Annotated in this window: 50 protein-coding genes and 2 pseudogenes (1 of these 52 only partly in view); 19 read left to right on the forward strand and 33 right to left on the reverse strand. The window is 70.1% G+C overall.

The window, feature by feature from the left end; all coding sequences use genetic code 11:
- Positions 1–103 precede the first annotated feature (103 nt).
- The 7 genes from ACWGJM_RS35675 to ACWGJM_RS35705 form a co-directional block, all read right to left on the reverse strand.
- Positions 104–3709 (reverse strand): DUF4082 domain-containing protein, encoded by a 3606-nt coding sequence (locus tag ACWGJM_RS35675; protein ID WP_453415912.1) that lies wholly within the window; start codon positions 3707–3709, stop codon positions 104–106.
- Positions 3710–3783: 74 nt separating this feature from the next.
- Entirely contained in the window at positions 3784–4902 is a 1119-nt protein-coding gene (locus ACWGJM_RS35680) for a DegT/DnrJ/EryC1/StrS family aminotransferase (protein WP_453415913.1), read from the reverse strand.
- Positions 4899–5606: an acetyltransferase gene (locus tag ACWGJM_RS35685; RefSeq protein WP_453415914.1), complete on the reverse strand. Its 708-nt coding sequence runs from the start codon at positions 5604–5606 to the stop codon at positions 4899–4901. The genes ACWGJM_RS35680 and ACWGJM_RS35685 overlap by 4 nt, the downstream gene beginning before the upstream one ends.
- Positions 5603–6742 (reverse strand): DegT/DnrJ/EryC1/StrS family aminotransferase, encoded by a 1140-nt coding sequence (locus ACWGJM_RS35690; protein ID WP_453415915.1) that lies wholly within the window; start codon positions 6740–6742, stop codon positions 5603–5605. The genes ACWGJM_RS35685 and ACWGJM_RS35690 overlap by 4 nt, the downstream gene beginning before the upstream one ends.
- A complete protein-coding gene (locus ACWGJM_RS35695) occupies positions 6739–7719 on the reverse strand; it encodes an SDR family NAD(P)-dependent oxidoreductase (protein WP_453415916.1) in 981 nt (326 codons plus the stop codon). Before ACWGJM_RS35695 ends, ACWGJM_RS35690 begins: the two co-directional genes overlap by 4 nt.
- A gap of 24 nt (positions 7720–7743) precedes the next feature.
- Positions 7744–8793, reverse strand: coding sequence for a Gfo/Idh/MocA family protein (locus tag ACWGJM_RS35700; RefSeq protein WP_453415917.1), 1050 nt, complete (start codon positions 8791–8793; stop codon positions 7744–7746).
- Positions 8794–8816: 23 nt separating this feature from the next.
- Positions 8817–10256, reverse strand: a complete 1440-nt coding sequence (locus tag ACWGJM_RS35705; RefSeq protein WP_453415918.1) for a sugar transferase — start codon at positions 10254–10256, stop codon at positions 8817–8819.
- 289 nt (positions 10257–10545) lie between these two features.
- Here ACWGJM_RS35705 and ACWGJM_RS35710 point away from each other — a divergent pair, with 289 nt between their 5' ends.
- The 4 genes from ACWGJM_RS35710 to ACWGJM_RS35725 all read left to right on the forward strand — a co-directional run bounded on the left by ACWGJM_RS35710 (position 10546) and on the right by ACWGJM_RS35725 (position 15253).
- Positions 10546–11406 (forward strand): glycosyltransferase, encoded by an 861-nt coding sequence (locus ACWGJM_RS35710; RefSeq protein WP_453415919.1) that lies wholly within the window; start codon positions 10546–10548, stop codon positions 11404–11406.
- Positions 11407–11431: 25 nt separating this feature from the next.
- Positions 11432–12712 (forward strand): MFS transporter, encoded by a 1281-nt coding sequence (locus ACWGJM_RS35715; protein WP_453415920.1) that lies wholly within the window; start codon positions 11432–11434, stop codon positions 12710–12712.
- A 29-nt stretch (positions 12713–12741) separates the two neighbouring features.
- Entirely contained in the window at positions 12742–13770 is a 1029-nt protein-coding gene (locus ACWGJM_RS35720) for a TolB-like translocation protein (protein WP_453415921.1), read from the forward strand.
- A gap of 496 nt (positions 13771–14266) precedes the next feature.
- Positions 14267–15253 carry a L,D-transpeptidase gene (locus ACWGJM_RS35725; protein ID WP_453415922.1) on the forward strand — a complete coding sequence of 329 codons (987 nt, stop codon included), beginning with the start codon at positions 14267–14269 and terminating at the stop codon, positions 15251–15253.
- Here ACWGJM_RS35725 and ACWGJM_RS35730 read toward each other — a convergent pair.
- Together ACWGJM_RS35730 and ACWGJM_RS35735 are read right to left on the reverse strand one after the other, a co-directional pair.
- A pseudogene (locus tag ACWGJM_RS35730) lies at positions 15175–15533 on the reverse strand (hypothetical protein); the annotation flags it as partial. The gene ACWGJM_RS35725 and the pseudogene ACWGJM_RS35730 overlap by 79 nt on opposite strands.
- Before the next feature lie 359 nt (positions 15534–15892).
- The gene (locus ACWGJM_RS35735; protein ID WP_453415923.1) at positions 15893–16825 is read right to left on the reverse strand and encodes an EamA family transporter; all 933 of its coding nucleotides are present in this window, start codon (positions 16823–16825) and stop codon (positions 15893–15895) included.
- A gap of 31 nt (positions 16826–16856) precedes the next feature.
- Between ACWGJM_RS35735 and ACWGJM_RS35740 the strand changes: the two genes are divergently transcribed.
- Positions 16857–17390 carry a MarR family winged helix-turn-helix transcriptional regulator gene (locus tag ACWGJM_RS35740; RefSeq protein ID WP_453415924.1) on the forward strand — a complete coding sequence of 178 codons (534 nt, stop codon included), beginning with the start codon at positions 16857–16859 and terminating at the stop codon, positions 17388–17390.
- A 229-nt stretch (positions 17391–17619) separates the two neighbouring features.
- Complete coding sequence (locus ACWGJM_RS35745; protein WP_453415925.1) at positions 17620–18855, forward strand: GNAT family N-acetyltransferase; 1236 nt, start codon at positions 17620–17622, stop codon at positions 18853–18855.
- A 172-nt stretch (positions 18856–19027) separates the two neighbouring features.
- Here the strand turns inward: ACWGJM_RS35745 and ACWGJM_RS35750 are convergent, their stop codons facing one another.
- Positions 19028–20008, reverse strand: a complete 981-nt coding sequence (locus ACWGJM_RS35750; RefSeq protein WP_453415926.1) for a threonine ammonia-lyase — start codon at positions 20006–20008, stop codon at positions 19028–19030.
- Positions 20009–20065: 57 nt separating this feature from the next.
- On the opposite strand from ACWGJM_RS35750, the gene ACWGJM_RS35755 reads away from it, so the two are divergent.
- The gene (locus ACWGJM_RS35755) at positions 20066–20596 is read left to right on the forward strand and encodes an HAD family hydrolase (RefSeq protein ID WP_453415927.1); all 531 of its coding nucleotides are present in this window, start codon (positions 20066–20068) and stop codon (positions 20594–20596) included.
- 238 nt (positions 20597–20834) lie between these two features.
- Here the strand turns inward: ACWGJM_RS35755 and ACWGJM_RS35760 are convergent, their stop codons facing one another.
- The 3 genes from ACWGJM_RS35760 to ACWGJM_RS35770 all read right to left on the reverse strand — a co-directional run bounded on the left by ACWGJM_RS35760 (position 20835) and on the right by ACWGJM_RS35770 (position 23952).
- Positions 20835–22493: a carboxylesterase/lipase family protein gene (locus ACWGJM_RS35760; protein ID WP_453415928.1), complete on the reverse strand. Its 1659-nt coding sequence runs from the start codon at positions 22491–22493 to the stop codon at positions 20835–20837.
- A 44-nt stretch (positions 22494–22537) separates the two neighbouring features.
- Positions 22538–23179 (reverse strand): GOLPH3/VPS74 family protein, encoded by a 642-nt coding sequence (locus ACWGJM_RS35765; RefSeq protein WP_453415992.1) that lies wholly within the window; start codon positions 23177–23179, stop codon positions 22538–22540.
- A 110-nt stretch (positions 23180–23289) separates the two neighbouring features.
- Entirely contained in the window at positions 23290–23952 is a 663-nt protein-coding gene (locus ACWGJM_RS35770) for a response regulator (protein WP_453415929.1), read from the reverse strand.
- A gap of 259 nt (positions 23953–24211) precedes the next feature.
- Here ACWGJM_RS35770 and ACWGJM_RS35775 point away from each other — a divergent pair, with 259 nt between their 5' ends.
- Entirely contained in the window at positions 24212–25135 is a 924-nt protein-coding gene (locus tag ACWGJM_RS35775; RefSeq protein WP_453415930.1) for an LLM class F420-dependent oxidoreductase, read from the forward strand.
- A 725-nt stretch (positions 25136–25860) separates the two neighbouring features.
- Here the strand turns inward: ACWGJM_RS35775 and ACWGJM_RS35780 are convergent.
- Positions 25861–26598: an SDR family oxidoreductase gene (locus tag ACWGJM_RS35780; protein WP_453415931.1), complete on the reverse strand. Its 738-nt coding sequence runs from the start codon at positions 26596–26598 to the stop codon at positions 25861–25863.
- A 214-nt stretch (positions 26599–26812) separates the two neighbouring features.
- Here ACWGJM_RS35780 and ACWGJM_RS35785 point away from each other — a divergent pair, with 214 nt between their 5' ends.
- The gene (locus tag ACWGJM_RS35785) at positions 26813–27655 is read left to right on the forward strand and encodes a helix-turn-helix transcriptional regulator (protein ID WP_453415993.1); all 843 of its coding nucleotides are present in this window, start codon (positions 26813–26815) and stop codon (positions 27653–27655) included.
- Positions 27656–27708: 53 nt separating this feature from the next.
- Here ACWGJM_RS35785 and ACWGJM_RS35790 read toward each other — a convergent pair whose 3' ends face one another.
- The 4 genes from ACWGJM_RS35790 to ACWGJM_RS35805 all read right to left on the reverse strand — a co-directional run bounded on the left by ACWGJM_RS35790 (position 27709) and on the right by ACWGJM_RS35805 (position 32197).
- Positions 27709–28923 (reverse strand): alpha/beta hydrolase family protein, encoded by a 1215-nt coding sequence (locus tag ACWGJM_RS35790; RefSeq protein ID WP_453415932.1) that lies wholly within the window; start codon positions 28921–28923, stop codon positions 27709–27711.
- A 458-nt stretch (positions 28924–29381) separates the two neighbouring features.
- The gene (locus ACWGJM_RS35795) at positions 29382–30299 is read right to left on the reverse strand and encodes an NADP-dependent oxidoreductase (RefSeq protein ID WP_453415933.1); all 918 of its coding nucleotides are present in this window, start codon (positions 30297–30299) and stop codon (positions 29382–29384) included.
- A 282-nt stretch (positions 30300–30581) separates the two neighbouring features.
- The gene (locus ACWGJM_RS35800; protein ID WP_453415934.1) at positions 30582–31109 is read right to left on the reverse strand and encodes a DinB family protein; all 528 of its coding nucleotides are present in this window, start codon (positions 31107–31109) and stop codon (positions 30582–30584) included.
- 213 nt (positions 31110–31322) lie between these two features.
- Positions 31323–32197 (reverse strand): IS5 family transposase gene (locus ACWGJM_RS35805; RefSeq protein ID WP_453415935.1). Its coding sequence is split into 2 segments (ribosomal slippage): positions 31323–31805 and positions 31808–32197, totalling 873 coding nucleotides; the frame shifts between segments, so codons are not numbered across the junction.
- Between the two features lie 10 nt (positions 32198–32207).
- On the opposite strand from ACWGJM_RS35805, the gene ACWGJM_RS35810 reads away from it, so the two are divergent.
- Positions 32208–32363 (forward strand): hypothetical protein, encoded by a 156-nt coding sequence (locus tag ACWGJM_RS35810; protein WP_453415936.1) that lies wholly within the window; start codon positions 32208–32210, stop codon positions 32361–32363.
- Between the two features lie 435 nt (positions 32364–32798).
- The gene (gene rox, locus ACWGJM_RS35815; protein WP_453415937.1) at positions 32799–34343 is read left to right on the forward strand and encodes a rifampin monooxygenase; all 1545 of its coding nucleotides are present in this window, start codon (positions 32799–32801) and stop codon (positions 34341–34343) included.
- Positions 34344–34561: 218 nt separating this feature from the next.
- Here the strand turns inward: rox and ACWGJM_RS35820 are convergent, their stop codons facing one another.
- Positions 34562–35506 (reverse strand): LysR family transcriptional regulator, encoded by a 945-nt coding sequence (locus ACWGJM_RS35820; protein ID WP_453415938.1) that lies wholly within the window; start codon positions 35504–35506, stop codon positions 34562–34564.
- Positions 35507–35664: 158 nt separating this feature from the next.
- On the opposite strand from ACWGJM_RS35820, the gene ACWGJM_RS35825 reads away from it, so the two are divergent.
- Together ACWGJM_RS35825 and ACWGJM_RS35830 are read left to right on the forward strand one after the other, a co-directional pair.
- The gene (locus tag ACWGJM_RS35825; RefSeq protein ID WP_453415939.1) at positions 35665–36408 is read left to right on the forward strand and encodes an SDR family oxidoreductase; all 744 of its coding nucleotides are present in this window, start codon (positions 35665–35667) and stop codon (positions 36406–36408) included.
- 253 nt (positions 36409–36661) lie between these two features.
- A pseudogene (locus ACWGJM_RS35830) lies at positions 36662–37199 on the forward strand (transposase family protein); the annotation flags it as partial.
- Positions 37200–37338: 139 nt separating this feature from the next.
- Here the strand turns inward: ACWGJM_RS35830 and ACWGJM_RS35835 are convergent.
- Positions 37339–38091 carry a TioE family transcriptional regulator gene (locus tag ACWGJM_RS35835; protein WP_453415940.1) on the reverse strand — a complete coding sequence of 251 codons (753 nt, stop codon included), beginning with the start codon at positions 38089–38091 and terminating at the stop codon, positions 37339–37341.
- 58 nt (positions 38092–38149) lie between these two features.
- On the opposite strand from ACWGJM_RS35835, the gene ACWGJM_RS35840 reads away from it, so the two are divergent.
- Together ACWGJM_RS35840 and ACWGJM_RS35845 are read left to right on the forward strand one after the other, a co-directional pair.
- Positions 38150–39364 carry an erythromycin esterase family protein gene (locus tag ACWGJM_RS35840; RefSeq protein ID WP_453415941.1) on the forward strand — a complete coding sequence of 405 codons (1215 nt, stop codon included), beginning with the start codon at positions 38150–38152 and terminating at the stop codon, positions 39362–39364.
- Between the two features lie 78 nt (positions 39365–39442).
- Positions 39443–39877, forward strand: a complete 435-nt coding sequence (locus ACWGJM_RS35845; RefSeq protein ID WP_453415942.1) for an ASCH domain-containing protein — start codon at positions 39443–39445, stop codon at positions 39875–39877.
- A gap of 57 nt (positions 39878–39934) precedes the next feature.
- Here ACWGJM_RS35845 and ACWGJM_RS35850 read toward each other — a convergent pair whose 3' ends face one another.
- The 3 genes from ACWGJM_RS35850 to ACWGJM_RS35860 all read right to left on the reverse strand — a co-directional run bounded on the left by ACWGJM_RS35850 (position 39935) and on the right by ACWGJM_RS35860 (position 42343).
- A complete protein-coding gene (locus ACWGJM_RS35850; protein WP_453415943.1) occupies positions 39935–40252 on the reverse strand; it encodes a hypothetical protein in 318 nt (105 codons plus the stop codon).
- A 325-nt stretch (positions 40253–40577) separates the two neighbouring features.
- Entirely contained in the window at positions 40578–41339 is a 762-nt protein-coding gene (locus ACWGJM_RS35855; protein WP_453415944.1) for an SDR family NAD(P)-dependent oxidoreductase, read from the reverse strand.
- The gene (locus ACWGJM_RS35860; protein ID WP_453415945.1) at positions 41336–42343 is read right to left on the reverse strand and encodes an NADP-dependent oxidoreductase; all 1008 of its coding nucleotides are present in this window, start codon (positions 42341–42343) and stop codon (positions 41336–41338) included. Before ACWGJM_RS35860 ends, ACWGJM_RS35855 begins: the two co-directional genes overlap by 4 nt.
- A 224-nt stretch (positions 42344–42567) precedes the next feature.
- On the opposite strand from ACWGJM_RS35860, the gene ACWGJM_RS35865 reads away from it, so the two are divergent.
- The 3 genes from ACWGJM_RS35865 (at position 42568) to ACWGJM_RS35875 (ending at position 45358) form a co-directional block, all read left to right on the forward strand.
- Entirely contained in the window at positions 42568–43041 is a 474-nt protein-coding gene (locus ACWGJM_RS35865) for a DUF485 domain-containing protein (RefSeq protein ID WP_453415946.1), read from the forward strand.
- The gene (locus ACWGJM_RS35870; protein ID WP_453415947.1) at positions 43038–44654 is read left to right on the forward strand and encodes a sodium/solute symporter; all 1617 of its coding nucleotides are present in this window, start codon (positions 43038–43040) and stop codon (positions 44652–44654) included. The genes ACWGJM_RS35865 and ACWGJM_RS35870 overlap by 4 nt, the downstream gene beginning before the upstream one ends.
- A 131-nt stretch (positions 44655–44785) precedes the next feature.
- Positions 44786–45358 (forward strand): MarR family winged helix-turn-helix transcriptional regulator, encoded by a 573-nt coding sequence (locus tag ACWGJM_RS35875; RefSeq protein WP_453415948.1) that lies wholly within the window; start codon positions 44786–44788, stop codon positions 45356–45358.
- Here ACWGJM_RS35875 and ACWGJM_RS35880 read toward each other — a convergent pair whose 3' ends face one another.
- The 10 genes from ACWGJM_RS35880 to ACWGJM_RS35925 form a co-directional block, all read right to left on the reverse strand.
- The gene (locus ACWGJM_RS35880; RefSeq protein ID WP_453415949.1) at positions 45359–46054 is read right to left on the reverse strand and encodes a gamma-glutamyl-gamma-aminobutyrate hydrolase family protein; all 696 of its coding nucleotides are present in this window, start codon (positions 46052–46054) and stop codon (positions 45359–45361) included. It abuts the gene before it with no gap.
- Positions 46051–47541, reverse strand: coding sequence for an aldehyde dehydrogenase (locus tag ACWGJM_RS35885; RefSeq protein WP_453415950.1), 1491 nt, complete (start codon positions 47539–47541; stop codon positions 46051–46053). Before ACWGJM_RS35885 ends, ACWGJM_RS35880 begins: the two co-directional genes overlap by 4 nt.
- Before the next feature lie 61 nt (positions 47542–47602).
- A complete protein-coding gene (locus tag ACWGJM_RS35890) occupies positions 47603–49048 on the reverse strand; it encodes an APC family permease (protein WP_453415951.1) in 1446 nt (481 codons plus the stop codon).
- Between the two features lie 188 nt (positions 49049–49236).
- Positions 49237–49863: a TetR/AcrR family transcriptional regulator gene (locus tag ACWGJM_RS35895; RefSeq protein ID WP_453415952.1), complete on the reverse strand. Its 627-nt coding sequence runs from the start codon at positions 49861–49863 to the stop codon at positions 49237–49239.
- 43 nt (positions 49864–49906) lie between these two features.
- Entirely contained in the window at positions 49907–50752 is an 846-nt protein-coding gene (locus ACWGJM_RS35900) for a fumarylacetoacetate hydrolase family protein (RefSeq protein ID WP_453415953.1), read from the reverse strand.
- 11 nt (positions 50753–50763) lie between these two features.
- On the reverse strand, positions 50764–51702 hold the full coding sequence (locus tag ACWGJM_RS35905; RefSeq protein ID WP_453415954.1) for a 3,4-dihydroxyphenylacetate 2,3-dioxygenase: 939 nt from the start codon (positions 51700–51702) through the stop codon (positions 50764–50766).
- Positions 51695–53155, reverse strand: a complete 1461-nt coding sequence (locus ACWGJM_RS35910; protein WP_453415955.1) for an aldehyde dehydrogenase — start codon at positions 53153–53155, stop codon at positions 51695–51697. Before ACWGJM_RS35910 ends, ACWGJM_RS35905 begins: the two co-directional genes overlap by 8 nt.
- A gap of 123 nt (positions 53156–53278) precedes the next feature.
- A complete protein-coding gene (locus ACWGJM_RS35915; RefSeq protein ID WP_453415956.1) occupies positions 53279–54091 on the reverse strand; it encodes an acetoacetate decarboxylase family protein in 813 nt (270 codons plus the stop codon).
- 10 nt (positions 54092–54101) lie between these two features.
- A complete protein-coding gene (locus ACWGJM_RS35920) occupies positions 54102–55310 on the reverse strand; it encodes an NAD(P)/FAD-dependent oxidoreductase (RefSeq protein ID WP_453415957.1) in 1209 nt (402 codons plus the stop codon).
- A gap of 3 nt (positions 55311–55313) precedes the next feature.
- Positions 55314–55502 carry a ferredoxin gene (locus ACWGJM_RS35925; protein ID WP_453415958.1) on the reverse strand — a complete coding sequence of 63 codons (189 nt, stop codon included), beginning with the start codon at positions 55500–55502 and terminating at the stop codon, positions 55314–55316.
- Between the two features lie 386 nt (positions 55503–55888).
- Between ACWGJM_RS35925 and ACWGJM_RS35930 the strand changes: the two genes are divergently transcribed.
- Positions 55889–56712, forward strand: partial view of a glutamine synthetase family protein gene (locus ACWGJM_RS35930; protein ID WP_453415994.1) — the 5' portion only. It continues 490 nt past the right edge of the window; 824 of the gene's 1314 nt are visible here — the first part of the coding sequence; it begins with the start codon at positions 55889–55891; its stop codon lies beyond the right edge, outside the window.

The following is a 56712-nucleotide window of genomic DNA, read 5'->3' on the forward strand; positions in this document are numbered from 1 at the left end:
TGATCCGCCGTCCACCGAGATGTACAGCCGCCCTCTCGTCGGCTGCGTAGATGTGTTTAAGAGACATGGTCAGTTCTGTTCTTCTTGCCAGATCTGTTTCTTGTCAGTTCTTTTTCTTCTTGAAGACGGTCTTGCTGGTCAGCGTCCAACTGTGGGATTTCACTGTGTGACGGTGCTTGTCCTTGGCCGTGACCGTGATCTTGAAGCGGGTGCCGTCGGGCAACGGGGCGGACAGATGGACGGTCGCCCTGTGGGTCGCTCGGTTGTAGGAGACGACGGCTGTGACGTGGAGCTTCCTGGCGGCGGCCGCGTTGCGGCCCGGCAGGATGGTCACGGTCGCCTTCACGGACGACACCGCCGCCTTGGCCGGCACGGCCAGCACGAGGGCGCTCGCCTGGTCGGCGGTGTGCGCCACCGAGGACGCGGTCACCTCTGAGGCGGTTTCCGACGCCAGGGACCCGCTGGGGTTGTCGGCGGTGAAGACGGGGCCGACCCAGTAGTCCGCGGACCCGTAGGAACTGCTGGGGAAGGCCGAGTCGCTGCCGTACTTGTACAGACCGTTGTGGTGCGTGGTGGTGTCGGCCGTGGCCGTCAGCGGGTAGGACTTGTGGGCCGCCGCGAAGTAGCCCCCGTCCACCGCGTAGTTGCCGTTCGGCGCGTGGTAGGAGACGACGTACGGGGTGTCGGCGGTGATCGCCACCGGAGTGGCGAAGGTCAGCGTCTGCCAGCCGGAGGCCGTCTCGCCCGTGAAGGTACCGCCGGCGAGCAGCGTGCCGCCGTCGGTCCACAGGCTGCCGGTGTGGGTGCCCGTGTTTCCGGTGCCCTTGTAGAAGGTGACGCCCGTGACCCAGCCCGATGCCGAGGACGTGAACCGGGTGCCCAACTCGACCGAGTTGGGGTCGGCGGTCATGTCGGTGTTCGCCGGCACGGCGGAGGAACTCCACAGCGTGCAGGGGCAGGTGACTGCCGGCGGGGTGGAACTGGTGGTGAACGTCCAGGTCACCGGGTCCGCCATGGCGTTGCCCCATACGTCGGAGGCCTGGACGGACGCGGTGTAGGTGGTGTGCAGCTCCAGCTCCGTCGACGGCGTGAAGGTCGCCTTGTTCGACGCGGGGAAGGTGACGGCCCCCGGCACGGTGTTGCCGTCCGGGTCCTTCACGGTGAACGTCACGCTGTCGGTGTCGGCGGCCGAGCTGAGGGTGGCCGACACCGGTGCCGTGATCGAGGTGTCGGTCGCCCCGGACGTCGGGGAGGTCGAGCTGACGGTGGGCGGGGTCGTGCTGGCCGTCGAGGTGTCCAGCACCACGTCGACCCAGTAGTTGCTGCCCGAGGACTGCGAGGACGGGAAGGAGCTGGTCGAGCCGTAGTGGTAGACGCCGTTGCCGCCGTCGGTACCGGTCTTCAGTGCCGTCAGCGGGGCCAGGCCGGCATCGCTGTCGGCGAGGTCGGCGTCGTAGGAGTATCCGCCGTTGGGGGCGAAGTACGAGGCGACGTAAGTGGTGTTGGCCTTGACGGTCACGGGCGCGGCGAAGTTCAGCTGCTGCCAGCCGGAGGCCGTCTCGCCGGTGAAGGTGCCGGTGGCCAGGCGGGTACCGGAGGCGGTCCACAGGCTGCCGATGTGGGTTCCGGTGTTGACGGGCGACTTGTAGAACCGCACGCCGGTGACCGAACCAGCCACGGTGGTACGGAACTTGACGCCGAGCTCCACCGAGCCGCCGTCGCCGGCGTTGACGGTGCCGGGCACGGCCGAGGCCGGCCAGATGGTGCACGGGCAGGCCTGGGGGCCGACGGTCAGCGGCACGGTGGTGACGGCGCTGATGTTGACGCTGTCGTCGACCGCGCGGACCTTGATGGACGTGGCGCCCGGGTTCGTGGGCGTCCAGGTGTAGCTCCAGGACGAAAGACCCTTGGCTGCCTTCCAGGTGGATCCGCCGTCGGTGGACACCTCCACGCGGGCCACCACTCCCCCACCGTCGGTGGCGGAGCCGGTGACGGTGACCGGCTTCAGCGCCGGGACGGTGGCCCCGGAGGCCGGGCTGGTCACGGTGACCGTCGGGCCGGTGGTGTCGGTGGAGGCGGTGGCGGCGACGAGGTTGCTCTGCCGGGACTTCGGCTGGACCCCCATGTCGGCCAGGATGTTCACCGTCGCCTGCTGCATACGGGAGTCCTCGGTGACCACCGTGTCATCGGGATTGTAGGTGGGCACGTTGGTCAGGCCCCACGACCACTGCACGGTCCCGGTCCCGAACACCAGGGCCCCGGAGTCCTGGTCACGGAACTCCACGAGATTGTGCGTCGCCGTGCCGTTGCCGTACAGGTTGCCCCAGTCCAGCCGGTACGTGCCGTCGGTGATGTCCACCGTCGTGGACGACACGTCGATCTCCCCGGCGGGTCTGGTGCTGTTGTCGAGGTCGCTGTCCCACTCGTAACCGAGCGTGCCGGTCGGGAAGGTCGCGGTCTGAGCGGCGGTGAGGCTCGCGATGGAGGTGTTGCGCCAGATCCGGTTCTTGCCGTACGAGCCGGGCACGGTGATCGCGTCGTTGCGATAGCCGTTCGCCTGGAACATGGAGCCGGTGAGGATGTTCGGCGGCCGGTAGGTCTGGCCGTAGTTGGTGCTGGCCGGATCCATCCAGGTGCCGGTCCAGGTGCCGCTGGGGTCGGCGATGCCGTTGTTCAACGCCATCTTGGTCATCTTGTAGCAGGCCAGGGTGCGGTCGGCCGTGTTCGTGCCGTCGATGCTGGGGGCGAGCCGCGTCTTCCAGAAGACCTCGTTGCCGCTGAAGAAGCCCTCCCGCACGCCGGCCTTCCGCGCCGCCAGGACGTTGGAGTACTGGCTCTGCGTCCAGTACTCGTCATGGCCGGACGACATGTACATCTTGTGCTTCTTCAGCAGGGTCGAGCCGTTGGTCGACGACACGTCCACGCCGGACAGATAGCTGACGTCGTAGCCGTTGCGCTCCAGCCAGGACAGCATCATGAACTCGGAGCCGTAGATGCCGTTGTCGCCGCCGATGTCCAGCGGCCGGTTGTAGCTGACCTCGTAGGCGCGGCCGTCCGGCGCGGGCCCGGTGCCGCCGTACAGGTCCTGGCCACCGTAGTCGTTGTACGCCTGCCAGGTCTGGTCGCTGGTCTGTACGACGATGTCGGAGGTGCTGGAGTCGTTGCGGACGACGAACGGGTACGGCATCAGGCCGTCGCCGTCGGTCTGCGTGAGGTTCGCGATGTACAGGCCGGACACGGCGTCGCTGGGCACCGTCCAGGTCGCGGTCACCGGCCAGTTGCCACAGTCGACCAGGCCGGCGCCGCTCTTGGTGGCGCAACTTGCGGGCTTGGAGGAGTAGTTGGCTGGATACGTCACGGCCGCCTGGGCCGCGGTCGACATCTGGCGCGCGCCGTCGCCGCCGTACCAGCCCAGACGGTAGACCTGGATGTTGTACGGGGTCTTCGACTGGACCTTGAACTGGACGGTGTCCCCGGCTTGGACGCTCTCCTTGGTGGTGAAGCCCTGGATGTCGCCGTAGGCGTTGGACGAGAACCAGTCGGACTTGGGGCTGCCCGACTTGGAGTTCTCGCACACGATGGGGTTGGAGCCCGACCCGCACGGATCGGACGCCGCCTGGGCGGACCCGGCCAGCGGGAGCACCGCCAATATCAATGCCGCTACGACGGCGAGGCGCCCGCCCCGGATCCGTCTGCTCCAGTTTTGCATGTGTACCTCTCAGCGGTGCTGTGCAGGGCCGCCCTGTGGGAGTCGGAGGTGGAGCGTGAAGCTCTGGGGACCGGTCAGCTGCCGAGCGCGTCGGCGAACGCGTCCACGACGCGGTGCTGCTGGTCAGGGGTGATCTGCGGGTACAGCGGCAGCGACAGGATCCGGTCCGCCGCCTTCTCGGCGTTCGGGAAGTCACCCCGGGCGTACCCGAGATGGCGGTACGCCGGTGTGAGGTGGACCGGGGCGGGATAGTGCACTCCGGCGCCGATGCCCTCGGCGTTGAGCTTGCCGACGATGCCGTCCCGGTCGGCGCCGACGACCTGGACGACGTACAGGTGGCGGACGTGGACGTTGCCGGGGGCGGTGGCCGGGAGGACGACGCGGCCGGCGGCCGCCAGGTCGGCGAGCAGGGCGTCGTAGCGGGCCGCGGCCGCCCGCCGGGCCACGTTGCCGTCCGCCAGCCGCGCCAGCTTCGCCCGCAGGACAACGGCCTGGAGGCCGTCCAGGCGGCTGTTGAAACCGGGCACGTCGTGGCGGTACTTGGCGACTCCGCCGTGGTTGGCGATCGCGCGCACCCGGCCGGCGAGCTCCTCGTCGTCGGTGAGCACCGCTCCCGCGTCGCCGTAGGCGCCCAGGTTCTTGCCCGGGTAGAAGCTGGTGGCCGCGATGCCGTCGCTGCCCGGGGTGCGGCCGTCGCGGGTCGCGCCCTGGCACTGGGCGGCGTCCTCGACGACCCGTACTCCTGCGGGCAGTTGGCCGGTCAGCGCCGTCACCTCCGCCATCTGCCCGTAGAGATGGACCGGTACGACCGCGCGGGTGGCGGGGCCGACCGCGTCCAGTGCGGCCTGGGGGTCGAGCAGGTAGCTGCCGGGCAGGCAGTCCGCGAGGACCGGGCGCGCCCCGATCCTGGCCACCGCGCCGGCTGTGGCGATGAAGGTGTTGGCGGGCACCACGACCTCGTCGCCGGGGCCGACCCCGCTCACACGCAGGGCCAGTTCGACGGCGTCGGTGCCGTTGGCGACGCCCACGCAGTGCGCGACGCCGCCGAAGTCCGCGTACTCGCGCTCGAACCGGCGCACCTCCTCGCCGCCGACGAACGCGGTGTCGGCCAGGACCCTTTCGAATCCGGCTCGCACCTCGTCGGCGACCTCCCCGTGGGCCGCCTTGAGGTCCACAAGTTGAATCTGGTTCATGTCAGCGGTCCCCCCACTGTGCGCGTCACGAGTCCTGTTCGCGAAGCGAGTTCGTCGAGCGCGGGCGCGTCCGCCGCGCGCAGCCGTCGGGCCGGGCTCCCCACCCAGACCTCGCCCGGCGGCACGTCGCCGAGCACGGCGCTCCCCATCCCGACCAGCGACCAGGCGCCGACCGTCGTGCCCTCCCTGACCAGGGCCCCGGAGCCCACATAGGCGCCCTGTTCCAGTCGCGCGCCCCCGCCCAGGCGGACCCCGGACGCGATCGTGGCGTAGTCCTCGACCACGTCGTCATGGGTGAGGACGACCTGCGGCATCACGGCGACATGCGCGCCCACCCGCACTGCGGCGGTGAGTACGCAGTGCGGGAGCAGGACCGAGCCGGGGCCGACCGCGGACGTCTCCGACACCGAGGCCGTCGGGTGGATCACGGTGGCGTAGCGGTCCGCGGGCAGGGCGAACCGGCGGACCAGGCGGGCGCGGGCCGCGTAGTCCCTGGGGTTGCCCACGCAGATCACCACCCGGGCTCCGGGCAGTTCGTGAACCAGGTCGCAGCCGCCGAGGACCGGCACGCCGTCCACCTCGGTGCCGTGCAGGGCGGGGTTGTCGTCGAGGTGCCCGAGCACCTTGAACTCGCCCGTGTCCGCCACGGCCTGCACGGTCTCCCGGGCGAAGCCGCCCGCGCCGATGATCAGCAGTTCGTTCATCTGCGAGCCTGTTCGCGCAGTGCTGCCACGACGCGGTCCTGCTGGGCCTCGGTCATGGTGTGGAACAGGGGCAGGATCAGCGAGTCGCGGGTGATGCGCTCGGTGACCGGCAGCGGTGCGCGGGGGTGGTCCGCGTAGGCGGGTTCGAGGTGCGCAGCCATGATCCCGCGCCGGGCGGAGACGCCGGCCTCGGCGAGTGCGGCGAGCAGGTCGTCCCTGCCGACGGGGAAGTCCTCGTCCACCAGCACCCAGTAGGACTGGAAGTTGCTCTGCCCGTGCGCGGGATCGCGTACGGGGGCGAGGCCGGGGACGTCGTGCAGCAGCGTGTCGTACCGGGCCGCCAGCTCGCGGCGGCGGGCGATCATCGCGTCGAGCTTGCCGAGCTGGACGAGGCCGATGGCGGCCTGGACGTCCGTCATGCGGTAGTTGAAGCCGACTTCCAAGTAGCTTTCCAGGACCGGCTTGCCGCTCGCGTGACGGTCCGCCGCCGAGGCGTTCATGCCGTGCTCGCGCAACCGGCGCAGACGGGCCGCCCACTCGGCGTCGTCGGTGGTGATCATGCCGCCCTCGCCCGTGGTGACGAGCTTGCGGGGGTGGAAGGACCAGGCGGCGAGCAGCGCGCCGTGCCCCACGGGCTTGCCACCGACGGTCGAGCCGATGGCACAGGCCGCGTCCTCGACCAGGGGCAGGTCCCAGTCGGCACAGGCGGCACGCAGGGCGTGCACGTCGGCCGGGACGCCGCCCTGGTGGACAGCGAGGACAGCCTTGGTGCGGGCGGTGCGGACCGCGTCCACGGTGGCCGGGGTCAGGTTGCCGGTGGCTGGGTCGACGTCGGCGAACACCGGCTCGGCGCCGACGTACCGTACGGCGTTGGCGGTGGCGATGAACGACAGCGAGGGCACCACGACCTCGTCGCCGGGGCCGATGCCCAGCGCGACGAGTGACAGGTGCAGGGCGGTGGTGCAGGAGCTGACGGCGATGCCGTGCTCGGCGCCCACCCGTTCGGCGAAGGCCTTCTCGAAGGCGGCGACCCGGGGGCCCTGGGCGACCCACCCGGACAGCACCGCGTCGGAGGCGGCCCGGGCCTCCTCCTCACCGAGCCAGGGGATCATCACCGGGATGCGGCCGGTGCTCACTTTGCCGCCTCCCGCTCCGCACGCCACCACTCGACCAGGTCCCGCAGACCCGTACGCAGGTCGATCCGCGCCGTGAAGCCGAGCCGCTCGGCGGCCCGCGAGGTGTCCGCGAGCCGCCGGGTCACCCCGTTCACCGCGCGGGCGGGCCCGTGCTCCGGCTCCAGGCCCTCTGCCGCCATCGCCTCCAACAGGCCCTCGGCGAGCTCCTTGAGCGAAGTCTCCGTACCGCTCGCGATGTTGAACACCTCGTCGGTGAGGTCCGACTCGGCGGCCAGGACGTTGGCCCTGGCGATGTCACGGACGTCGACGAAGTCCATGGTCTGTGTGCCGTCGCCGAGGATCAGCGGCGGCTCACCCGCCTCGATGCGCTCCATCCAGCGGATGAGCACCTCGGTGTAGAGGCCGTGGATGTCCATCCGGGGGCCGTAGACGTTGAAATAGCGCAGTGCCACGTAGTCCAGTCCGTACATGGCGTAGAAGCTGCGCAGCATGCCCTCGTTGAAGGCCTTCGCGGCACCGTAGAAGGTGTCGTTGTTGTACGGGTGGTGGCGCTCGGTCGTCGGGAAGGTCTCGGCCATGCCGTAGACGGACGCCGAGGACGAGGCGATCACCTTGGTGACCCCGGCCTCGACCGCCGCCTCCAGGACGTTGAAGGTGCCGTCGACCAGGACCTCGTTGGCGAGCCGGGGCTCCTCCGCGCACTGGGTGATGCGGATCGCGGCGAGGTGGAACACCAGGTCGGCGCCCTCGGTGACCTTCCGTACGGTGTCGGCGTCCCGGACGTCGCCTTCGACGATCTCCACGACACCGCTGGGCAGAGCCTGGGCGAGGTTGGCCCGCCGCCCGCGCACGAAGTTGTCGAGTACGACGATCTCGCGGGCGCCGCCGGCGGCCAGCAGGTCGACGAGGTTGGAGCCGATGGTGCCCGCTCCCCCGGTGACCAGGATCTTCTTGCCTCGTACGCTGCTCAACTGCATGTACCTCTCAGCCAATAGGATCTGTCAACGCCCGGCGCGCAGGCCGACGACCGCGCCCTTGAATTCGAGGCTTCGCGATGCCGCCTCGAGAATGTCCAGCACTCTGAGGCCCGCCCGGCCGTCGGTCAGCGGCGCCCGGCGCTCCCTGATCGCCTCGCCGAACTCGTCGACCATGCTGCGCAGCGCTTCCCTCTCGCCGATGGCGGGCGCGACCATGTCCCCGGAGCGGTAGGAGATGAGCATGTCCCGGCGCTCGTCCGCGCCGATCTCCTGCGGCGAGGCCAGGTCCACGCCCCGGTCGAAGATGGCCACGCGTTGGGCGGGGTTGAGGTCGTCCCAGATGAGGGTGCGCTTGGAACCGCCCACCATGGTGGTCCGTACCTTGGTCGGCGACAGCCAGTTGACGTGCACGTGGGCGATGGCCCCGGTGTTGAGCTGGAGCGTCAGATAGGCCACGCAGGCCTGGCCGGCGCCGATCGGGTCGGCCCCGTGGGCGGCGACGGCGACCGGCTCGATGTTGTCCGGGAGGATGAAGTCCAGGATGGACAGGTCGTGCGGGGCGAGGTCCCACAGCACGTCGATGTCCTTCTGGACGAGCCCGAGGTTGATCCGGACCGAGTCGACGAAGTGGATCTCGCCGAGTTCGCCGGAGCGGACCAGTTCACGGATCCGGCCCACGGCGGGGGTGTAGCAGTAGGTGTGGTCGCACATCAGGGTGAGGCCGCGCTCCTCGGCCTCGGTCACCAGGCGCATCCCGTCCGCGTAGGTCGCCGCGAGCGGCTTCTCCACGAGGACGTGCTTGCCGGCGCGCAGGGCGGCCAGGGCAATGTCGAGGTGGGTGCCGGCGGGCGTGGCCACGGCGACGGCGGTCACGGAGGGGTCGGCGAGGACGGCCGCGTAGTCCGAGGTGGCCTCGACCGTCGAGTAGCCGCCGAGGACCCGCCGGGCCCGGTCCACGTCGAGGTCGCACAGCCAGCGCAGCCGGAAACCCTCGCCGGCCTGGAAGTTGCGTACGAGGTTGGGGCCCCAGTATCCGGCCCCGACGACCGCCACCCCCAACGGCTCCTGCGTCACTGTCTTCCTCTTCCTCTGGTCCATCAGTAGGCCCCCGTTCCGCGCACCACCACGGCCCCGGTGCGCGCCAGGATCGACAGGTCCAGGCCCATCGACCAGTTGTCCACGTATCCGAGATCGAGCCGGACCGCCTCGTCCCAGGGCAGGTCGGAGCGTCCGCTGACCTGCCACAGTCCGGTGAGGCCGGGCTTCACGAGCAGCCGGCGCTTGATGTCCGGCGTGTACTCCTCGACCTCCTCGGGCAGCGGCGGCCGGGGGCCGACCAGCGACATGTGGCCCTTGACGACGTTGACGAGCTGCGGGAGTTCGTCGAGTGAGCTGCGGCGCAGGAACGAGCCGACCCGGGTGATCCGCGGGTCCTCCTTCACCTTGAACAGCAGGCCGTCGCTGTTCTGGTTGAGGTGCTCCAGTTCCGCGCGGAGGGCCTCCGAGTCGGGCCGCATCGTGCGGAACTTCAGCATGGTGAAGTGGTCGCCGTACCGGCCCACCCGCTGCTGCCGGAACAGGGCGGGGCCGGAGCTGTCCAGCCGGACGATCAGGGCGACCAGCAGCATCGGCAGTGCGAGGAGCAGCAGCAGAGCCGCCGCGAAGGAACGATCCAGCAGTTCCTTGGGCAGCCGGGAGATCCGGGAGAGGTTCGGCGGCTTGATCCGCACCAGCGGCACCCCGTTGGTGGGCCGTACCGCCAGCCGGGAGGCGGACACGTCGGTCAGCACGGGAGCCAGCAGGAAGTCGACGCCCTGCACGGCCGCGGTCCAGGACATCCGGCGCAGGACGGAGGCGTCGAGCTCGGGGGCGGGCAGCACCACCACGGTGTTGATGCCCAGGGCCCGGACGACGTCGTTCATGCCGCCGACGCCGCCGAGGGCGGGGAGCCCCAACTTGCGTATCTCCGGGGCGTTCTCGGGATCGGTCAGGCACGCTCCGGCGGCCTGGAGTTTCGGTGTGCCGCCGCGCCTGAGCACCGCGACCAGCTCCACGATGCCGCTCGACGGTCCGACCAGGAGCGTCGCGCTCCCGTCCCGGCTCCGGGCCCATCGCCGGTGCAGGCGGCGGCGCAGCGTGTACCGGGCCGCGAGAGCGATCACAGCAGCCGGCATCGCTGCCATGATCATGTCATGAAGAAGGTCCGAATCGTGGGTGAACGGCCAGTACGCGACGGCGGCCAGCGCCGGCAGCGCGACGGCCCCACGGAGCACCCGTCGGTATTCCTCGGCCCCCAGACCCAGCGTGCTGCGGTCGTAGGAACGGTGGGCCAGCATGGCCACGATCCAGGTCGGGGGCAGCACCAGGGCCACCGCCCAGCGGCCGTAGGCCGCGTGGATCAATAAGGCCGCGGCAGCGGCCGCGAGGCCGTCCGCAACCAGCAGGACGATGCGGTACTTCTGTTCCCAACGTCTTCGGCGGCCATGTGGACTTCTGCGTTCCACGACCGATTGCTCGTGCGTGACCTGAATGGTCATGCGCCCCCCACCACATGCGCGGCTACCCCTGACCGAAGTGCCCTCCACACAGCGGCACTGGAAAGCGAGGGAGCTTCAGCGGTTCCCCAACCGCCTCATGCCCCCAGCATGCTGGTACGTACTGACTCTGTTCAGATCCATTCGACTGCCGGACCATGACATGCAGTCAAGAACGAGTTCCCCACCCAAACCGGTCCGGCGGTCATCAATCTAGACCATGCGGCTCACTCTCGGGAACAGTTGGACGAAACACATGTCGCAATAGTGACACCGACGGCATACTGCCCCCGTGACGAGCATCGTGATCCCGGCCCACAACGAGGCCCGAGTCATCGGCCGGCTCCTCGATTCCCTGTTGGCTGATTCCTCACCCGAGGAGTCCACGGACGACACCGACATCGTGGTCGTGTGCAACGGCTGCACGGACGACACCGCCCGGATCGCGGCCGCACGCGGCCCGCGCGTCCGGGTGGTGGAGATACCCGTGCCCTCCAAGCACGCCGCGCTGCGGGCCGGTGACGATCACGCGCGCGGCTTCCCGCGCCTCTACGTGGACGCCGACGTCGTGATCGCGAGCGCCGACGTACGCGCACTCACCGAGCCCCTGGACGACGAGACCTCGGGCGTCCTCGCCACCGCCCCCGAGCGACGGATCCCGCTGGCCTCCTGTGCCTGGCGGGTGCGCGCCTACTACCAGGTGTGGCAGCGGCTGCCCGCCGTACGCGAAGGGCTGTTCGGCCGGGGCGTCATCGCGGTCTCCAAGGCCGGGCACGCCCGGATCGCCGCGCTGCCACCGCTGATGGCGGACGACCTCGCGGCGTCCCTCGCGTTCACGCCGGAGGAACGGCTCGTGGTCGACGCGGCCGGTGTGGTGATCCAACCACCGTGCACCTGGCAGGACTTGATCAAGCGGCGCATTCGGGCCGCGGTGTCCACCGCCCAGGTCGAGCAGCATCAGGGGCCGGAAGGGGCCACGGCGCGCACCAGCAAGTCTGACCTGAAAGCGTTGCTCCGCCGGGAGCCGAGACTCCTCGTGGCTGTCGTGGTCTTCGTCGCGGCAGCGGTCACCGCCCGGCGGAGGGCCGGAAAGGCCATCCGGGAACAGGACTTCGGCACCTGGCTACGGGACGAGAGCAGTCGGCAGAACTGATCGCACCGCACCTGGAGTTCCTGTCTTGTATCTCACCGACCGTTCCCAGCCTGTCGAGGCGGGCACCGACCAGGACCGCAGACGCGGGCCGGGGCGCAGGGTTGCCCCGGTCGTGCTGGTGCTGGGCACGGTCAGCCTGATCACCGACATCTCCTCGGAGATGGTCACCGCCGTCCTGCCGCTCTACCTCGTCACCACGCTCGGCTTCAGCCCGCTGGGCTTCGGCACCCTCGACGGCGTCTACAACGGCGTCAGCGCACTGGTCCAGCTCACCGGCGGCCACCTCGCCGACCGCATCCGCAACCACAAGCTGCTGGCCGGGCTCGGCTACGGCCTGTCCGCGCTGTGCAAGCCGCTGCTCCTGTTCGCCGGCAGCATCGGCACGCTCGGCACGGTCCTCGCCCTGGAACGGACCGGCAAGGGCCTGCGCACCGCCCCGCGCGACGCGATGATCTCCCTGTCCACCTCGGCCGAGAACCAGGGCCGCGCCTTCGGCGTGCACCGCGCGATGGACACCACCGGCGCGATGCTCGGCCCGCTGGCGGCCTTCCTCATCCTGCGCGCGGCGGCCGACGGTTACGACGCGGTGTTCGGGGTGAGCGCGTGCGTCGCCGTGCTGGGCGTGCTCGTACTGGTGCTGTTCGTGCCGGGCAGAGGGAAGGGCACCCCGGCCGAAGAAGAGAACGGGCCGAACGCCAAGCCTCCCGTCCGCGTCCGCGAAGCGCTCGGACTGCTGCGCCTCCCCCGGCTCCGCGCGCTCGCCGGCTGTGCCGCGCTGCTCGGGCTGACCACCGTCAGCGACGCCTTCGTCTACCTGCTCCTCCAGCGGCGGGCCGGCGTCGGCGAGCAGTGGTTCACGCTGCTACCGCTGGGCACCGCCGTCGTGTTCCTGCTGCTGGCCGTGCCCGTCGGCGCGCTCGCCGACCGCATCGGACGGCGCACGGTGTTCCTCGCCGGACACACGGTCCTGCTCACCGCCTACGCCCTCCTGCTCTGGGCCCCGGGCACCCCGGTCGCCCCGGTTCTGGTACCGCTCGTCCTCGCCCTGCACGGCACGTTCTACGCGGCGACCGACGGGGTGCTCCCGGCCGCCCTCGCCGACATCGTGCCCGAGCAGCTGCGCGCCAGCGGCCTCGCCATCGTCGGCACCAGCCAGGCACTGGCCCGGTTCTGCTGCTCGCTGGCGTTCGGCGCCGCCTGGACGATGTGGGGCGACGGCCCGGCACTGGCCGGCTCGGCGGTCGGTCTGCTCTGCTGCGCGGCCGTCGCGGGCATGGTGCTGCGCCCGGCAGGCGGGACCCGATGACCACCACAGCCACAAGGAGAGCCACAGGGATGCGCCTGACAACGCTGCGCCGCCGCCTGCTCATACTCGTCGCGGCGGTCCTGGTGCTCGCGGGCGTGGGAACCGGCGTCGTCCTGCACGCCGCCGCCCGCGCCGACCGGGCGAACCAGCCACAGGCGGGCGACCCCACGGTCAGCGCGGGCAAGCTGACGCTCGGCCAGAAGAGCCGCCTGATGTTCGTCAACGCGGCCGCCGGCCCGCACCGCACCGCGGTCGCCTCGGTCCCGTCGACCGACCCCGGGGGCGGCCGGACCGCCGCCGACCTGAAGTGCGCCCGCTTCTACGCTGCGGCCGGCACCGGGGTCTGCCTCCAGTCCAACCCCGGCGTCCTCAAGCAGAGCAACCGCGCCCTGCTCCTGGACGCCGGCCTGCGCACCAAGCACACCTTCCCACTCGCGGGCACCCCCAGCCGGGCCCGGGTCTCGCCCAGCGGCCGCTTCGTCGCCTGGACAGTCTTCGTCTCCGGCGAGTCCTACGCGTCCGCCTTCTTCTCCACCCGGACCTCGGTCCTGGACACCCGCTCCATGCGGCTGACGCCCAGCCTGGAGACCTTCTCCATCATCAAGGACGGCAAGTCCTACCACGCCTCGGACATCAACTTCTGGGGCGTCACCTTCGCCACCGACGACGACACCTTCTACGCCACCCTCAACACAGCCGGCAAGACCTACCTGGTACGGGGTTCGCTGTCCGGGCGTGCGGTCACCACCCTGGTCGAGAACGTGGAGTGCCCCTCGCTCTCCCCCGACGGGACCCGGGTCGCCTTCAAGAAGCGGGTGCTGTCCCGTACCGACCTCTGGCACGAGTACGTCCTCGACCTGCGCACCCTGCGCGAGACACCGCTCGCCGAACGCCACAGCGTCGACGACCAGGCCACCTGGCTCGACAAGCGCACCGTCGCCTACGCCCTTCCCAGCAACGGCAACGTCAAGAGCACCGACCTGTGGAGCGTGCCCGCCGACGGCACCGGAAAGCCCCGCCTGCTGATCGCGGGCGCGTCCTCCCCGGCGCCGCTGTGATCTGAAGGGCGGTGCGCCCGCCCGCCGCGGGGCGGAGGTTGAGGCCGGGGCTGTGGATCCGCCAGTTCTCCGACGTCGCGGACGCTGCCGCCGGCCTGCCCGACGCCGTTCCCGACGGTGAGCTCGTCGCCGTCCTCGACGGCGGCTCCGGCTTGGCCTTCGACCGGCTGGAGAGCGCGGGCCGACCGCTGCGGCCCGCGGCGCGCCGCCGGCTTCGCCGTCCACGTCGCAACGGGGGTGCGCACGGGTTCCTGCGAGGACACCACGGCACTGATCGGGGAAAGTCCGAGGCAGAAGACCTGCGTTCGAGGTGCCGCTTGGGACACCGCCGATACCGCCGACCGCCGACCCCAGGCCCACGACATCCCCGCTCCGGCGGCACGCACCGTTTTTTTGAGACACGTTTTACGCAAGGCATGCAACTGCGACCCAGACCCTCATCGTCTGACAGACAGTCGGGCCCGTCAGGGCCGAAACGCGAGAGAACGGGGCAGTCGTGGGACGGCGCAAGGGCAGCATAGGGATCGCACTCGTCACGGGTGCCATGCTGGTGGGCGCGAGTGCCTGCGGCGGGGGCAGCAGTGACAAGGCGAGCGGCGACGACGCAAAGGCGCCGGGCAAGCCGGGTGCGAGCGCCTCTCCCACGCCGACGAAGCCCGCGGGCCCGCCGATGCTGCTGGAGACGATCACCCCGCAGACGGGAACCACGGTCGGCGTGGCCATGCCCATCTCGGTGGTCTTCACGAACCCGGTGGCGGCAAAGGCACGGGCCACGGTGGAGAAGCACATGAAGGTGAGCGCCTCGAAGCCGGTGGCCGGCGCCTGGCACTGGTTCGGCGACAAGCGCGCCGACTGGCGACCGAAGACGTACTGGCCCTCCGGCACCAAGGTGAAGATCGACGCCGACATGAAGGGCGTCAACAACGGCAACGGACGCTACGGCGTGCACAGCTACACCCACACCTTCACGATCGGCGACGACGTGCGCGCGGATGTCTCGGTGACCGGTCACACCATGAAGGTGACCCGGAACGGCGCGGTGGTGCGCACCCTGTCCATCAATGCGGGCAGCCCTCAGTACCCGACGTGGAACGGCACCATGGCCGTCATCGACAAGCAGGAGAAGGTCCACATGACCTCCTGCAGCGTTGGCATCAGCTGCGACAAGGGCAGCCCCAACTACTACGACCTGACGCTGCCCTGGGACGTCCACCTGACCCAGTCCGGCACGTACGTGCACTACTCGACCGGCGACCCCAATCCGGGCAGCGGCAGCGCCCGCGGCTCGCACGGCTGCGTCCATCTGTCCATGTCGGACGCCAAGTGGTTCTACGGCCAGGTCAAGCAGGGCGACCCCATCACCATCACCGGCTCGTCCCGTGCCAAGGCCCCGGCCGACAACGGCTACGCCGACTTCAACCTGGGATGGGACCAGTGGCTCGCGGGCAGCGCGTCCGGGGAGGGGACGACCGCGACGCTGTGATGCGCTGCGGTGGCGGCGCCGGTCAGCACCTGCTCGTACTCGGTGAGGACGGCCTCGATGGCCTGGGGGTGCGGCGAGGGATGTGCCGAGTTCGGCGCCGTCGAGCATGGGCACCCGGTCCCACGGGTGCCCGGTCGGCAGCGCGTAGTGGGGGCGCAGGACCGGCGCGGTGTCGCCGTCGGTGATCAGCGCGGTGGGCTCCGGTGCCCAGCCATCGAACCCAGACATCGAACTCCGCCGCGATCCGTGCGGTCGCCGCGGCCGCATCGGTGAAATCGATGGGATCGGCCCGGTGCTGGGCGGGTTGTCGGCGGGCCGCCGGGGCGAGTGACGGTCTCCAGCTGGTCGTACGTGATCACGGCCGAGGCCATGGGGACGCTGTGCGGGTGCCAAGCTGGCCAACTACCTGTTTCGTCAGTGTCGGCGGCCTGGCCGACCCCCGCCATCGGCAGCATCGCCGACGCCACATCCCTGAAGACCACCCTGACGCGTCTCGTCCTGATGCCGGCCCTGATGCCGGCCCTGATGCCGGTGCCGAGCCGGCTGCTGTTCCGCACCCTGCCCGAGCCCAGCGCCGCCGGGGGCTCCGTACGTCCTCGTACGCATCCATGGCGGAGCCCCTGCTTCCGTGCCCGATCCTCACCGAGGGTTGCAGATGGGGGGCTTGCGCGCGGGACGCTCGTCAGAGGCAGGATCGGGAGGCGCCTGACTGCTGCCGCGCCGGCCCGCGCGCGTGGGTCGGCCAAGGACGACTCCCACCAGAACGAGTGCCAGCCCGCATAGTTGTTGGGCTGTCAGGACCTCTCCGGCGACCGCTGTGCCGAGCAGGACGCCCGTGATGGGGTTGAGCAGCCCGATCAGTCCCACTGTCCCAACGGGCAGGTGCCGGAGTCCGGTGAACCAGGCGGTGAAGGCCAGAGCGGTGGCGACCAGGGCGACGTAGGCGAACGAGAGGAGCGCCGGTCTGGAGAGCGCAGGCGGAGGGCCCTCCGTTGCTGCGGCGACTGGCAGCAGGAACAGCCCTCCGGCGGTGAGCTGCCAGGCGGTCACGGCGAGCACGTCGGCACCGGCGCTCCAGCGCTTGGCCAGGATGTGACCGAAGGACGACACGAGCATGGCCGCGGCCGAGGCGAGGACTCCTGGCACGCTCACCCCTTCGGCCCCCGTGAGCAGCATGAGACAGACCCCGCCAAGCCCGATCGCGGCGCCGGCCAGGTGCGAGATGCCGGGCCGCTCGGACAGCAGGGCCCAGGCGATGAGCATCATCGCCAGCGGGGACACCGCCATGACGGTCGAGGCGACGCTCGTCGGCAGCAACTGGGAGGCGGCATAGACGAGCACGAAGAACACGCTCACGTTGAGCAGCCCGAGCGCCGCAGACCGCCACCACCACCCGTCACGCGGCCGCTGCCTGCACAAGCCCAGCAGGACGAGGCCGGCAGGCAGCGCCCGCAGGGCGGCCCCGTAGAGCGGACGGTCCGCCGGGAGGAACTCGTGCGTGACGAAGTAGTTGGTTCCCCAGGCCACCGGCGCGACAGCGGTCAGCGCCACCCAGCGCATAGTAGCTTCCATGGAAGACAATATAGCTTCTCCGGAAGCTACCATGGTGTCCATGGACGACGCGCAACCGATGGACCACGTAGCCCGCATCCAGGCCGACTGGCGCCGCGAACGGCCTGACGTCGACATCACTCCGCAAGGAGTGATCGGCCGACTGCACCGCCTGGCCGGCCGGCTCACCGAGAAGCTCTGCCTGGTCTACGGCCGCTACGGTCTCAGCGAGGGAGAGTTCGATGTCCTGTGCGCACTGCGCCGCGCCGGTGAACCCTACGAACGGGCACCCGGCGAGCTCGCCGTGCACACCATGGTCACCACCGGTGCGATGACGAAGAGAATCGACCGCCTGGAACAAGCCGGACTCGTCACCCGCCGCCGTTCCGACGACGACCAGCGTGGCCGGATCGTCGCCCTCACCCGACCCGGACGCGAACTGATCGACCGCGCGTTCACCGACCACATGCGCAACGAACGCCAGCTGCTGGACCTGCTGACGGCCACCGAGGCCGAGGCACTCGAAACGCTGCTCACCACCTGGCTCTCCCGCATGGAGGATCCGCGCCCTTCCGGCAGCGAGTGATCCGCCGCCATCCGGGCTGTGTCCAGCGCCCTGGATGTTCATGCACCCACCCGGGCTCTGAGCTGTGGGCGGCTGGGCGGTGACCATCACGGCTGGGCGGGGCCACACAGAGGGCGTCACTGGCCGCGGGCCGGGCCGTAATTCGCTTGACCTGGCCACGGGTCAACGATGCATTGTGGCGGGAGACCACGAGTCGTGGTGCTGGCATCCCGGGGAGGCAGCGGCAGCAATGGAGATCCGTCCCACGACCGACCAGGATCTCGACGTATTCGTCGACACACTCCATGCCGCGTTCGGACGCTTCCCGGAAACCCCGGCCGAGGGCGGCGGGGGAGTCTGGTGGTCGGCGCTCGAAATGGACCGCAACCTGCTCGCCATGACGGCGGACGGGCGGCCCGTCGGCACCGCCGGTGCGTACTCCTTCGAGCTCACCCTGCCCGGTGAGATCCTCGTCCCGGCCAGCGGGGTGACCGCCGTCGGCGTCCTGCCCTCGCACCGACGCCAGGGCGTCCTCAGCGCGATGATGCGGCATCAGCTCACCGAGCTGCGGGCCCGAGGAGAGTTCCTCTCCGTACTGCTGGCCTCCGAGGCCCTGATCTACCGCAGGTTCGGCTACGGACCGGCGACCTACACGCAACGGCTGACGGTGCCGCGCCACCAGGCCGCCCTCGCCCTCCCCCGGGCGTATGGAACGGCCGACGCCCCAGCCACCGGCTCGGACACCGGCACGGTCGAGCTGCTGCGGCGTGCCCAGTGCGGCGAGATCCTGGAAGAGGTCTACGACCGGTACCGCCGCGCACAGCCCGGCGCGCTGTCCCGGCCGCACCGCTGGTGGACCTTGGGCGCGGGGCAGTCGCCGGTCTCTTCGGCGCCGCGCTACGTCGCCGTCCACCGTGACGCCGACGGCGTACCGGACGGGTATGCCAGCTATTCGTTGGGCGATTCCGAAACTTTGACGGTCGACGAGACCATCGCCACCGACGACGCCGCATTCACGGCCCTGGCCCGGTTCGTGCTCGGACACGACCTCGTCACTCAGGTCGTGTTCAAGCACTTTCCGCCCCAGCACCCCCTGCGCTGGCAGTTCGCGGACTTCCGCGCCGGCCAGGTGAGCGGCGACACCGACTGGCTCTGGGTGCGGCTGCTGGATGTCCCGCGTGCGCTGACCGCGCGCGGCTGGTTCATGGACGGCGAGCTCGTCCTCGACGTCGACGACCCGTTCCTCGGCGAGCACGGCCGCTACCTGCTGACCGTCCGGGACAGCAAGGCCGACTGCGTGCCGACGGACCGGGAGCCCGACCTGTCCCTGGACGTGAGCGACCTGGGCTCGGTCTACCTCGGCGGCACCGCCCCGAGCACGCTCGTGCGTGCCGGACACATCCGGGCCCACCGCCCGGGCGCGGCCGCCCTCGCTGACGCCCTCTTCCGCGCCGAGCGCTCCCCGCACTGCCTGCACTGGTTCTGACCGCGCGCTCCCTGACGCGGCACAGGTCTCGTCAGGCGCCGCTTTCTTTGGCCGGCCGGCGCGTCGGGCTTGATGTGGAGGGTCTCGTTGAGGGTCTACCGCTGGTGTTCGGGCCGTGCCGGCAGACCGTGTACCGGCGCTTCGCCCAGTGGAGCCGGGACCGTGTCCGGAATCAAGACCTGTGGATGAGAGTCGTACCGACCCAGCGGTGATAGGCGTCTACGTCGACGTTGCTGCCACACACGATGGTGACCACGTGTCGGCCGGCGAAGCGGTCACGGTCTTCGAGGATCGCCGCGATACCGAGCGCGGCCGACGGTTCGACGACGAGGCCGGCGTGTTCGAGGAGTATCCGCATACCGGCGGTGATCGACGCCTCCTTGACCAGGACGGCGTCGTCAGCGACCAGGAGAAGGTCGTCCAGGACGGCCGGGACGGGGCACCGGCCGGCGACGCCGTCAGCGATGGTGTCGGTCGAGTCGGTGGTGACGACGCGCCGCCCACGCCACGAGTGTGTCATCGCCGGTGCGCCCAGCGGCTGGACACAGATCACTTCGACTTCGGGCGCCCAGGCCTTCACTACATGACCCACGCCGGTGGCCAGCGCTCCACCGCCCAGAGCAATCAGGACGGTGTCGAACGACGGCACGGTGTCCACCAGTTCCAGGCCGATGGTCGCCGCGCCCTCACAGGTCTCGATGTCCAGGCTGTCTTCGAGCAGCCGGATGCCGTCGTACCGCGCGATGGCCGCGGCCCGTTCACGAGCCGTCTCGTGGTCGCCGTCCACCAGTTCCAACCTGGCGTCCAGCGCGCGGATGCGATCAAGCTTGGCAGCAGTCGCGAAGCGGGATGCCACGACGATGACGTCGAGCCCCCGGCCCCGACCGGACCAGGCGAGGGCTTGGCCAAGGTTGCCCGCGCTGGCGCACACCACGGCAGGCGAGCCATTGTCGGCGAGCAGGCTCGCGACTACCTCGGTGCCGCGAGCCTTGAAGCTGCGGACCGGGTTCGCCGTTTCGAGTTTGATGCTCACCGTGCACCCGAGAGCTGGCTCCAGCGCCTCGCAGCGGTACAGCGGAGTGTCAAGAAAAACCGGGTCGATCACCTGGCGAGCCGCCCGGATCCGAGCAGTGTCGAGGCGCGTCTCCTGCATGACACAGCAGCGTATCGCCGCCGGCGCTGTTCCACTCGGGGCCTTACTGTGCCTTTCTTGCGCGATGATTACGCGAATCCCCGCGAGCGGGCGGGGCCGGACCGGGCAGGCCGTAGCAGTTGGGTGTCTGTGCAGCGGTCGGCGCTGTTTGACCTGGACGACACCCTGGCCGACCGGCAGCTTGCATTTTCTGTGTGGGCGACAGAGTTCGCCGACGAGCACGGACTCGGAAACGAGGCAGCACGTTGGCTGATCGCCGCGGACGAGCGGGGGGCCGGGCCTCGCGAAAGGTTCTTTCGCGACGTGCGGCAGCATTTCGGGCCGGCGGAGGCAGGTGCAGAGCTGTGGGCCGCATTCCGCGCCCGGATGCCGGACCTCGTCCGGTGCGACCCGCAGGTCCTTTATGGCCTGTCGCAGCTGCGGGCGTCGGGCTGGAGGGTGGGCATCGTCAGCAACGGCATGGCCGACAGCCAGCTCATGATACGGAAGCCGCGTTGTTCTCCCGGCCCGGACTCCACCATCAGCTCCTCGACATCGCCGGGTCAGCGCAGTGATCGGATACGCGGTCCGGGAAGCCGACTCGAATGACGCACGCCGAAGGCGGTGCAGGTGACACCCCGCGGCCGCGAAATGATGACGATCGGCGGAGCGCTCTTCGACGGGGTGCGCAACCGCTGGGCATCCCAGATCGGGGGCCCGCCAACTCGACGCTCCCGAAGCGCATTTGACTCGGCTCACCGAGCGCCGGCCCGTGGGCGCCGATGATCTGGCACGGTTCGATGACGGCCCGCGCGAGGAGAACTGAGTGGCCGCACCCGTTCAGAACTCACAGCAATCCGATCGACCCGGTGAGTTGACGAGCACCCTGCCCCAGGACGCGACCATTGCTGGTCACGAGCTGGTGTGAGCCGGGCAGAGCGTTCCACAGGGTGCAGTGGTGGGCGGCGGCGGTCGTGTTCGTGGGGCCGGTGTGGTCGGGGACCAGGGATTGCACGGAGCCAGTCGGCCAGGTGGGAGTGTTCGGGGTGTTGGGGTTGCCGGTACGGGCGAAACCGCTCCAGTAGTCGATCATGGTGTCGGCCAGGCGGTGCTGGGCGGGGGTCATGGTGCGGGGACGGCCGCCGAGGTCGAAGAGGTAGGTCAGTTCGCTGGCGTGCGGGGCGCCCAGCGGGAACGGGGTGGGGGCAGAGGTGAGCGGCGGGGCGTGTTCGTCGGCGAACTCGTAGCGCCAAACCAGGACATGGGCCGCGAGGAGCGTAGCGGTTTGAAGGGTGGGGCAGGCGTAGTTGGAGTCTCCGATGACCCCGCCGAGGACCGGTCCGCCGTTCGTTTCGGTGACCGGGTAGGTACGGGCGACGGTGGGGGCCTGTGCGGGGTCGGGGAGGAAGTCGGCCACCGTCTGGGGCCAGTTGGCGGGGGTGATGCGGGTGCCGGCCTGGATGACGGCGGCGGCCCAGCCGTTGCCCTCGTCGTGGTTGGAGCCGATGAGGACGGGCACACGGTGCACGGCGCCTCGGGCGAGCGCGGTGTTCGGGTCGCGAGGCAGGAGGCCGGTGGTGTAGGCGGGCTGCTGTGCGGTGTCCTGGACGGCGAGCAGCCGGGCGGCGCTCACCCGCCGCAGACAGGCCACAACGTGCCGGGCAGCGCCGCAGCCCACCGCCTTCGCCAGCTTCGCCCCGGTGGCGTCCGCCGCCTTGAGGGAGATGGCGGACGGGGCGAAGGGACGGTCGGCGCTGCCGGTGCACGGTCCGCTCTCGATGATGGCACGGTCGAACAGACCGGCGGCGGTTGGGGACGCGAGCTGGGCGCATACGCTGAAGCCGCCCGCGGACTCGCCGGCCAGGGTGAGATTGTGCCGGTCGCCACCGAACGCGCCGATGTTCGCCCGCACCCAGCGCAGCGCCGCCTGCTGGTCGGCGAGTCCGAAGGTGCCGGAGCCCGGCAGGCCGCTGTGGGCAAGGAAGCCGAGGGTGCCGAGGCGGTAGTTGAGGGTGACCACGACGACATCGCCACGCGTGGCGAGGCGGTGGGCGTCGTAGGAGCTGCCCGCGCCGGTGGTGAAGCCGCCGCCGTGCACCCACACGATCACGGGCCTGGGACGGTCGGGGCGGGCGGTGTCGGGGGTGGTCACGTTCAGGTAGAGACAGTCCTCGGCGGTGCTGCCGCCGGGTACCTCGCCGGCCGGCTGCGGGCAGGGGCTGGCGGGCCGGGTGGCGTCCCGAACCCCCCTCCATGGCGGCGCGGGGTGCGGTGGCGTCCAGCGCAGGGAGCCGACCGGGGGTGCGGCATACGGGATGCCGTCGAACGTGCGGTAACCCTCCCCCGCGGTGCCGCGCATGGCACCGGCCCGGGCGTGCACGACGGGTGCGGCGGGTACGACGGCCCGCCGAACCTCGGGTGTCTCCGCCCGGGCCGGCACTGCGGTGAAGGCCAGCACGGCGCACACCAGCGCCGTCGTCCATCGCCCTGCTCGCCCTGGTTTCATCGGTGTACGCCTTCCTGCTCGGGTCGGGTGCTCGGCGTGGCGGGTCAGCTGCCGCCCATGCCTCCCCGCGCGGCGATCATGGTGGTGCGCAGGCCGCGCACTGTTGTCTCCAGGCCCGGCGCGAGCTCACCGAGCCGGCCGGTCAGGTCATCGATCCGCGCCCGGTGCCGGCGCCGGTCCTGTCCGGACACCACCCGGCCGATCCGGCCGGCCGCGGCCAGTGCCACCAGGGCGGCGTCCTCCAGGGCGACCGCGTGTGCCGAAGTGGCGGCGCACAGGATCGCGGTCACGTGCGCGTGCAGCGCCCGTACGGCGTCCGGGTCGGGCACGGTCGTATGCCGCCCGGACAGGACCGGGATCCGGCCCCGCTCGACGGTGAGCTGTCCGCGTGCCGCGAGCTGGTCCTCCACGCCGTGCAGGGTCTGCGTCCTGTGCCGCCGTGCCAGGTGCTTCCAGCTGTGCGTGGACGCGGCCACCTCGTCCAGCACACGATCCAGGACCGGATCGCCCACCGGGCCGGGCGCGGTCATCCGCACCTCACCTTCGCGTTCGATCAGGTTGCCACGCAGGGTGAGGTCGACGAGCGCGGCGATGCGGACGAGAAATCCGGTCCGGGCGCGGTCGTAGGGGCCGCGCGCCGCCTCGTCGTAGGCCACCAGGTACATCCGGTAGGGCAGGGCATTCATCACGCTTGCGACGCTACGGCGCCCACGCCCGCCCGTGATCGGCCTGGGGGCGCACTTCGGGATGGGCCACGAGGATCACCCGCGCGACGCCTCCTCCTCAAGGAGGAGGGTCACGAACCGCGCGGCCGAACGAGACCGTGGTCGTAGGCGGCGACCACCGCCTGGACGCGATCCCGCAGCCCCAACTTGCGCAGCACCGCGGCGACATGCCGCTTGACCGTGGCCTCGGACAGGGACAGCCGACGGGCGATCTCCGCGTTGGACAGCGCCTGGCCGATCAGGGTGAGCACCTCGATCTCGCGGGCGGACAGGCTGGTCAACGCGGGCGGCGTCGTGCGCCCGTCCGGCGCGGTGCGCAGGAACCGCTCCAACAGGCGGCGGGTCAGGCTTGGCGCGAGCAGCGTGTCCCCGCGCACCGCGGCCCGGATCGCCGCCACGAGCTCGGCCGACTCCATCTCCTTGAGCAGGAAACCGCTGGCGCCCGCCCGCAGCGCCGCCAGCACGTGCTCGTCCTCGTCGAACGTGGTCAGAACCAGCACCCGGGCCGCACTGCCGGAGGCCACGATCTGCCGGGTGGCCTCGATCCCGTCCATGCCGGGCATCCGGACGTCCATCAGCACCACGTCCGGCCGCGTGCGGCCGATCAACTGCACCGCCTGCCGTCCGTCACCCGCCTCACCCACCACCGCCAGATCGTCCCAGGAGTCGATCAACAGACGGAAGCCGGTGCGCAGCAGTTCTTCGTCGTCGGCCACCACGACCCGGATCGTCATCAACGGCATCCCATCAACAGCGTTCGCAGGAACGGCCGGGCGTCCCTCTCCCTCCATGATGACGTGCTCCGCGTCAGGCAGGTCTGCGTCTGCCACGGACTGTAGGGCAAACAGCTGAGCACTCGGGCCGGCCTCCAGGAGGTCGGCATCCGGCAGCACTGGAGAGCGGAGGGAGGTACGGCTCTTGTACACATGACTGACAAGAAGCTGTCACACGCGGATCGGAATGCGGGTTCGGTCGACGCCCGTTCTGACTGGCATGACTGTTGGAGTAGCGCTCAACGCGTCCGACGCACAGAATCAGGTCGACGCCACCGTGCGGCTGGCCCAGGAGGCCGCGGCTGCCGGTCTGCGGTCGGCTTGGTTCGGCCAGACCTTCGGCGCGGATTCGCCCCAGCTCGCGGCGATCGTCGGGCGAGAGGTACCCGGACTGCATGTGGGCACCTCCGCGATCCCCGTCTTCGGCCGCCATCCGCTCCTCGTCTCCAGCCAGGCCCAGACCGCCCAGGCCGCGACGCACGGCCGCTACCACCTCGGTCTGGCCCTGGGCACGAAACTGCTGACGGAGACCGGCTTCGGCCTGCCCTTCGAACGCCCCATCGCCCGCCTGCGTGAATTCCTCACCGCGCTGGGGCAGTTGACGCGGACCGGCACGGCCGCCTTTCACGGTGAGCTGCTCACGGCGACCACGCCGATCCCCGCGCGCGTACCGGGCGCCGAGAGCGGTGTCCCCGTGCTGGTCGCCGCTATGGGGCCACAGGCGCTGCGGGTCAGCGGTGAGCTGGCGGACGGGATCCTGCCCTATCTGGCGGGACCGCGCGCCCTGGCGGAACACATCGTTCCCGCTGTGACCGCCGCGGCCGAGGCGGCAGGCCGTCCCGCGCCCAGGATCGTGGCCCTGGTGCCCGGCGTGGTCACGGACGACGTGGATTCGGTGCGGGCGAAGGCCACCGAGAGCCTGGCGTTCTATGAACAGATCCCGTCCTACGCGCGGGTCATCGAACTCTCCGGCGGCCGCCGGGCCGCCGACGTGGCTGTGATCGGCGACGAGAAGGCGGTCGAAGCCGAGGTACGGCGTTATCGCGACGCCGGCGCCACCGAGGTCGTGTTCTCGGGCACCGAGACCGCGGGAGAAGCGGACCGCCGGCGCACCTGGGCTCTCCTCGGCGAACTGGCCGGCTGAGAGCGCCCGTCGGTCCGACGGATGTCCTGCAAGGCTGAGTGTTTCCGCCCCTCAGAAAGACGGCCGGCTTCGCTGCGATGTCCTCTTGCTGCTGGGCAAAGTTGCATGTGTCTGTCTGTCGACCGTGACCGCGGACGGTGGCCCCTGGCTTCATCCTGGAGTTCTCGGTGCGTGGGGTCGTCCGCGAAGTGGACAGGGAAGTGAGCGTGGAGCGACAGGCCGACCTTGATCAGGCGACTTGTACTCGGCGTGGCAGGTGACCTGTTCCGTGTGCGGAGCTTCTTCTGGACCTTGAGCACCAGCAGATAGTGGCCGCTGGTTGCGACGATGTGGTGGGCGTGCTCGCGCCGGGTGTGCATGGCGTCGGCGGTGACAACGACGCCGCGCAGGTCCAGGTTCTCCGGCAGGGGACGAAGGCGGGGGTTTCGTTGCTCTTGGCTGCGACCTGGCGCTGGGCGATGAAGGTCGGGCTGTCGTGGAGGGCCGCGGCCGGCAGCCGGTCGGGCTCGTCGACCGGGCCGGTGGCGCGGCGGGCCGGCCAAGCGTCCACCGCATCGTCGACCACGTCCCCGCCCAGCCGCGCTGGCAGACGTCCAAGTGTGGAGACGTTTGGGGTGGCCCGTGCGAGCCACGACAGCGAGCTTGCAGGGCGGCGGGCCCGTGCTGCCATGTGAACCGTGGAGCAGTCCTGCGGGTGCGGGTGACCGTACTCCAAGGCGGGCAGGTCAGCTCTGGGCAGTGGGCCGGACGACGATCTCGTTCACGTCGACAGCGGCAGGCTGTTCGATGGCGAAAGCGATGGCACGGGCGATCGCGTCGGGCGGGATCGCGATGTTGTCCCTCATCTTCGTGATCTCTGCTCTGACCTGGCTGTTGGTTGACGCCTCGGCGAAGTCGGTCGCAGTTGCACCGGGTGAGACGGTGGTCACCCGCAGGGAGTCGCCGGCTTCCTGACGCAGCCCTTCGCAGATGGCCCGGACCGCGAACTTGGTGCCGGCGTAGACCGCCATGGTCGGCACGATGCGAAACGCCGCCGTGGAAGCGGTGGTGATGAAGTGGCCGGTACCCTGCGCCCGGAAGACCGGCAGCGCGGCGCCGATCCCGTGCAGCACACCCTTCACGTTGACGTCGACCATCTGGTCCCACTCATCGACGCGCAGATCGTCGAGAGGCGAGACCGTGCCGACTCCGGCATTGCTGACGAGTACGTCGAGCCGCCCGAAGCGCTCACCGGCCAGCGCGACCAGGGCCTTCAGGTCGTCCCGCCGGGTCACGTCGGTGCGGATCCGCACGGCCGCGCCACCCGCCTTCTCGATCCGGGCCACCAGGTCCGCGAGGCGTTCGGACCGGCGCGCGCCGAGGACGAGCCGCGCGCCGCGTTCGGCGAGCAGCAGCGCGGTCGCCTCGCCGATGCCGCTGCTGGCTCCCGTGATCGCCACCACTTTGCCCTTGACTCCGGACATGAAGTCGTCCTCTCCATCGTCGGCACCGGGCCCGGGTGCCGAGCGGCAGCAGGTCCTGGAGGAGCGTCCGGAGGCTGTTGCGCACTGGACGGCCGGGTGCCGGTGTGACCGTGTGAGGCCGTCGGCAGTGCCGCGGCCCGTGCTCGCACACCAGTCTGCGGGGGGCTTAGCCTGGTATCCAGACCTTGTTTATTCTGGAATCGAGGATGCCATCGTGTCCACGCAGCCGGACTCACGCCGTCAGCTGAGTGCTTTTCTGCGCAGCCGCAGAGAGCGCCTCACCCCTGACGAGGTGGGCCTGCCCCCTACCGGCCGCCGCCGGACTCCGGGACTTCGCCGAGAGGAACTGGCACTGCTGGCCGGTATCAGCGCAACCTGGTACACGTACCTGGAGCAGGGGCGGGAGATCCGCGCCTCCGAACAGGTGCTGAACGCACTGGCCGCGGCGCTGCGGCTCGACCGGCACGAGCATGGTCATCTCCTCCATCTTGCCGGTCACGCGCCTGCGGCCGAGGCCGAGGAACGCGAGCCACTCACCGCCGAGGTGGCAGCCGTCCCCAGACTGCTCCAGCCGAACCCGGCGTACATCATCGACGGAAACTACGACGTTCTGACTCACAATCAGGCGGCCGACGAGTTGTTCCCGAGGCTCCTCAGCGAGGCGGACCGGCCGGCCAACTTCGTCCGCTGGGTGTTTCTCGAACCGACGGCCCGGGAGGTTCTGGTCGACTGGGAACCCGAGGCACGCGGCCTGCTCGCCCGGCTGCGGACGCTGGCCGCACGCCATTCCGGCGACCCGAGGTACACCCGCCTGATCGAGGAACTGAACGAGGGCAGCCCGGAAGTGCGGGACTGGTGGCCCCAGTACGAGGTGCAGGCCCGGCACAGCGGTCGGAAACGGCTACGGCACCCGCAACGGGGAGCGGTCGATTATGTGTACACCGCTTTTCACCTGGCCGAACAGCCCGAGCAGACGCTGGTGATCTATTTCGACAGCAGTGAACCGCCCGACGAAGGCGAAGCGATGACCGAAACGGGGCCGCCTCACGGCAGGTGACGCGTGAGGGGCCCACCTTCATCTCGCTATCTGAGAACGCTTCAGCCCTGGCGTCAGGGGATGATTTTCACCTCCGGGAAGGCTGCGGACGGGCCGTCGAGAAGGTTCTGCGGGCGGTGCCGCAGATGCAGGTCGAAGAACGCGAGCGGGTACGCCTGCTGGATCCTCAGCGCCCGGGCCGGATCGAGCGTTCCGATCCAGCCCCGAAGCTCCTCGTCGCTCATCCCGATCGCCGTCGCCAGCTGCGGTATGAGCACCTGGTTGTCGCAGTACGACGAGTGGACCGCGCCGTCGGCCTGAACGTTGAGCCGCCATCCCCGTAGATGCGACCAGAACTCGGCGACGCTCGGCTCCTCGGCCCGGGTGAACACGGCGGTCATCATCATGAACGGCCGGTCCAGATCGGCGGTGATCGTCGGTTCCATGGGCCCGTCGAAGCTCAGTCCGGCCCGGACGCGCTGGTCCTCGATCATGACGAGGGCGGTCGCCGTGCCGCCCTTCGACCAGCCGAACACGCCGATGCGGTGCAGGTCGAGGGCGCCGCACAGACCCGCCGGCAGCGGGCGGTGTTCGGCGTCGGGATTGCGCCCGGCGTCGAGGTCCTCGATACGGTCGACGACGAACCGGACGTCCTTGGCGAAGTCAGCCGGTCCCAGCGCCTGTTGCGGGTCGTGCAGCGGGACGACGACCCGGCCGTCGGGGAACTCGCTGAACGCGTCGTCAGTGTGGTCCACCGTGACCACGACGTAGCCGTGGCTGGCCAGCTCCTGCACTACGACGGTGGCGTCGGAGCGGTGGTCGTGCGCGCCGTGCGAGAACACGACGACGGGCAGCCGTCCCCCCGTTCGCCGCACCGGGGCGCCCTCGTGGCCGGCCGTGAGTGGTGCGAGCACGGCGTCGGCCGCGAACCCCGCGGACGTCAGCAGCGACCGCAGCGGCGCGGCGGGCATCCAGGGTGCCCGCGGGTACCGCCGGACGTCGCGGCCGGGATACCAGACACTGGCCATCAGCTCGCGGTGTCGGCCCGGGCCGGCCGCGGGATCCGGACGTGAGGCGTCCACAAGATGCAGCGACACCGTGCCCACCGGGTACGGCCCGGTCGGCTCGGGCAAGATGAGCCGAGGCGGGCCCGGAGCGGGACGAGCGGCCCACGCGGGGCGGGCGACGCCGAGCGGCACGGCGGCGCCGGTCGCCAGTGCGACTCCCAGCAGGTGACGGCGCGTCAGCCCGTTACGGCCGCCGCTGTTCATGCGCATGTCCATGTCCATGACGGAACGCTTTCATGCGGTGCACCCGAGCACATCCGACTGGCGAATGCATGACGCGTCGCGCATGGAACCACGGGTCTACATCTGTGGGTTGAGCTTCAGAGGACTGGCTGGAGCTGCCGTCAAGTGCAGCCTGTGGTCGCGGCGTAAAGGATCGCGGCGAGGACCTGAGTGAGTCAGAACCGATGGCTCTCCGGAGGGCGAGCCGTCGGTTGTGACTGCCGAAACACTTACGAGCGGGGGGGCCACAGCGTGCCGGATCACTTCCTCGGCGAACGCCGCACCTGCGGGTGTGGCGCCTTCTCGGCCGGAGACGGCGCCGCCGGCGCTCAGGCGGTCGATGATCAGCATCAGCCGGTCGGCTGCGTGGCCGAAGTCCTGGAGGAGGAGTGGGAGCGCTCGCCAAGGCCCAGGACACCCCCCGGTGCCTGCTCCACTCTTGCCCCGGGCAGCCGAGGCTACGGCCGGAGCACGATCTTGCCGTGGGTGTGCCGTCGTTCCAGCTCGCGGAACGCGTCCCGCACCTGCTCCAGCGGGTAGGTGCGGGCGATCGGCACCTCAAGCTCCCCGCGCACGGCAAGCCTGGCGAGCTCGCCGAGCACGACCGCGCACGCCGCCGAGCCTTCTCCGTAGGTCCGCGCACCGACCTTGGCCGCGCCCTGCCAATCGCGGATCGTGTTGATCCGCTCGGGCCGCACGCCCAGCTCCACTGCCAGCTCCACGTAGCCGTCGCCGAACGTGTCGATGAACGCGTCGACGTTCCCGCCGGCGGCCTGCCGGATCCACTCGGCCGCGTCTTCCCCGTACTCGACCGGGACGGCACCGCGATCCTTCAGCCAGGCGTGGTTCCGCCGGCTCGCCAGCCCGATCACCGTGGCGCCGCGCCTCCGCGCGAGCTGCACGGCAAGCGACCCGACGCCGCCCGCCGCACCGGAAACCACGACCGTGTCGGCCGGTCCGGGGTCCACCGCGAACACGGTGGCGTACGCGGTCGTGCCGGCCACGTACAACGACCCGGCCACGTCCCAGGACAGCCCCGCCGGACGAAAGACCACGTTCACGTCGTCGACCACGACGAACTCCGCGTGGCTCGCTCTGTCATGGGTGAAGCCCAGGACCTCATCGCCCACCGCGACACCGCGCACCTGCGGGCCCACCTCCACCACCACACCGGCCAGATCGCTGCCCTGCCCGGAGGGGAACGTCGCCGGCCAGCGATCGTGCCGCGCGCCCTCGCGGATCATCACCTCGCCGGGCTGGATCCCGGCCGCGCGGACCTCGACCAGCACCTGCCCGGGGCCGGGCGACGGCCGCTCCACCTCCTCCACCCGCAGCACATCGATCCCGCCGTACTCATGGAACCGCACCGCCTTCATTGCGTGATCACCGCGCTTCCTCGCTCGGACAAGCCTTGGACCGCCACACCCGGATGGCCACACATCGACCGTGCCGGCGCATTCAACGGCTCAGGAACGGAGTCGTATTCCCATGCGCGCCGTCGACAGCGATGACGTCCGCGCCGACGTCGGCTTCGCCGACGATGCACCTGCGGCCCGACCTTCACCTTGCAACCGGGGCACGCGGCGCGTCGTCGGAGAGTGACGGCATCGACGGCCCTACGCGGGGAATTCGCAGTGGCCGCCGACAGCAAGCACGTTTCAAGCCCCTGTGGCTCCGTCGACCCGCTCGCGGATGAGGTCGGCATGACCGTTGTGACGTGCGTATTCCTCGATCATGTGCACCATGATCCAGCGCAGGGAGACTCCCTGGTCGCCGACGTAACCCGCTTCCTGCTCGGACAGGCGGCCGACGTCGTCCAGCGATGCGTCAGCGATCAACTCACCGCCCCGAGCGACCTCCGCTTGCCAGGCAGCCATCGCCTCGTCGAGTCCTCGGTCCGGCTGAAGGGCAAAGCCGTCGCCATTGCTCTCCCCGAAGACCGGGGGCACGTCACGACCGGCGAATACACGCTGGAACCAGTTGCGCTCCACCTCAGCCATGTGCTGGACGAGACCGAGCAGTGTCATCGTCGACGGTGACGCCGCAGCAAGCCGTAATTGATCATCTTTCAAGCCCGAACACTTCAGGACGAGAGTCGCACGGTGAAAATCCAGCCATGCTTCCAGCATGGCGCGCTCGTCAGCATGCGCGGGCGGGACAGGACGCCCATCCGGTGTCGTATTCATGAACACACCCTGCCAGCAGCGGCCGTGGCCCACGACCGTCTTCGCCGGCGACGAACACGCACCTCCCCGGGCGAGTCAGCGACATCAAAGCTCGGCTCCGGCACAGATTCGTGGCCGTCCTCGCCGGAGCGGCCGCCACGCTGGACAGGGCCGGGCAGTTCCTGACGGCTCGGCTCAAGGGTGCAGAACTAGGGTGCGTTTCGAAAGTGCTGGTCACAGCCACTCGTTGATGGCTGCGACCAGCACGGTCGCCTCGTGGCGGACGGCGAGCTTGTCGTATCTGGTGGCGACCGCGCGGTGGCGCTTGAGGCGATTGATGCCGCACTCCACCGCGTGGCGCTCTTTGTAGTCAGCCGTGTCGAACTTCGGCGGCCGGCCACCGTGGGAGCCGCGTTTCTTGCGGTTGGCGATCTGGTCGCGCTTCTCCGGGATGGTGCAGCGGATACCGCGTTTGCGCAGGTAGGCGCGGTTCGCGCGGGAGCCGTACGCCTTGTCGGCGCGAACCTTGTCCGGCCGGGTGCGCGGGCGGCCCGGCCCGAGCCGGGGCACCCGGATACGCTCCAGGACCACCTGGAACTGCGGGGAGTCACCGCGCTGCCCGGCCGTGATCACCAGCGCCATCGGCTTCTGGGCCTGCTCGACCGCCAGGTGGAGCTTGGTCGTCAGCCCGCCCCGGGAGCGTCCGAGTCCGTGGTCATCGGGCTCGGTGAAGACACCACCTGGCGGCTCGACCTGCAGATCCCCTTTTTGCGGGCACCCGCCGCATGCTGGTGAGCGCGGGCGATGGTCGAGTCCACCGAGACGTCCCAGGTGATCAGCCCCTCGGCATCGGCCCGGGCCTGCAGTTGCTCGAAGATACGGTGCCAGGTGCCGTCCCGCTGCCAACGCCGGAACAGACCGTAGACCGTCTCCCACGGGCCGTACCGTTCGGGCACGTCCCGCCAGGGAGCACCGGCCCGGGTACGCCAGCGTATGCCGTCTATGAGCTGCCGCTTGGTGTGCACCGGCGGCCGTCCAGGCTTCTTCCCAAGCGGGAGCAGCGGCTCCAGCTTCGCCCACTGTGCATTCGTCAGATCGTGCCTTCCCACGAAGTGGATCTTGACATATCAAGATCCACTTCTGAAACGCACCCTAGGCACGTCGCTGGCTCTTCGCGCCACCCATGACGCCAATGACATCGACCTGGTCAAGCTGCTGCCAGTGCTCGACCAGCTGCGTGCCGAGGCCCGGGAGCGCGACACCGGCCGCGGATAGGCACGCAGTTCAATCCCACCGGACTGCGATTCTGTGCCGACGCTTGCATGTGCAGCGCCTCTTGATCCAGGCCCGGGGGTGACCGCCCCTGAAGTCGTGTCGTCAACTGTCAGCACCCATGCCACAGTTGCGAGATCCGGTCCGCCTCGGGGCGGCCAGGGGCGGACCGTCGACTGTGACCAGCTGGGCCGCCACGCCGGATTCGCCCTGCAACCTCACGGGCCCGTTCGGAGCCGTGATCACGTGGCTGGGAAAGGATTGGACGGGCTGATGCCCGGGCTTGTAGCTTGCAGTGGACGTGACACCGCCCGAGGAGGTGAGACCCATGAACGCTGTATCGATGTGGGTGCTCCCCCTTCCCGTCACGGTCGGGCGATTGACGTAGGTGTCGCCGGGAGCCCCTCGCCAACAAGGCGCTCCCGAAAGGCAACACCTATGCACTCTCCGCAATTCACCGCCGAGCCGTCGTCGAACGATACGATCGAGCACGACTTCACCGTGGGCGACGTCCCCGGACTCCGGTCGTCGGCCTTCGCCGCCGATCGCGCACCCCTCATGTTCGACGTGATCATTGCCGGGTGCGGGCCGACTGGCGCGATGCTGGCCGCCGAACTGCGGCTGCACGATGTGCGGGTACTCGTTCTGGAGAAGGAAACCGAGCCCGTGTCGTTCGTCCGCATAGTCGGTCTGCATGTTCGCAGTATCGAGCTGATGGCAATGCGCGGACTGCTGGATCGCATTCTCGAACACGGAAGACAGCGTCCGGCCGGCGGATTCTTCGCCGCCATCGCCAAACCCGCCCCCGAGGGCCTGGATTCCGCGCACGCCTATCTACTGGGCATCCCACAGCCGGTCATCGTCCACCTGCTCGAGGAACATGCGATCGAACTGGGTGCGCAGGTTCGGCGCGGTTGTGCGGTGGCCGATTTCGAGCAGGACGACGAGGGTGTGACCGTCGAGCTGGCCGACGGCGAACAGCTGCGTTCGCGCTATCTCGTCGGCTGTGACGGCGGGCGCAGTACGGTGCGCAAACTGCTCGGCGTCGGCTTCCCCGGCGAGCCCTCGCGGAGCGAGACGCTGATGGGCGAGATGGAAGTGGGTGTGCCGCAGGAGGAGATCACCGCCAAGGTGACCGAAATCCACGAGACCGATAAGCGATTCAGTCTCAGGCCCTTCGGCGAAGGGGTCTATCGCGTCGTAGTCCCCGTCGCGGGAGTCGGCGATCGCGCGGAACCGCCCACCCTCGAGGATTTCAAACAACAGCTGCGCGCCATCGCCGGAACCGATTTCGGCGTGCACTCCCCGCGCTGGTTGTCCCGCTTCGGGGATGCCACCCGGCTAGCCGAACATTATCGGGTCGGGCGAGTGCTGCTGGCCGGTGATGCGGCACACATCCATCCACCCACCGGCGGACAGGGCCTCAACCTGGGCGTTCAGGACGCATTCAACCTCGGCTGGAAACTGGCCGCACAGATCCGCGGCTGGGCGCCGGAAACACTGCTGGACACCTACCAGGCCGAACGGCATCCGGTCGCCGTGGACGTGCTGGACAACACCCGCGCCCAGATGGAACTGTTGTCCACCGAGCCGGGCACGCGGGCCGTGCGCAGGCTGCTCACCGAACTGATGGACTTCGACGAGGTGAACCGCTATCTGATCGAGAAGATCACCGCGATCGGCATCCGCTACGACTTCGGCGAAGGCCCCGACCTGCTCGGCCGCCGCCTGCGCGACATCGACGTGAAACAGGGCCACCTCTACGGTCTGCTGCACCGCGGCCGCGGCCTGCTGCTGGACCGCACCGAACGCCTGACCGTCGGCGGCTGGTCAGACCGGGTCGATTACCTCGCGGATCCCACTGCGGTACTGGATGTCCCGTGCGTCCTGCTACGCCCCGACGGCCACGTCGCCTGGATCGGCGACGATCAGCAGGACCTGTACGACCACCTCTCCCGCTGGTTCGGCAAGCCCGCCAACTGATTTCGCCTGAGCAACCGATAAGGCCCGTCCTGTTCGTGGCTTTCGGTATTGCGTGTCTGGCCGGGGGGAGCGTCACCGGGGCGTTGCTGGACCGCTTTCCGCATTCCGCGCTGACCACGGCCGTAGCCACGCAGGCGGTGGGCGAGTCGGAGGGCTTCTTCGAGCAGACCGACGGCGGCGAGGGCGCTCTTCTCGGGCCGTGTCGCTGGACGGCCGTCTCAGGAATGTCTCATTTCCTCATGCCGGGGTTCGAGGAACCGGCGCGAGGATTCCCGGAAGTGGGCTACGAGCGGGCTGCTGTCGCCTGCGCGGCTGGCGACGACCACCTGACACGGTTCGATGTCGTCGACGGTGATGGCGGCGAGGTCGTCCCGGAGTGTGTAGCGCCGGTCATACGCAGGCACGACGGCGACCGCGCGCCCGTCCGCGACGACTTCGAGCTTGTCCTCGAAGGCGTCCACGAGCAGCGGACCGAGGGGTGCCGGGTTGCCGTCTGACCGGGGTTCGAGCCGCCAGAACCCGCTCCAGACCGCGGCCATGCCGGCACAGGCCAGCAGGGGTTCGTCGGCGAAGTCGTCCTGGCTGACCGACTCCTTGTCGGCGAGGCGGTGGGATGCGGGCACGAGGAGTACCCGGGGTTCGTCGTAGAGGACGGTCACACTCAGGTCATCCTCCGGGATGGGAAGCGGCGTGCGGGCGACGAGCACGTCGACCCGGCCGTCGGGAAGGGCGCGGGTTTCGTTCCAGTCCAGATGACGGGTGCGGACCTGGGCGTCGGGATGACGGCGGCGCAGGTCCCGCACCGCGGGAGTGATGACGAGGTCCTCGACGTACCCGATGGTGATCGTGCGCGGTGGCGCCGCGGCGCGTGCGGCCCGCGCCGCCTGCTGGGCGGAGCGCAGGAGTGCCTGCGCCTGGGGCAGGAAGGCCGCACCTGCCGCGGTGAGAGCGCTGCCCTGGGTGGTGCGTTCCAGCAGGCGCACGCCGAGGGCGTCCTCCAGCCGCTTGATCTGACGGCTCAGGGAGGGCTGGGCCACGTGCAGTGCCGCCGCCGCCCGGGCGAAGTGCAGATGCTCGGCGACGACCGTGAAGTACCGCACCAGCCTCAAGTCGAGGTCCAGGCCGGTATCGAGCGCCGGAGGGGGCGGAACCGCATCGGACATGCAGACACCCTACTCGTGATACCGATCCTGCATGACGGGGTGCGAAACAGGTCTTGGACGCCTTGCCGCAGACGGCAGTTGACTTGGTGTCATCCCTCCGAGACCGCACCGGAGGGACATGATCCGCAAGCCGATTCCTGAAACAGAGGATGTCCACCATGGGCAAGTACGAGGGCAAGAACGTCGTGATCACTGGAGGCAGCAGCGGGTTGGGCCTGGCCACCGCCCGGCTCCTCGTGGGCGAAGGGGCACGGGTGCTCATCACCGGGCGTGATCAGGCCGCACTGGATGCCGCCCGCGACCAGCTCGGCGACAACGCGAGCGCGGTACGCAGCGACGCGTCGTCGTTGCCCGACATCGACGCGCTGGCCGACCGCGTGAAAGCCGACTTCGGCACGGTCGATGCCCTGTTCGCCAACGCCGGTGTCAACGGATTCGCACCGTTCGAGGCGACGAGCGAGGAGCTCTTCGACGAGTTGCTGACGATCAATGCCAAGGGCCCGTACTTCACGGTGCAGAAACTCGTCCCGCTGCTGGCCGAGGGCAGCGGCGTGGTGCTCACCACATCGGTCGTGAATGTGCTGGGCCTTCCAGCGCTCAGCGCATACGCGGCGAGCAAGGCGGCGCTGCGCTCGATGACCCGCAGCCTGGCCCGCGAGCTGCTGCCGCGGAAGGTCCGCGTCAACGCGGTCAGCCCCGGCCCGATCGACTCCGGGATCCTGGAGAAGTCGATGCCCCTGGAAGCGGCGGAACAGACGAAGGCACAGATGGCCGCGGACATCCCCATGTTGCGCGTCGGCACCCCCGAGGAGATCGCCAAGGCAGTCGCCTTCCTCGCCTTCGACGCCACCTTCACCACCGGCGCCGAACTCGCCGTGGACGGCGGCGGTTCTCAACTGTGACAGCAGTCCTCGCCACCGGCGGGAGCGGCCCCACACTGCGCTCCCGCCCGCGTCATCTCTCCCGGACGAGCGAGGATCACGGCCTGCCAGTCACAAGTCAGTGAGCCCTTGCCAACCTGGCTGTGGCGTCGGGGTGTTGGTGGGCATGGGTTGTACGGAACGACGGAGCTCCTGGTAGACGGGTTCTCGACCAAGAGCACCTGACGAGGCAACCGGCCGCTCACCGGCGGGAGATCGGCACGCGACGGCGGCGTCTGAGGCCGTCGAAGTGCTGGCCGCCCACGCGCAGACCCTGACCGAGGCAATGACGACCGTCCGGACGAAGGCGTACGTGATCCTGGACGGCACCCTCCTGCCCATCGACCGGATCGCCGCCGACACCCCGTACTACTCCGGAAAACACAAGCGCCACGGCATGAACGTCAAGGTCATCACGGATCCGTTGGGCCGACTGCTGTGGGCTTCCGCGGCCCTGCCCGGCTCCACCCACGCCCTGACCGCCGCGCGCGAACACGGCATCATCGACGCGCTCGCAACGGCCGGGCTGAAGTGCTGGGCGGACAAGGCGTACCAAGGGGCCGACCGCCATGGCCGCGTACCTTTCCGGGGCCGCCGGCTCAAGCGCTGGAAGCAACGGCACAACAGCACCCACGCCAACATCCGGGGCCTCGGCGAGCAGGCCATGGCCGTCCTGAAGGGCCGGCGCCTGCTACGCAAGCTCCGCTGCCAGCACCAACCGGATCACCGACATCGTGAAGGCCGTCGTCGTCCTTCACCACGCCTCAACCTGAGGTTGGAAAGGGCTCCGTGACAACGGTGATCGCTTGGCCGTCGCAGAGCCGACTTCGCGCAGTCGCCGACCTGATCCGCGTAGCAACACGTCTTTGACGGTCTGTTCCGCATCCGCCGGCGTGGATCGCGGCCGAAGTCTCATCCGCGCTTGCGGAGGTACGCCTCCAACTCGGCGGCCCCGGCCAGCATCGCCCGACCGCGGGCGGACAGTCGGCGGCGCCAGTCGCACAGTGCGGCCTCCAGTGGCTCCAGCCCGCCTGCCGCCCGCACCTGGGCGATCAGCGGGGCGATCTGCTCCAGCAGGTAGCCGCCCCGCCTGAGTTGGTGGGCCAGCCGGGCGTCCCGTACGTCGGCCTCGTCGTAGACGCGGTATCCGGTCCGTGGGTCGCGGCGCGGGCGCACGAGCCCGGCGCGCTCCCATTTGCGCAGAGTCGCGGGCCGGATGCCGAGTCTCCCTGCCAGCTGGCCGACGAACGTGCCACCGGGCCCGGGCACCCCGGCCGGCTCGGAACCCACACCGGGTTCGGACGCCGCCGTGGTGAGCTCCAGGTCACGCAGGGCGCTCTCCACGGCCTGGAGGGTCCGGCGGTCGTCGAGGAGTTGGGCGTGGCTCTCGTCGATGAGGCGGAAAGCCTCCTCGGTCGCGTCCTCGTTCACCGCCCGCATGATCGACGTAGCCGTCTGGTGGCCGTGGCCGGGCACCAGGGCGAGGAACGCGCGCAGGGCTCCCGCGTGCAGCGAGGTATAGGTGCGGTAGCCGTGGGGTGTGCGACCGGCGGCTGGAAGGATGCCGGCCTCCTCGTAGTTCCTGATGGCCTGCGTGGACAGACCGTGCCCGCGCGCCAGATCAACCGGCCGGAGCCGATCACCGCTTTGAGGGTTTCGTCCCATCGTCCTGCCAGCTTCGGGGGAAAGTTTCAACCGAAGGTTCAACGATAGCGTTGAAGGCATGGCAACTGGCATCAAGGACATCACGCATGCCGTCGAGGCGGCCGCCGTCATGAGGGTGCTCCCGGTCCGGCCGCGGATGCTCGCTCTGGGCGAGCCCACCCACGGCGAGGACACTCTGCTCGAACTGCGCAACGAACTTTTCGGGCAGCTCGTCGAGCAGGAGGGGTACCGGACGATCGCGATCGAGAGTGACTGCATGATGGGCCGGGTCGTGGACGATCACGTCACCTCGGGCACGGGCACCCTCGACGAGGTCATGGAGCACGGATTCAGCCACGGCTGGGGCACCTCCGCGGCCAACCGTGAACTCGTGCGCTGGATGCGCGCCTACAACGACGGCCGGCCCGCGTCCGAGCGGCTCCGCTTCGCCGGTTTCGACGGCCCGCTGGAGATCACCGGAGCCGCGAGCCCCCGGCAGGCACTCACCGCACTCCACCGCTACCTCTCGGCCCGCGTGGACGCGGACCTGCTCCCGTGCACCGCGGAAACGCTCGACCGTCTGCTCGGTGCCGACGACGGGTGGACCGAGCCCGCCGCGATGATGGATCCGGCCCGGTCCGTGGGGCAGTCGGCCGAGGCCAGGGAGCTGCGGCTGCTCGCCGACGATCTGGTGGCGCTGTTCGACGAGCAGACCCCGCACCTGATCACGGCGACATCGCGGGACGAGTGGGACCGGGCGCGCCTGTGCGGGCGCACCGCAACCGGACTGCTGCGCTACCACTACTGGATGGCCGACACGTCACCGAGCCGCATGGCGCGGTTGCTGGGGCTGCGGGCTTCGATGATGGCCGCCAATCTGCTCGCCATCGCCGAGCGGGGCCCGGCGCTGGTGCACGCCCACAACGGGCATCTCCAGCGGGACAGGAGCACGATGCGGATGGGTGGCCTGCCGCTGGAGTGGTGGAGCGCCGGCGCGCTCGTGAGCGCCCACCTGGGCGAGGGGTACGCCTTCCTCGCCACGGTCCTCGGCACGATCCGGCACCAGGGAGTGGACACCCCGCCACCGGACACCCTCGAAGGCCTCCTGTACGCGCTCCCGGAGGACCGCTACGTCATCGACGCCTCCCGGCTGGCCAACGCCGTCGGAAACACACGGCTCGCCCCCCGCGTGTCCCCCTACTTCGGCTACTCCCCACTTGACCCGGCGCACCTGGCCGGAAGCGATGGGATCTTGTTCGTCAAGGATGTCCCGCAAAACCAGGGCGTGTTGTGAGAGTGCTTGGTTCAGGAGCCGCGAGCGAGCGGGGTGGCGCCCTTTGTTCATCGCGACCGGGCTTCGTAGGCTCACTCGATGGGACATGACGATCTTCCGACCCTTGAACTCGCCTTTCCCGGTCCGGAACGTGACCGTGGTGTGGCGGCGATCCTGAGCGGTGAGAAGACCGCGCTCACGGGCCTCCTGGAGAGCTACGAGCACGCCGGCGAGGCAGTACCGGTGGCCGGTCAGCGGTTCTCAGTGCTTGATTCCGAAGGCCGTCCGGCCGTCACGATCGAGCTCGTCGACGTACGCGTCGTTCCCATGAAGGAGATCGACGACGACTTCGCACGGTCCGAGGGACGCGGCTACGCCGACGTCGCACAATGGCGGGCAGCCCACGAGGACTTCTTCCGGAGCGACGGTGTGAGCGAGTTCCTGGGTCGTACCGCAGTCGTTGATGATGACACTCTCGTCGTTGCCGAACGTTTCCGAGTGGTCGCGCCCGACGCCGCCCCGGGTCGTGCGTGACCCCCGCGTCGGACCTGGGCTGTGCTCGCCGACCAGCGGCTGCCTGGGGCCGTCTTGCTAGAGGGTGTTGATCTGCCAGGCGAGGACACCCCTGGCGCCCTTGGTGCCGGCGACATCGATCCGGATTTCCCCGTCGCCCTTGATGCGTTGCTGGACTGCGGACTGGTCGCAGGGGACCGCCGCGTCGGAACCCGACGCGGCGGGGGCGATGGTCAGGCGTGCAGTGCCCTGCCCGACGCACGTCAGGACCAGCCGGTACGTCTTGCCCTTGCGGAGCACCGGTCGTGTGTGGATGCCGTCCCCGGTACGCTCCGATCCGCTCTCCAGGAACGTACCGCCGGGAACGCCGGCCACGACGGCTGCCGCCTGTTTCACCAGCACCTTCTCGGGCGGCGAACTCGGCCCTTGAGAGCGGGCGGTGGACTGCGAAGTGGGCGTGGCCCGGTCGGCGCTGTGGGTGTCGGAATCATGGCTGCAGGATGCGAGGAGCAGAGCGGATGCGGCTACCGCGGCGCAAGCCGCAGCCGTGCGCCAGGTGTTCGGACAGCTCATGACGACATCTCCCCGTACTTCTGTGGCCCGGCCCTCAAGTTACGACACAGCGTCCCTGGCCGGCACACGTATCGGCCCGAAAATGCGCCGTGCTCACTGCAACGTGGGGCGGGTCAGGTGCTACCTGAGGCCGCCCCACGGAGCCGTGTCAGACGCCGACGGGCTCGACCGGTCCGGGCACGGTGCGGAACCGGAACGGCTCGGGTTCGCGGCCGGGTTGGACGAACCAGCACTCCCCCGTGCCGCCACCGGTGACGATCCGCAGTACGGCGTCCGCGACTGCCTGCGCCGGGATGACCGGCAGTCCCTGCTCGGAGAGCATGTCGCGCAGCGGGTCGATGATCCGCGACTCGGCGAACCCCGGGCAGACCGCGTTGAAGCGCACGTTCTCCGGCGCGAGAGCCGGCCCCAGGGAGCGTGCGAGTCCCACGACCGCGTGCTTGTTGGCCGCGTACAGGGGGTCGAGCGGTACGGCCGCCAGGCCCGCCAGGGACGCGGTCGCCACGATCGATCCTCCGCCGCGGGCCCTCAGCGCCGGCAGCACGGCGTGGGTTCCGAAGACCACACCGTCGAGGTTGGCGCCCATCGCCCGGCGGTAACGCGCCGGGTCGAAGTCATCGCCTACGCCGCATCCGGTCGCCACGCCCGCGTTGAGCAACGCGATGTCGACGCCGCCGTACCGATCCTGCGTGAACTCCACCAGCGTGCGGTTGGCGTCGAGGTCGGAGACGTCACAGGCGCGGAAGTCGCCGTCGACCATGTCGGCCACCTCCCGGCCGCCCCGCGCGTCGAGGTCGGCGACGACCACGCGCGCCCCCGCCTCTGCCAGCGCCAGCGCCATGGCCCGGCCCAGTCCACTGGCACCGCCGGTGACGATCGCCACCTTGCCCTCGAGCGCGCCGGCGGTCACGCCAGCTCCAGCACGAGCTTGCCGACGTTCTCGCCGCGGAACAGCATCTGGAACGTCTCGGGGAAGTCGTCCACGGTCCCCCGCACAACGTGTTCCTTGACCTTGATACGGCCGGCGCCGATCCAGGCGGAGATCTCCTGCGCGGCCTCCGCGTAGCGCTTGGCGTAGTCGAAGACGACGAAACCCTCCATGCGGGCGCGGCGCACCAGCAGCGAAAGGTAGTTGGAGGGGCCCTTGACCGGTGTGGCGTTGTTGTACTGGCTGATCGCACCGCAGATCACGACGCGCGCGTGCATCGCCAGCCGGGTCAGGGCGGTGTCGAGGATGTCTCCGCCGACGTTGTCGAAGTAGACGTCGATACCGTCCGGGGCGTGCTCGCGCAGCGCCTTCTTGACGTCGTCGGCCCGGTAGTCGATGGCCGCGTCGAATCCCAGTTCGTCGGTGAGCAAAGCGCACTTCTCCGGTCCGCCGGCGATGCCCACGACCCGGCAGCCCTTGGCCTTGGCGATCTGACCCGCGATGGTGCCGACCGCGCCCGCCGCTCCCGACACGACGACGGTCTCGCCGTCCTTCAGCGCGCCGACGTCCAGCAGACCGAAGTAGGCGGTCATGCCCGGCATGCCCAGGGCTCCCAGATACGTCGAGGGCGGGGCGAGCGAGGTGTCGATCTTCATGGCGCCCCGGCCGTCGGACACCACGTACTCCTGGACACCGAACGTGCCGACCACGTGATCACCGGGCTGGAAGTCGGGGTGGTTGGAGGCGGTGACCTCGATGACCGATCCGGCGCGCATCACCTCGCCGATGCCCACCGGCGGCAGGTAGGAGGGGCGGTCGTCGAGCCAGCCCCGCATGGCCGGGTCCAGGGAGATGACGCGCGTCCGGCCGGCGAATCGGCCGGGGCCCGGTTCCGCGAGAGGTTCGGAGCTGTGCTGCCAGTCATCGGGCTTCACTTCGCCCACAGGTCGGGCTCCCAGACGGATCTGGCGGTTGGTCGCGGACATCGCGCCTCCTGTCGTTCGCGGCTCACGGTGACCATACCGACCAGTAGGTACGTCTGTGGGCGTGATCTTCACCACACGTGCCCAACACCCGGGTGCGGCTTCGAACCCTAAACGTGATGGTCGGCGGGCTTAACAGGCATTCCAACCAGTCGGTATCGTGCGCCGCCGCACCCGTTCTTCACCGCCACCTCCCACGGAACCGCGCCGCACCGGAAGGCCATGCGATGACACACCCCGACGACCACCGGTACCCACCACCAGCACCGCCGGGATGGCCACAGCAACGACCCGAGCCCCCTGCCCCGCGGTACCACTCGTACGGATACGACACCTCTCCGTACGACTCGTACGGGCACAACGCCAGGTACGAACCGTACGCGGACCAGCCCGATCGGCACAGCGCCGATCTCGCCGCCCTGCGCTCGGCCTACCGAATGCTCCGCCGGGTCTCCACGCTCACCGCGCTCGGCTCCTTCGTGGTGTACGTGGTGCTGTCCTGCTGCGCACCGGACCTGATGGGGACGAAGGTCGCCGGTGAGGTGAGCCTGGGCATGGCACTGGGGGTCCTCCAACTCGTCGTCACCTTCGCGGCGGTCGTCTGGTACGGCCGCAGCGCCGAGCGCTTCGTGGACCCGTTGGCGCAGCTCGTCAGGGAGCGAACGGTCCGGCCGGGCCGGGATGCCGGGGTGGCGAGATGAACGACTTCGGTTCCGGGACACAGGCCCTCGTCCTGGTCCTGTTCAGCGCCCTGGTCACCATCACACTGCTGATGTGTGTCATGGCGGGACCTGACCGCGACGACCTGACGAACTTCTACACGGGCTACCTCTCGCTCACCCCGCTCAAGAACGGCCTGGCGATCGCGGGCGACTACATCTCCGCGGCGACGGTGCTGAGCACCACCGGCATCGTCGCGCTCGCCGGATACGACGGTTACGTCCTGGCGGTCAGCACCGCCATGTCCCTGGTGCTGCTGATGTTCCTGCTGGCCGAACCGCTGCGCAACGCCGGCAGCTTCACCATGGGCGACGTCCTGGCCCGCAACATGCCCGGGCGGGCCGTCCGCATCGCCTCCTGCGTGGTGACGCTCACGGCGACCCTGCCCTTCCTGGTCGTACAGCTGTCCGGAGCCGGGTCGCTGCTCACTTTCATCCTGGGCATCCCCCACGAGGCCGGCGCCAGGACGACGTGCATCGTCCTGGTCGGCAGCCTGATGATCATTTACGCCGCCATCGGGGGCATCCGGGGCACCGCGCTCATCCAGATGATCAAGATCGTGATCCTGCTGGGCACCAGCATCACCGTCGCGGCCCTGGTCCTGAACCGCTTCGACTGGAGCCCCGGCGAAGTGCTCCGGGCCGCCCAGCGCGGCAGCGGCGCGGGCCCCGCCTTCCTCCAGCAGGGCCTGCAACTGGGCACCTCGGCCGGTGACCGGCTGGACTTCGCCACTCTCCAGATCACCGTGATCCTCGGCGCGGCCTGCCTGCCGCACATCACGATGCGCCTGTACTCCGCGCGGGACGTGCCCGCCGTACGCCGCTCCATGTCGTGGGCGGTGGGTACGGTCACCACGTTCTGCCTGCTGGTGATCGTCATGGGTACGGGCGCGGCGGCACTGGTGGGATCGCGGTACATCACCGCGGCCGACCCGCACGGCAGGACGTCGGTGCTGATGCTGTCCCGGGCGCTCGGCGGCGACGCCGGCTCCGTGGGCACGACGATTCTCTACGCGGCCGTGGCGGGCACGGTCTTCATCACCCTGCTGTCCTCGGTCGCGGGGATGACCCTGGCCGCGGCCTCGTCACTCGCCCATGACCTGTTCGCCCAAGCGGCGCGGCGCGGACAGGCGGCGCCGCGTACCGAGATGACGGTCGCGGCGTGGACGAGCGTGGCGGTGGGGATCGTCGCCATCATGCTCTCCACCCTGGTCCAGAACTGGGACGTCGGCGTGCTGACCACACTGGCGATCTGTGTCGGGGCATCGGCCGTGGCCCCTGCTCTGACCTACTCCCTGTTCTGGCGGGGATTCACGCGCACCGGCCTGCTCGCCGCCCTCTACGGCGGCGCGGCCTGCGCGGTGGTGCTGATGGTCTTCTCCAAGGCCGTTTCGGGCACGCCGTCCGCGGTCTTCCCGCACGCGGACTTCGGCTGGTTCCCCATGCAGTCCACCGGTCTGGTCTCCATCCCGTTCGGGTATCTGGCGGGCTGGCTGGGCAGCCGTCTCGACCACTGGCGCAACGCTGCCGAGAGCCAGGGGAACCGTCGGCTGTACGAGGAGAGCGAGGCACAACTGCTGGCCGCAGCCGAATGACCCATGGGCGGCGGGGCCTCGACGCCTGCCACCCCCCTACAATTTGAGACCGAACGACCGTGCGGCGGTCAGCCGCCGTACGGTCGTCGGCGAAGGACCAGAAGGACCCGAAGGACCCGAAGGAGCCGCCCGTGCCCGGCCAGCGATCCATCACCGAAGCCGAGAAGCTCGCCTCGGCCAAGCTCGGCGGCATCCCGATCCGCCGGGAGCAGATGGCGGCCGTGGCGAACATCTACCGGGCCGCCTCGGCTGTGCGCCAGCACCTGGAGAACTCCGTGCTGCGCGGCTCGGACCTCACCTGGACGGCGTTCGTCGTGCTGTGGGTCGTCTGGGTGTGGGGCGAGTCGGAGACCCGGCACGTGGCCGAGGAGGCCGGGATCTCCAAGGGCACGCTCACCGGGGTGGCCCGCACCCTGGAGTCGCGCGGGCTGCTCAGCCGTGCCGGGCATCCGAGCGACGGCCGGCTTGTGCTGCTCGGTCTCACGGACAAGGGCGAGGAACTGATGCAGCGGGTGTTCCCGGCGTTCAACGAGGAGGAGGCCTTCGTGACCTCCCGGCTCAGCGACGCCGAGTGCCGCAGTCTCGCGGAGGGACTGCGGCGGGTCGTGCTCCAGGTGGAGGAGCGCGGCGAGGAGCGCCGCCGCGAACTGCTCGACGGCTCCGAGCCCGCGCCGCGCCGCAGCGGACGGCGCCCCAGGGCCTGATCAGCTCGCGGCCGCCCGCACCAGCGCGTCGAACAGGCGCTGCTGGACCGGGTCCTCGTGCGCGGTGTCCTCGGGATGCCACTGCACGGCGGTGAACCAGCCCCGGGCGTCGGTCGGTTCGAGACCCTCGACCGTGCCGTCGGCGGCGGTCGCGGTGACGGTGAGCCCGTCACCGAGGCGGGCCACGCGCTGGTGGTGGTAGCACGAGGCGTCCGCCTTCTCCTCCCCCATGGCCTGTTCGAGGCGGGAGCCGGTCCGGACGGTCACCGGGTGGCGGAGGTGACGATGGGCGCGCGCCGGGCCGCCCATGTCCTGCTCCAGGGTGCCGCCCAACGCCACGTTGACGACTTGTAGTCCACGGCAGATCGCCAGCAGGGGGAGGCCCGCCTCCAGCGCGTGGCGGGCTACCTGGAGGTCGAAGGTGTCCTGGAGTTCGTCGACGTCGTAGACGCTGTCATGGGTGTCGGTGGCGCCGTAGCGGTACGGGGCGAGGTCGCCGCCGCCGGGCAGCAGCACGCCGTCGAAGCGGGCGAGCCGGCCGGCCACACCGGTGTCGGCGGGGTGGATGCTCGCGGGTTCGCCGCCGGCCCGCCAGACGGCCTCGATCAGTGCCCGGGCGTTGACCTCGGCGGCGAAGCGCAGGGCCGAGGTGGTGGCGGAGAAGCGGGCGGGTACGGCGATGAGCGGACGGGTCACAGCTGGATCCAGGTCGTCTTGAGTTCGGTGTACTTGTCGATCGCGTGCGCTGACTTGTCCCGCCCGTTCCCGGACTGCTTCATGCCGCCGAAGGGCACGGTCAGATCGCCCTCCTCGTAGCAGTTGACCCAGACCGTGCCGGTTTTCAGGGCGCGGGAGACCTTGTGCGCGGTGGACAGGTCGGAGGTCCACAGCCCGGCCGCGAGGCCGTACTCGGTGGCGTTGGCGAGCCGGACCGCCTCGTCCAGGTCGTCGAAGGCGAGGACGGACAGCACCGGGCCGAAGATCTCCTCCCGGGCCAGGCGCATGCCGGGGTCGACGCGGTCGAAGACGGTCGGCCGCAGATAGCTGCCGCCGGCCTCCGTCAGGGTGCGTTCGCCTCCCGTGCGCAGCCTGGCGCCTTGCGCACGGCCGGTGGCGATGTGGTCCTGTACGCGCTCCAGGTGGGACTCCCCGACCAGCGCTCCCATCTCGGTCGCCGGGTCGAGGGGGTCGCCGAGCCGGAGTTCCTCGGCGCGGCGCACGATCGCCTCCGTCACGCGCTCGGCGATCGAGGAGTGGACCAGGAGCCGCGAGGGGGCGGTGCACATCTCGCCCTGGTTGAAGAAGATGCCCCAGGCGGCGGTGGCCGCGGCCCGGTCCAGGTCGGGGGCGTCGGGAAGGACGATGTTGGGCGACTTGCCGCCCAGTTCCAGCCAGACCCGCTTGAGGTTGGAGTCGGCCGAGTAGTGCAGGAAGTGACGGCCGACGGCGGTGGAGCCGGTGAAGGCCAGCACGTCGACGTCCGGGTGGAGGCCGATGGCCCGCCCGGCCGTGGGGCCGTCGCCGGTGACCACGTTCAGGACGCCGGGCGGGAGTCCGGCCTCGGTACCGATGCGGCCGAGGAGCAGGGCGGAGAGCGGAGAGGACTCGGAGGGCTTGAGGACGACCGTGCAGCCGGCGGCGAGCGCCGGGGCCACCTTCCAACTCGCCAGCGTGAGAGGGAAGTTCCAGGGGACCACGGCGCCGACCACGCCCACCGGTTCCCGCGTGACCAGGGCGAGGGCGTCGGGCGCGGTGTGCGGGGACTCGTCGGTGAGCTTGTCGGCCAGCTGGCCGTACCAGCGGAAGGTGTTGATCGCGGCGCGCAGTTCGATGGCGTACGCCTCGGTGATCGGCTTGCCCATTTCCAGTGTGATGGTGAGGGCGAGTTTCTCCCTTCGCTCTTCGAGGAGTTCGGCCATCCGCAGCAGGATCCGGCCGCGTTCCGCGGGGGCCAGCCGCGGCCACGGGCCGGAGTCGAAGGCCCGGCGGGCGGCGGACACGGCGTGGTCGACCTCGGCCTGCCCGGCGTCGGCGACCTGGGTGAGGAGCTGCCCGTCACGGGGTGAGACGACGGCGAAGGCCGCCCCTCCCCCGGGTTCGTCGGTCCCGTCTATGTGGTGCTGTGCGGGCAGGTCGAGTGCCTTGGCCCGGCTGAGCAGTTCGTCATGGGTGACGGCGAGCATGGTGTTCCTGTCGAGAGGTCGGGGGCCCGGCCGCGCGGTGGCCGGGCCCGGCGAAGGCGTGTCAGCGACCGTGGACGACCCGCGCGGTCCCCGCCCCGAGCAGCAGCACCGCGGGGACGGCCAGGACGAGCCAGGTGGCCGTGGTGGCGTCGCCGCCGATGAGGGTCGTGAAGTTGGCGAGGACGACCCAGATCACGGCGGCGATGCCGAGGGCGCCGAGGGCCGGGGCGATCAGCGTCTGCCAGGGCCGGGTGTCGAGGCGCTCGCGGCGGAAGAAGACGATCACGGAGAGCGAGGTGAGGAAGTACAGCAGCATGCAGGCCAGGACGCCGACACCGCTGAACCAGGAGAACAGGGTGAGGACCGGGTCCTTGCCCGCGAGCGCGAAGGGCATCACCAGGAGCACCGCGATCGCCGTCTGCACCACGCCCGCGGCCCATGGCGCATGCCGCTGGTTGAGGGTGCGCAGCCGGGGCGGCAGCAGGCCCTCGCGGCTGAGGGAGAACAGATAGCGGTTGGCGGAGTTGTGGAAGGCGAGGATGCCGGCGAACAGGGAGGTGCCCAGCAGGATCGGCAGCACGTCGTTGACCCAGCCGCCGAACTGGTCGGCGATCGGCGCGAAGACGAACACCGTGGAGTCGCCGCCCGCGAGCGCCTTGCCCGCGGCCGCGGTGACCTTCGAGGGGCCGTAGGAGGAGACCAGCATCCAGGAGACGAAGGCGAAGAAGCCGGTGACGACCGCGACCGACAGGTAGGTGGCCCGGGGGACGGTCCTGTGGGGCTCGCGGGCCTCCTCGCCGTAGATGGCGGTGGCCTCGAAGCCGAACATCGAAGCGACGGCGAACATGAGTGCCACACCGGGCGCGCCCTGGAGCACGGCGCCCGGCGAGAAGGTGCCGCCGAAGTCGAGGCCCTCGGGGCCGCCGCCCTTGAAGAAGGTGACCAGGGCGAACGCGAGCAGGATGCTGAACTCGGCCAGCACGAACACGGCGAGCACCTTGGCGCCGAGCTCGATCCCGGCGGCACCCAGCACCTGGACGACGGCCATGGTCACCAGGGCCCACACCCACCAGGCGAGGTGCGCGCCGGAGTAGTGCTCGACCAGCCCGCTGACGGTGAATCCGTACAGGCCGTACATGGCGGCCTGGACCGTACAGTAGGCGAACAGCGCAACCGCGGCGCTGCCGCTGCCCGTCGTCCGGCCCAGGCCCTTGCCGATGTAGGTGTAGAAGGCGCCGGCGTTCACGACGTGCCGGCCCATGGCCACGAAACCCACCGAGAACAGCAGGATCACCGCTCCGGCGACGGCATAGGCGGCCGGCGCCCCGGGGCCGTTGCCGACCGCCACGGCGATCGGGACGGCGCCCGCGATGCCGGTGAGCGGCGCCTGGGCGGACAGGACGAAGAAGAGGATGCCCAGGACACCCAGGGCGTTGCGTTTGAGGGTTGCCGCGGGGCGGGTGCCCTCTCCGGCCTGCGGAGAGGCGTCGACCGTCTGACTGTCCACTCGGATCACCTGCTGAGGAGAAGGGAGAAGTTTTCGTTTTGAGCCAAACGAGTTGCCTCATGGTGAGCCGGAACTATCCATCTGACAAGGGGGCGGGGAGGGGAATTTACGACAGGGAAACCGCTGCTCCCGGGGCATGGCAAACCCCCCGGCGCGACCGCGACGGGGGGATTCCGGGTCGGGCACGCTCAGTCGCGGTTCTCCTGCGGCCGCTCACCCAGGGTGCGCAGCAGCGAGCGCAGCTCGGCGAGGGCTGCCTCGGTGTCCGCGCGATCGCCGATTCCGGTCAGCTGGTGCAGCACCAGGCCGTCCAGCGCGGCGAAGACCAGACGGTTGAACGCCGGGCTCGCGTCGCCGGGCAGTATGCGGGCCAGCTCGCGCTGCGAGGCGCCGAAGTACTCGTCGTACAGTGCGCGCACCTGCGGCAGCAGCTCCGGGCGGCGACGGGCCTCCAGCAGCAGCTCGTACTGGTACGCCTGGCCGTCCGCGTCGTCCTCCACCATGTCTGTCAGCCCGCCGACGAAGTCCTCGGGCCGGCCGGTGCCGGGCTCCAGCAGGCTGCTGCTCAGGCTGACGCGCACGGCGTAGGCGAGGGACTCCTCGATCAGCGCGTCCCGGGAGCCGAAATGGTGGACGACCAGACCATGGGTGACCCCGGCCTCCTCGGCCACGGCACGGTAGGTGAGGTGGCGCAGTCCTCGCCGCCCGACGACCCGGACCGCGGCCTTGAGCAGCGCCTCGCGCCCCTCGCCGTACCCCAGCCGCTTGCGTGACCCGGAGTCGGACTGGTGCGGGTTCTCGGCGGATTCGGTCATGGTCGCGACCCTACCCGCCGGGCTGGGCCGCAGGTCCGGGTGCTTACCGGCGCGGTGCGCGGATACCACGGAACTCCCAGTCGCCACCGAGTGCGGTGGACAGCACCTCCTCGGACTCGGTGGGCTGGGCGCCGACGTCGGCACGGATCGGGGTCGGACCGGTGACGATGTGGTTGGTGAGCCGTCCGAGTCCCTCGACCTCGACCTCGACGACGTCGCCGGGCCGGACCGGCCGGGAGTTGGCCGGGGTGCCGGACAGCAGCACGTCGCCGGGGTAGAGGGTGATCGTGCGGGCGATGTCGGCGACGAGATAGTGCATGTCCCACTTCATCTCGTCGGTCGAGCCGTCCTGGACGACCTCGCCGTTGACATACGTCCGCAGCCGCCTGCCGTGGAAGTCCCAGTCGGTGACCAGACCCGGGCCGAGCGGGCACAGGGTGTCGGAACCCTTCACCCGCAGCATGGAACCGGCGTCGGTGTCCCGGAAGTCGTGCAGCCCGTAGTCGTTGGCGACGGTGTAACCGGCGATGTACTCCCCCGCCTCGGCCGGGGAGATGTTCCGCACGGTCTTCCCGACGACGATGGCGACCTCGCCCTCGTAGTTGAGCCACTTGCAGCCCTCGGGACGGACGACGGCGCCCCTGTGGGAGTTGAGGGCGGAGGTCGGCTTGTGGAAGTACGTCGGCGTGTCCGGAAGCTCGATCTGGAACTCGTCAACGCGGCTGCGGTGGTTGAGGTGGACGGCGATCACCTTGGACGGCACGACCGGCGGCAGGTGCTGAGCGCCCTCGATCTTGACGCGGCGGCCGTCCCCGGCGACGAGTTCGTCCCCCTCGACGGTGACCTGGACGGCGGCACCGTCGAGAAGGATGCGGCGGTACTCGGGCATGGCGGGGCTCCTCAGATACGGCTGTGCGGGGTGCGCGGGGACTTCCGGAGGCCGGTGCCGGTCCAGCCGTCGGCGGGCCGGTCGAACCAGAGGTGGACCTGGCCGGTGCCGACGGAGTTCTCGTACTCGCCGTACTGCCGGGCGCGGGCGACACAGGCCTGCTCGCCGAGGGCGCCGGCCATCATCAGGTAGTGGAAGAACTTCGCCTCGGGCTTGAACTTCCAGAAGACGTCCATGGTGTCGAGGACCTTGTCGTGGCGGCCCTCCTTGAACCAGGCGATGCGCTCGCGGTCGGCCTCACGGGCCTCGGGGGTGAAGATGTGCACCGGGTCGCTGGCCTCGTGGTCACGCAGCTCGCGCAGCGGCCAGAAGGTGTGCGAAAGGGCACCCGAGGCGATGACCAGCACCCGGCGTCCCGGAGTGGCGGCGATACCGTCGGCGAGCGCCCGCCCGAGCCGCAGATGGTCCTCCATGTCACCGGTCTGGCAGACGCCGACGGTCACCCACCGCTTGTCGGGCAGACCCTCACCGAGGAACTTCCAGAGGTTGATGGTGGCGTAGTAGATCGGCAGGTACTCGTCGTCGATCGCGGTGATCCAGGTGCCGTGCTCTTCCGCGAACGAGGCGATGTTGTGGGCGAGTTCGGGGTCGCCGGGGAAGTCGTACGGCATCCGGCACATGCCGCGCGGCAGTTCCTCGGAGGTGAACAGGCCGGCGCGGCGCTGCTGGGCGGTGACGACGAACTCGACGGTGGTCGCCCAGTGGGAGTCGAGGACGACGACGGTGTCGTATTCGTTTGCGGCATTCCGCTCGAAGACGTCTCGACGCAGTTCCCGCAGTCCGGTGACGAGGGTGATCTCCTTGCCCTCGTTGAGCTCCAGCCGCTCGGCCTCCGGCAGCACGATGGTGGGGACATGGGCGAGGAGCCCCGCCCCGACGATCTCACCCATGGTCCTTCCAGCCCTTCGGTGCGGTGACGGTGTTCTTCAGGTCGCAGTAGAAGTCGAAGCTCCAGGTACCGCCCTCGCGCCCGACACCGGAAAGGCGGGAGCCGCCGAAGGGTGCCTGGAGGTCACGGACGAAGAAGCAGTTGACCCAGACGGTGCCCGCGACGAGCCGCGCGGTGACCCGCTCGGCGCGCTCGGGATCGCCGGTGGCGAGGGTGGCGGCGAGCCCGAACCGGGTGTCGTTGGCGAGCCGGACGGCCTCCTCCTCGTCGGCGAAGGTCTGGAGGGTCAGGACCGGCCCGAAGACCTCCTCCTGGACGATCTCGCTGCCCTGCTCGACCTCGCTGAGCAGGGTCGGTGCGTAGAACTGGCCGTCCTTACGGTGTCCGCCGATCACGGCACGGGCGCCGGCCGCGACGGCCCGCCGCACGAATCCGTCGATCTTCTCCAGCTGACGGGGGTGGATGTTGGGCCCGATGTCGGTCCCCTCGTCGCGAGGGTCGCCCTGCACGAGCGAGCTCGCCTTCTCCACGAAACGGCGGGTGAACTCCTCGGCGACCGACTCCTCGACGAGCAGACGGGTTCCGGCGAGGCAGACCTGCCCTGCGTTGTCGTACTGCTCCACCGCGAGGTCCACGGCGAGATCCAGCTCGGCGTCGGCGAACACCAACAGGGGTGATTTGCCCCCGAGTTCAAGACTCAAGGGCGTGAGATTGGCGGCGGCCGAGGCGGCGATCCGCTGGGCGGTGGGCACAGACCCCGTGAAGCTGATCCGGCGCACGTCCGGGTGGGAGGTGAGGGCGTCGCCGATCTCGGCGCCGTAGCCCTGTACGACGTTCAGGACGCCGGCGGGCAGCCCGGCCTCGGCGGCGATGTCGGCGAGCAGGGAGGCGGTGAGCGGGGACCACTCGGCGGGCTTGAGGACGACGGTGTTCCCGGCGGCGAGGGCTGGGGCGACCTTCCAGGTGGCCAGCATGAGCGGCGCGTTCCACGGGGTGATCAGCACGCAGGGGCCGGCGGGGTCCCAGCTGACGTGGTTGGTGTGTCCGCGCGTCTCGAAGTCGTCGTGCTCCAGCTTCAGCAGCCGGTCGGCGAAGAAGCGGAAGTTGTGGGCGACGCGGGGCATGACGCCACGGCGGTGGGAACGGAGCAGTGCGCCATTGTCGGTGGTCTCGACGATCGCGAGCTCATCGAGCCGCTTCTCGACACCGTCGGCGATGGCGTGGAGCAGGCGGGCGCGTTCGGCGCGGGGGGTGGCGGCCCAGGCGGGAAAGGCGGCGCGGGCGGCGGCGACGGCGGCTCGGGCTTCGGCGGGGCCGCCGCGGGCGATTTCACCTATCGGTTGCCCATCTATGGGCGAGTTGTCGGTGAAGGTCTCGGCAGAGGCGACGCGTTCACCGCCGATCCAGTGCCGGGTGTCGACGGATACACCGGCGACGATGATGTCGTGAGACATGAACAGGGCTCCTTTTGAACGAAGGGGAGGTGACCTACCTAGGGGCGCGGGGCTGTGTCGAATGTGCGGCGACCGCCACGTGGGCGCGACCAACCACTACGGACCCGCAGCGACCCACCGGCCTCACCCGGCAGACGCTCCGGACATCCCCACCTCCAGCAGCCGCCCCCCATCCCAAACCACCCCGACCTGCCGGTAATACGCGGCGATCGGTTCACGAATCTCCAGCCGGGCCAGCTCCTCCGTGGGCGCCTCAAACAGCTCCAACTCGGCCTCTCCCATCCACGGTTGACCCCCCTTGAAGTCCGCCGCCCCGGACTCGATCAGCTCATCCAGAGCCAGTCCCTTGCCCTTCTCGATCGACGGCAGCCACCGGTGATGAGCCATCGGATGCCCATTGACGAACCCGTTCGTCCCGGCCGGCTCCCGAAGCGTCACCACCGCCTGAGCCAACCGCCGGTCCCCCGCGGCCAGCGTCGCCCCGAACCGCGCCCCGGCCTCGATCCGAGGCGCGGGCCCATAGGGATGCGGCCGCGTCTGGTGGATCGACCCGAGCTTCTTCGGATACCCCTGGTGCAGCCCGCGAGCGATCGCGAAGTCCTTGTCCACCCAGATGTAGACGCACCGCGAGTACGTCTGCCCCCGGTACCGGCAGCGCACGACCGCGAACGCCTCCTTGTACTGCGCGCGCACCGGATCCAGCAGCTCCTCCCCCGACGCCGAGCAGGACTGCCAGTCGGCCCAGATCAGAGCGACCGCACCGGGATCCTCGTCCGCCAACTCCAGTGGCTCGGGCAGGAGTTCACGCACCCGCGAGGGATCCGTGCGGTATTCGACGGTGAGCAGGTCACCCGAATACCGCCACGGGGGCGAGGGGATCAGCGACGAGGCGCCGCTCGCCGTCTTCGGATGAAAGTAACCACGGACACCGGTCACTTGAGGCTCCTCAATCAGTCAGTGCGGGCTGCTTCAGCAGCTCGGCGCGGTAGCGGGCGGCGGATGCGGCGACGGCCTGGCCGCCGAGCGCCACGACGCCGACGAGCCGGCCGTCGCGGTGGTAACCGGCGAGAACGTCCCCGTCCGGGTCGCCGTCGAGGACCCGGACGTCGTCCTTGCCGAGGGCGGGTGCGCCGTAGGACTGGAGCCGGAAGTCGTGCTGGTCGCTCCAGAACGTGGGCAGCGGCGCGAAGGGCGCCAACTCGTCCTGTTCTCCGGAGAGATGGCCCACGAGCGCCCTCGCCGCATGCTTGGCGGTGTCGGCCGGGATCGACCAGTGCTCGACCCGGCGCGGCACGTCGTCATAGCGGGCGTTGGGGAAACGGGCCACGTCGCCGACCGCCACGGCCTCCGGGCGCCCGCCGACCCGCAGCAGCTCGTCCGTCAGCACACCATCGGCGAGGTCGAGCCCGTTGCCGTCGAGCCATTCGGTGTTGGCGACCGATCCGACCGACTCGACCACCACATCCGCGGGCAACACGGAACCGTCACTCAACACCACACCGGTGACCCTCTCCTCACCGGCGAACACGGCCACACCGGTGCCCAGCGCGAAGCGCACCCCGCGCTCCTCGTGCCGCCGGAGCAGCGCCCGTCCCAGCAGCTCCCCGAGCGGCCCGGCCATCGGCAGGCGCTGCGGATCGACGACCGTCACCTCGGCAGCGCCAAGACCCAAGGCGGTCGCGGCGACCTCGCACCCGATGAATCCCGCGCCCACCACCACGACCCGAACTCCGGGCCGGGTCAGCTCGTCGCGCAAGCGCCGGGCGTCGTCGAGAGTACGGACCGTGTGCCGACCGGCGAGCGGTCCAGGGCAGTTCAGGCGCCGGGGGCGCATCCCGGTGGCGACGACCAGTCCGGCGTACGACAGCACGGTGCCGTCGTCGAGCCGGACCGTCCGCTCGTCCAACCGGGCGGCGACGACCCTTCTGCCCAGCCGCCACTCGACGTCCGACACGCTCGCGCGCGGCCGGAAGGCCAGGGACTCGAAGGGGGCCTCACCGGCCAGGAACTCCTTGGACAGGGGCGGCCGGTTGTACGGCATGTGCGGTTCGTCACCCACGAGGGTGATCGCGCCGCTCCAGCCCGCCGCGCGCAGTTGCTCGGCGGCGCGCAGGCCGGCCATGGAGGCGCCGGCCACCACGATGCGTGCGTTCATGAGTCAGGCCTCGATCCGGATGGCCTGGAGCGGGCAGACGTCGGCCGCTTCCTCGACCTCGTCGCGCAGCGCGTCGTCCGGGTCGGAGACGTACATCAGGTGGCCCGCGTCGTCCAGCGAGAAGACCTCGGGGGCCGCGAAGACGCACTGGCCGTGGTCCTGGCACTTGCTCATGTCGACGACGACCTTCATGGCCGGTCCTCCTGAGGGAGCGGAAGCGAAGGGGGAGGGAGAAGTGGGCCCGGCCGGTCATATCGGCCGGGCCCTGCCAACGGGGTGCGGCGAACCGCAACCCGGACTCGTTTGGCTTCAAACAAGGTAGGCAGGCTCCACTCCTTGGTCAATAGCTATCCGTATGGATAAATTCTTTGCGTCGCCCCCTTGCGGCAAGGCGCACCCCTCCCTACCTTTTGGTTTCAAACAACAGGCCGGACGGCTGCCCGCGTCATCGCGCCCCGGCCCTCACCTCCCAAGCCATTGGCCCCCCGGATCCCCGGTCCGGGAGGCGGTGCCCCGACGTCCGTCCGTCCGAGGAGACAACGGTGAGCGATCAAGACCTGTCAGAAGTCCGCCGGCACATGGACCGGCTCGCCGCCGACGGCATCGACGTCGTCCGGGTGACGTATCCCGACCTCCTCGGCACGGACCGGGCCCGCGACGTGCTCCTGGAGGAGCTGCCCCGGGCCGTGGAGCACGGGCTGGCCTTCTGCCGGGCCGTGTACCACACCAGTCCGCAGGGGGATGTGGTCCCGGTCAGCGGCGGTCTGGACGCCGGCCTGCCGGACATCTGCGTACGGCCGGACCTCGACACCCTGGCCGCGCTGCCCTGGGAGCCGGGGGTGGCCGCCTGTCTCGCCGATGTCGTCGTCCCCGCCACCGGGGCACCTGCCCCTGAGTCGCCACGCGACCTGCTTCGCTCGGTCCTCGACCGGTGCCGGGAGCACGGGCTGAGCCCGGTCGTCGGACCCGAGCTGGAGTACTTCCTGTGCGATCCGGACCCGGCCGGCGGCTGGCGCCGCTATGCCGGCACCGCCGGCGTCGTCTACACCGCCGGCCTGCGCGCCGACCCCGACAACCACCTGCTGCGCACCCTGCGCCAGGTGCGCGGCCTCGGCCTCGGGGTACTCAGCGGGAACCACGAGTTCGACGGCGGACAGTTCGAGATCAACCTGCTGCACTCCGAGGCCCTCTCCGCCGCCGACCGGGCGTTCCGGTTCAAGGCCGCGGTCAAGGAGCTGGCCCGGCGCGAGGGCAGGCTCGCCACCTTCATGGCGAAGCCCTTCAACGACGCGGGCGGCTCCGGCTTCCACCTGCATCTCTCCTGCACCGGCCCCGAGGGCCGCAACGCCTTCGACGACCCCTCCGGCGCCTACGGCCTGTCGGCCACCGCCCGGCACGCGAT

This window comes from Streptomyces sp. NPDC054834 (assembly GCF_053611185.1).

Bases quoted from the DNA above. Each gene is read 5' to 3' on its own strand.
- ACWGJM_RS35800 (WP_453415934.1), bottom strand. From the start codon at position 31,109: ATGAATACGACACCGGATGGGCGTCCTGTCCCGCCCGCGCATGCTGAC.
- ACWGJM_RS35760 (WP_453415928.1), bottom strand. From the start codon at position 22,493: ATGAAACCAGGGCGAGCAGGGCGATGGACGACGGCGCTGGTGTGCGCC.
- ACWGJM_RS35695 (WP_453415916.1), bottom strand. From the start codon at position 7,719: ATGCAGTTGAGCAGCGTACGAGGCAAGAAGATCCTGGTCACCGGGGGA.
- ACWGJM_RS35765 (WP_453415992.1), bottom strand. From the start codon at position 23,179: ATGAATGCCCTGCCCTACCGGATGTACCTGGTGGCCTACGACGAGGCG.
- ACWGJM_RS35845 (WP_453415942.1), top strand. From the start codon at position 39,443: ATGGGACATGACGATCTTCCGACCCTTGAACTCGCCTTTCCCGGTCCG.
- ACWGJM_RS35910 (WP_453415955.1), bottom strand. From the start codon at position 53,155: ATGTCTCACGACATCATCGTCGCCGGTGTATCCGTCGACACCCGGCAC.
- ACWGJM_RS35775 (WP_453415930.1), top strand. From the start codon at position 24,212: ATGACTGTTGGAGTAGCGCTCAACGCGTCCGACGCACAGAATCAGGTC.
- ACWGJM_RS35905 (WP_453415954.1), bottom strand. From the start codon at position 51,702: ATGGGTGAGATCGTCGGGGCGGGGCTCCTCGCCCATGTCCCCACCATC.
- ACWGJM_RS35745 (WP_453415925.1), top strand. From the start codon at position 17,620: ATGGAGATCCGTCCCACGACCGACCAGGATCTCGACGTATTCGTCGAC.
- ACWGJM_RS35835 (WP_453415940.1), bottom strand. From the start codon at position 38,091: ATGGGACGAAACCCTCAAAGCGGTGATCGGCTCCGGCCGGTTGATCTG.
- ACWGJM_RS35840 (WP_453415941.1), top strand. From the start codon at position 38,150: ATGGCAACTGGCATCAAGGACATCACGCATGCCGTCGAGGCGGCCGCC.
- ACWGJM_RS35780 (WP_453415931.1), bottom strand. From the start codon at position 26,598: ATGTCCGGAGTCAAGGGCAAAGTGGTGGCGATCACGGGAGCCAGCAGC.
- ACWGJM_RS35685 (WP_453415914.1), bottom strand. From the start codon at position 5,606: ATGAACGAACTGCTGATCATCGGCGCGGGCGGCTTCGCCCGGGAGACC.
- ACWGJM_RS35720 (WP_453415921.1), top strand. From the start codon at position 12,742: ATGCGCCTGACAACGCTGCGCCGCCGCCTGCTCATACTCGTCGCGGCG.
- ACWGJM_RS35900 (WP_453415953.1), bottom strand. From the start codon at position 50,752: ATGCCCGAGTACCGCCGCATCCTTCTCGACGGTGCCGCCGTCCAGGTC.
- ACWGJM_RS35750 (WP_453415926.1), bottom strand. From the start codon at position 20,008: ATGCAGGAGACGCGCCTCGACACTGCTCGGATCCGGGCGGCTCGCCAG.
- ACWGJM_RS35770 (WP_453415929.1), bottom strand. From the start codon at position 23,952: ATGACGATCCGGGTCGTGGTGGCCGACGACGAAGAACTGCTGCGCACC.
- ACWGJM_RS35865 (WP_453415946.1), top strand. From the start codon at position 42,568: ATGACACACCCCGACGACCACCGGTACCCACCACCAGCACCGCCGGGA.
- ACWGJM_RS35895 (WP_453415952.1), bottom strand. From the start codon at position 49,863: ATGACCGAATCCGCCGAGAACCCGCACCAGTCCGACTCCGGGTCACGC.
- ACWGJM_RS35680 (WP_453415913.1), bottom strand. From the start codon at position 4,902: ATGAACCAGATTCAACTTGTGGACCTCAAGGCGGCCCACGGGGAGGTC.
- ACWGJM_RS35705 (WP_453415918.1), bottom strand. From the start codon at position 10,256: ATGACCATTCAGGTCACGCACGAGCAATCGGTCGTGGAACGCAGAAGT.
- ACWGJM_RS35925 (WP_453415958.1), bottom strand. From the start codon at position 55,502: ATGAAGGTCGTCGTCGACATGAGCAAGTGCCAGGACCACGGCCAGTGC.
- rox (WP_453415937.1), top strand. From the start codon at position 32,799: ATGCACTCTCCGCAATTCACCGCCGAGCCGTCGTCGAACGATACGATC.
- ACWGJM_RS35820 (WP_453415938.1), bottom strand. From the start codon at position 35,506: ATGTCCGATGCGGTTCCGCCCCCTCCGGCGCTCGATACCGGCCTGGAC.
- ACWGJM_RS35790 (WP_453415932.1), bottom strand. From the start codon at position 28,923: ATGGACATGGACATGCGCATGAACAGCGGCGGCCGTAACGGGCTGACG.
- ACWGJM_RS35870 (WP_453415947.1), top strand. From the start codon at position 43,038: ATGAACGACTTCGGTTCCGGGACACAGGCCCTCGTCCTGGTCCTGTTC.
- ACWGJM_RS35860 (WP_453415945.1), bottom strand. From the start codon at position 42,343: ATGTCCGCGACCAACCGCCAGATCCGTCTGGGAGCCCGACCTGTGGGC.
- ACWGJM_RS35740 (WP_453415924.1), top strand. From the start codon at position 16,857: ATGGTGTCCATGGACGACGCGCAACCGATGGACCACGTAGCCCGCATC.
- ACWGJM_RS35675 (WP_453415912.1), bottom strand. From the start codon at position 3,709: ATGCAAAACTGGAGCAGACGGATCCGGGGCGGGCGCCTCGCCGTCGTA.
- ACWGJM_RS35795 (WP_453415933.1), bottom strand. From the start codon at position 30,299: ATGAAGGCGGTGCGGTTCCATGAGTACGGCGGGATCGATGTGCTGCGG.
- ACWGJM_RS35920 (WP_453415957.1), bottom strand. From the start codon at position 55,310: ATGAACGCACGCATCGTGGTGGCCGGCGCCTCCATGGCCGGCCTGCGC.
- ACWGJM_RS35735 (WP_453415923.1), bottom strand. From the start codon at position 16,825: ATGGAAGCTACTATGCGCTGGGTGGCGCTGACCGCTGTCGCGCCGGTG.
- ACWGJM_RS35825 (WP_453415939.1), top strand. From the start codon at position 35,665: ATGGGCAAGTACGAGGGCAAGAACGTCGTGATCACTGGAGGCAGCAGC.
- ACWGJM_RS35885 (WP_453415950.1), bottom strand. From the start codon at position 47,541: ATGCTCGCCGTCACCCATGACGAACTGCTCAGCCGGGCCAAGGCACTC.